The sequence below is a fragment of the Kitasatospora xanthocidica genome, assembly GCF_014656195.1.
GTDB classification, from domain to species: Bacteria; Actinomycetota; Actinomycetes; order Streptomycetales; family Streptomycetaceae; genus Kitasatospora; species Kitasatospora xanthocidica.
In genome coordinates this window covers 112,405-168,194 of the sequence record NZ_BNBY01000009.1, presented here as the reverse complement: position 1 = coordinate 168,194, position 55,790 = coordinate 112,405, and the positions used below count along the sequence as shown (strand labels likewise).

Genomic DNA, 55,790 nt, shown 5'->3' with positions numbered 1-55,790 from the left:
CGCGTCCGACAGGGGCCCCGCGACGCGCCCGGGCGACACCGCCGTGAACCAACACCCCACCCGTTCGCGTTCCTCCAGGTACAACCCCGTCGCCCGACCGGGCCTCACTGGTCCCCGGTCGCCGATCGGCCGCCCGACCGCCGATCCCCGTACTGGAGCCGTACCGCCATGTCCACACTGGCCCCGATACACGCCCGGCCGGACACCACCGCCCTCCTGCTGTCGCACGCGGCGCTGCGCGGCGAGTTCGCCCGCCTCGCCGAGGCCTGCCGCGCCCCGGGCGCGGAGGCGCTGCGGGCCGGGATCACCGATCACCTCGCGCTGGTGCTGGACGTCCTGCGCCTGCTGCACGAGGCCGAGGAGGACGTGCTGTGGCCCGCACTGTCCGGGGCCGCACCGTGTCTGCGCCCCGAGCTGGGCGCGCTGGCCGCCGAGCGCGCCTCGCTGGCCGTCCCGCTGGCCCGGGTCCGGGTCGCCTCGGCGGGCCCGCCGGACCGGCTCGCCGACCGCCTGCGGGAGGCGGGCGAAGCCGTGGCGGCGTACCTGACGGTGAAGGAGGGGCTCTGCCTGGAGGGGATCCGCGCCTTCCTGCCGATGTCCGCCTGGGAGCGGTTCGAGGAGACCAGGAGGTGGCGGATCCCGCCGTCCCTGCGGTCCCGGGTCGAGGGCCTCCTGCTGTCGTACGGCAGTCCGGAGCAGCTCGCGCACCTGCGCGCCACCGGCGGCCGGCTCCAGAGCTACCTCGCCTTCCGGCGCACGCTGCCCGCCCACCACCGCCGGATGCGCGCGGTGTACGGCCACCTCCCGGCCGGGGGCGTCCGGTGAGCGCCCTCGCCCGGCTCCGCTCCCGGTCCCGGTCCCGGCTCCGGCCCCGCAGCCGCCGGCAGGGCGCGCTCGCCGCGGCGGTGGCCGCCGCGGTGGCCGCGGCCCTGACCGCCGGCCTGCTGTGGTGGCAGCCGTGGCACGACGACGGCCCGGCCCCGCTCGCGTTCACCACCGCGCCCGGCGGCTCCGCCCGCTTCGGCACCGGCGAGCACCTGTACCGGTACAAGGTCCGGGTGGAGAACGGGATCGCGGAGAGCCCGGAGCAGTTCGCGGCCGAGGTGGACGCGGTCCTCGGCGACGTGCGGCGCGGCTGGGCCGCCGGCGGCACGGCGTCCTTCCAGCGGGTCCCCGCCGACCCGGTGGACTTCACCGTCTACCTGGCCACCCCCCGCTCCACCGACCGGATCTGCGGCCAGTACGGGCTGGACACCGGCGGCTGGGTGAACTGCGGCGTGACCCACCAGGTGGTGATCAACCTCAAGCGCTGGACCGAGCTGTCCGAGTTCTACCAGGGCCAGCCGGAGACCTACCACGCGCTGGCGGTCAACCACGAGGTCGGCCACATCCTCGGCAACGGCCACGTCGACTGCCCCGGGCCGGGCGCCCCGGCGCCGGTGATGATGCAGCAGATCAAGGGCCTGCACGGCTGCGTCCCCAACGGCCGGCCGTACTCCGACACCGGCACCCTGCTCACCGGCCCGCCCGTCCAGGCCCCCACCAACGCCCCCTGAACCCGCCTGACGCCCCCCCGAACCACCCTGACGCGCCCTGCCGCACCCCCCGTACCAACCCCTCCTCCCGAAACACGGATAATCCTGGTCGGACCGGACGCCGCCCGCACCGGCGAGCGCCCGGTCCCGGTCGTGTCCGCACTCGGTGCCGGTGGAGGAAGAACGTTGAACAGTGTGCCCGGCGGGCAGAACGGCGGGGAGCACCTGGACTGGCCGGTGCTGCTGGAGGCCGCCGAGGCGGCCGCCCGGGCCACCAGGGGCCGGGGCAGGGTCGCCGACTACATCCCGGCGCTCGCCACCGCCGACCCCGAGGCCTTCGGCATGGCCGTGGCCACCGTCGACGGGGAGCTGTACGGCGTCGGGGACTGGGAGCGGCCGTTCTCCGTCCAGAGCGTGTCCAAGCTGTTCTCGCTGGCCCTCGCGGTCGCCTACGGCGGCGACAGCCTCTGGCGGGGCGTCGGCCGTGAGCCGTCCGGCAACCCGTTCAACTCGCTGGTGCAGCTGGAGACCGAGCACGGCATCCCGCGCAACCCGTTCATCAACGCGGGCGCCCTCGTGGTGACCGACCGCCTGCAGACCATGACCGGCGACGCCTCCGGCACGGTCCGGGAGTTCCTGCGCCGCGAGTCCGGGAACGCCGGGCTGGACACCGACCCGGTGGTCGCCGCCTCCGAGGCCGAGCACGGCCACCGCAACGCCGCCCTGGCCCACTTCATCGCCAGCCACGGCAACCTGGAGAACCCGGTCGAGACCGTCCTGGAGCACTACTACGCCCACTGCGCCCTCACCACGAGCTGCCGCGACCTCGTCCTGGCCGGCTCCTTCCTCGCCCGCTACGGCGTGCGCGCCGACGGCACCCGCCTGATGTCCCGCAGCGAGGCCAAGCGCATCAACGCCGTCCTGCTGACCTGCGGCACCTACGACGCGGCCGGCGAGTTCGCGTTCCGCGTGGGCCTGCCCGGCAAGAGCGGCGTGGGCGGCGGCATCCTCGCCATACTGCCCGGCCGCGCCGCCGTCTGCGCCTGGGGCCCGCGCCTCGACCAGGCCGGCAACTCCGTCGCCGCGGTCACGGCGCTGGACACCCTCACCACCCTCTCCGGCTGCTCCGTCTTCTAGGACGAGGGCGGAAACAGCGCCGGGCCCCGGTCGTCCGCACAGCGACCGGGGCCCGGGGAACAAGGGCGACGGCTACTCGACCGTCACGCTCTTCGCCAGGTTGCGCGGCTTGTCCACGTCACGGCCGAGGGCGACGGCGGCGTGGTAGGCGAGCAGCTGCAGCGGGATGTTGAGCAGCAGCGGGTCCAGCTCGGGCTCGCTCTTGGGGACCAGGATGCAGTGGTCCGCGAGCTTCTCCTCCGGGCGGCGGTGGGCGACCGCGATGACCCGGCCCGACCGGGCCTTGATCTCGCCGAGCGTGGTGAGGTTCTTGTCCAGCAGCTCGTCGTCCGGGACGAGGGCCACGGTGGGCAGTTCGGGGCTGATCAGCGCCAGCGGGCCGTGCTTGAGCTCGCTCGCCGGGTAGGCCTCGGCGTGCACGTAGGAGATCTCCTTGAGCTTCTGCGCGCCCTCCCGGGCCACCGGGTAGCCGCGCACCCGGCCGATGAACATCATGCCCGCCGACTCGGCGTACTCGGCGGCGAGTTCGGCGATCGCGTCGCTCTGCTCCAGCACCTCGCGGATCTGGTCCGGCAGCGCCTGGAGGGCCGAGACGATCCGGCGCCCGTCGGCGGGCGAGAGGTCGTGGATGCGGCCGAAGTGCAGGGCGAGCAGCGCGAAGGCGACCACGGTGGAGGTGAACGCCTTGGTGGAGGCGACCGAGACCTCCGGGCCGGCGTGCAGGTAGATGCCGCCGTCGCACTCGCGGGCGATCGCGCTGCCCACGGTGTTGACGACGCCGAGCACCCGGCCGCCCTTGCGCTTGATCTCCTGGACGGCGGCCAGCGTGTCGTAGGTCTCGCCGGACTGGCTGACCGCGACGTACAGGGTGTCCGCCTCGATCACCGGGTTGCGGTAGCGGAACTCCGAGGCCGGCTCGCTGTGCGCGGGGATCCGGGACAGCTCCTCGATCAGCTGCGCGCCCATCTCGCCCGCGTAGTAGGCGGATCCGCAGCCGAGGATCTTGACCCGGCGGATCTCGCGCAGCTCCCGGGCGTCCAGGTTGAGGCCGCCGAGGTGCGCGGTGGCGAAGCGCTCGTCGAGCCGGCCGCTCAGCGTGCGCTCGACCGAACCGGGCTGCTCGTGGATCTCCTTGAGCAGGTAGTGCTCGTAGCCGGCGGTGTCGAAGGAGTCGATCTCCCAGTCCACGGTGGACGGCTGACGGTGGGTGGTGCGGGCGTCCGCGGTGAAGGTGCGGAAGCCGTCGGCCCGGACGGTGGCCAGCTCGCCGTCCTCCAGGTGGACGACCTGGCGGGTGTAGCGGACCAGCGCGGAGACGTCGGAGGCGGCGAACATCTCCTTCTCGCCGATGCCGAGCACGATCGGGCTGCCGTTGCGGGCGACCACGATCCGGTCCGGCTGCTCGCCGTCGAGGACCGCGATGCCGTAGGTGCCGACCACCCGGTGGAGGGCGGCGCGCACCGCGTCCTCCAGCTCGCCGCCCTCGGTGAGGTGCGCGGCGATCAGGTGGGCGAGCACCTCGGTGTCGGTCTCGGAGCGGAAGACGGCGCCGTCGGCGGTCAGCTTGGCGCGCAGCTCGTCGGCGTTCTCGATGATGCCGTTGTGGACGACGGCGATCCGCTCGGCGTTGTCCAGGTGCGGGTGCGCGTTGGCGTCGCTGGGGACGCCGTGGGTGGCCCAGCGGGTGTGGCCGATGCCGGTGGTGCCCTTGAATCGGGCCGGCACGGCGGCGGCGAGGTCGGCGACCCGGCCCTTCACCTTGCGCAGCTTGACGCCGCCGCTGCGGCCGGTGACGGCGACGCCCGCCGAGTCGTACCCGCGGTACTCCAGCCGGGCCAGGCCCTCCAGCAGGAAGGGGGTGGCGTCCTTGGGGCCGATGTAGGCCACGATCCCGCACATGGGTGGACTCCTCGTTCGTAGTCGTTCGTAGTCGTTCGAAGTTTCGAAGTGACGTGGGCGTGCCGCCCAGGCGTGGCACCGTTGGCGCGACGCCCCGGGCGCGACGTCCGGGGCCGGGCGTCGGCGACGGCCGCTCAGCCGTAGACGATCCGCCGCAGCTGGCGGGCCGAGAGCTCCGGCGCCGCGACGCGGCGCTGCGGGAGCTCCTCGGCGAGCCGGGCGAAGATCCGTTCGTTGGTCAGTCCGCGTGCCTGCAGCTCGGTGTGGCGGCGGCGCACGTAGTCCTCGGTGCTCTCGGAGAAGTACGCCAGCACCTCCGCCACGACCCGCGCCGCCTCCCGGGGCCCGAGCGGGCTGGTCCGGGTCAGGTGGGCGAGGAGGTCTTCGTGAGGGTGGGGTGAGCTCGGCACGAGTGAAGACACTAGGCCGCAACGCCGCCGAAACCAAAGTTCCTGCCCGAAATCGGGCAGGCATGACACCTTTCGGCTCAGCAGCACCCCGCACCCACCCCCGCCGACCACCCCCCACCCACCCGCGCCGACCACCCCACCCCCCATCCGTTCGTCTTCCCCCGAACCCTTGAAGCGCCACCGACTCCACACGTAGCGTGAGCCCTTGAACACGTAGCGGAAGACCGGAGGCTTGCTGATGTGCGGGATCACCGGATGGGTCGCCTTCGACCGCGACCTCACCGCCGGACCGGAGGGCCGGGAGGTCCTCGACGCGATGACGGCCACCCAGCTCTGCCGCGGCCCGGACGCCGGCGGCGTCCTCCTCCAGCCGCACGCCGCGATCGGCCACCGCCGCCTCGCGGTGATCGACGTCGAGGGCGGCACCCAGCCGATGACGTTCGGGCCGGACGGCCGGCCGCCGGTCGTGCTCACCTACAGCGGCGAGGTCTACAACCACCGCGAGCTGCGCGCCGAGCTGGCGGCGGCCGGGCACCGCTTCCGCACCCGCAGCGACACCGAGGTCGTGCTGCACGCCTACCTGGAGTGGGGCGAGGGCCTGGCCGAGCGGCTCAACGGCATGTTCGCCCTGGCCGTCTGGGACGCCCGGAGCGAGGAGCTGCTGCTGGTCCGCGACCGGATGGGCGTGAAACCGCTGCACTACCACCCCACCGCGGACGGCGTGGTCTTCGGCTCCGAGCCCAAGGCCGTGCTCGCCCACCCCGCCGTCCGCCCGGTGGTCGACCTGGACGGGCTGCGCGAACTGCTCGGCCACACCCGCACCCCCGGCCTGACGCCGTACCGGGGCATCCGCGAGGTCCCGCCCGGGCACGTCGTCCGGGTGCGCCGCGGGAGCGTCACGCTCCGCCGCTACTGGGCGCTGGAGGCGCGCGAGCACCCCGACGGCCTGGCGAACACCGTCGCCACCGTCCGGGCCCTGCTGGACGACATCGTGCACCGCCACCTCGACGCCGACGTCCCGCTCTGCTCGCTGCTCTCCGGCGGCCTGGACTCCAGCGCCGTCACCGCCCTCGCCGCCCGGACACTGCGCGCCGCCGGGGCCGGCCCGCTGCGCTCCTTCTCCGTCGACTTCACCGGCCCGGGCGAGTTCCGCGCCAGCGAGGTCCGGGAGACCCCGGACAGCCCGTTCGCCCGGCTGCTGGCCCGGCACGTCGGCGCCGACCACAGCGTGATCGAGCTGGACGCCGCCGAGCTCACCGACCGCTCCCGGCGCACCGCCGCCGTGCGCGCCCGCGACCTGCCGGGCGGCGTCGGCGACATGGACGTCTCGCTGCTGCTGCTCTTCCGCGGGGTGCGCCGCCACTCCACCGTCGCGCTGTCCGGCGAGTCCGCGGACGAGCTCTTCGGCGGCTACCGCTGGTTCCACGACCCGGAGCTGGTCGCCACCGAGGACTTCCCCTGGGCCGCCGACCTCACCCGCATCGCCGGCGCCGGCTCCGGCCCGCGCGAACAGCTGCTCGACGCCGAACTGCTGCGCAAGCTCGACCTCGCGGACTACCGGCGGGCCCGCTACCGCGAGGCGATCGCCGAGGTCCCGCACCTGGACGCGGCCGACCCACTGGAGCGGCGGATGCGCGAGATCTCCTACCTCAACCTGACCCGCTTCGTCCGCATCCTGCTCGACCGCAAGGACCGGATGAGCATGGCCAACGGACTGGAGGTACGGGTGCCGTTCTGCGACCACCGGCTGGTCCAGTACGTGTTCAACACGCCGTGGGCGATGAAGAGCTTCGACGGACGGGAGAAGAGCCTGCTGCGCGCCGCCGTCCGGGACCTGCTGCCCCCGGAGATCGCCGACCGGCCGAAGAGCCCGTACCCGGTGACCACCGACCCGCGCTACCCGGCGCAGCTGCGCGCCGAGCTCGCCCGGCTCGTCGACGCCGCGGACTCCCCGGCGCTGGACCTGCTCGACCGGCGGCGCCTCTCCGACGCGCTCGCCCCGGACACCGATCCGCAGTCCGTCCGGCTGGGCGTCGACCTCGCGCTCGACCTGGACGCCTGGCTGACGGAGTACCAGGTCACCCTGGAGCTCTGACCTCACCGAAGACCTCGCCGGACACGACGCCTGTGGGCCGTCCGGGTGAACGTCGGGAACCATCCCGGCGCGCCCGGGCGTCGCACCGTGCGGTAGCGTCGCCGACACCTCCCGAATGGCGGGCGAAATCATGGATTCCCGCCGCCGTGCCGTCAGGATGGGAGCGAACCGTTCACCTCGATCCGCCGGGGGATCCCGTCATGCAGCCGCGAGTCTTCGCGATTCTCACCGCCCTGCTCCTGGGCGTCCTGGGCCTCGGGTCGGTGGCCGTCACCGACTGGTCGCCCGCGGCGGCCACCGCGACCCGGGCCGCCGAGGCCCCGGCCCCCGGGGCGCCCGCCGCCGGAGCCCAGCCGGCCTCGGCGGGCCCCGCGAACGCCACCCCGACCGGTGACCCGGCGGTGTGGACCCGCTCGACGCTGCGCAACAAGATGATGGCCGAGATGGACGCCACCGACCCGGGCGTCGCCCTCGCCGACCTCGACAAGATCACCAAGGAGAAGCCGTACACCGTGCGCTTCTGCCACCCGATCGCGCACGAGCTCGGCCACGCGGCGGTCAAGCGCTTCAACGCCGACTTCCAGAAGGTCATCTCCTTCCCGCACGAGACCTGCGCGGCCGGCTACCTGCACGGCGCGGTCGAGGAGATGCTCAACGCCTCCACCCAGCCCGAGGTGGACCTGCTCAAGCTCTGCGCCCCCAAGAACAGCGGCCCCTGCATCCACGGCGTCGGCCACGGCACCATGTTCGTCGCCAAGCAGGACGTCGCCAAGGCGCGCGACCTGTGCAACAAGTTCACCACCGACCAGAACCGGATCCGCTGCTCCGAGGGCCTGTTCATGCAGCTCTTCGGCCCGGACGAGGAGGACGAGCAGGCCAAGGCCAACCTGCCCGCCGACAAGATCGCCCAGGACCCGCTCTACCCGTGCAAGGACCAGCCGTCCCTGTTCCAGTCCGCCTGCTTCTTCTACGCCCCGACCTTCTACCTCTCCTCGCACGACTACCCGAACCACCCCGAGGTCTACGCCGACGCCCTGAAGTGGTGCCTCAACGGCAAGGCCAGCGGCGGGTCGGTGGACTGCAGCCGGGGCGTCGGCTCGCGGACCATGAAGTACAACCTGGACCGCGAGGACTGGGCCGCCCAGCAGTGCGCCACCGCCGCCGACGGCTGGCAGCGCAAGGCCTGTGCGGAGGGCCTGGTCAGCTACTACACGGTCAACTACACCGACGGCGGCGCGGCCGGCCGGCTCTGCGCCAAGATCACCAACAAGGAGATGCAGGGCTACTGCCGCTCCGCGAGCGGCCTGTCCGGCTCGCTGGACTGACCCCTCCGTCTCACCGACAGGGCCCGCGCCGCACGGCGCGGGCTCTTTGCGTAGGATCACCCGACCATCGCCTGATCAGGATGCGCCGAGGACGCCGCTCCTGCCCTCCCCGGCCCCCTGGAGTGTCCCCGCATGGCCACCGACGACTTCCGCGCCGCCGCCCGCGCCACCGCCGAGCTGGTCTCCGACTACCTCGCCGAACTGCCCGGCCGCCCGGTCTGGCAGCCCATGGACGAGACCGCCCGCCGCGCCCTGCTCGACGCCCCGCTGCCCGCCGACGGCCGCCCGCTCGCCGAGCTGATCGACGCCATGGGCCGGGACGTCCTCCCGTACCCCATGGGCAACGGCAACCCGCGCTTCTTCGGCTGGGTCAACGCCGCCCCCGCCCCGGCCGGCGTCCTCGCCACCCTCGCCGCCTCCGCCATGAACCCCAGCTCGGCCGGCGGCGACCACGCCGACGTCCACCTGGAACGCGCGGTCGTGCGCTGGATCGCCGAGCTGGCCGGCTTCCCGCATCCGGCCGGCGGCGGGCTGCTCACCTCCGGCACCTCGATGGCGACCATCGTCTGCCTCACCGCCGCCCGCAACCGCGCCGCCCGCCTGGCCGGCCGGAACGTCCGCGAGGAGGGCCTGGCCGGCCTGCCCCCGCTGGTCGGCTACGTCACCGGCGAGACCCACTCCTGCGTCCGCAAGGCCGCCGAGCTCCTCGGCCTCGGCAGCCGGCACCTGCGCACCGTCGCGACCGGCCCCGACGGCCGCCTGGACACCGTCGACCTGCGGGCGGCCGTCGAACGCGACCGCGCGGCCGGCCTGCTGCCCTTCCTGGTCGTCGCCTCGGCCGGCACCGTCGGCACCGGCGCGGTCGACGCCTTCGACCCGATCGCCGACCTCTGCGCGGAGCAGCGCCTCTGGCTGCACGTGGACGGCGCGTACGGCGCCTTCGGCCGGCTCGACCCCGCCATCGCCCACCGCTACGCCGGCCTGGAGCGCGCCGACTCGCTCGCCCTCGACCCGCACAAGTGGCTCGGCGTCCCGGTCGACTGCGGCTGCGCCCTGGTCCGTGACACCGAGGAGCTGCGCGACACCTTCAGCCTCGTCCCCTCCTACCTGCGGGACGAGTCGGCCGGCGCGCTCGGCTGGTTCTCCGAGTACGGCACCGAGCAGACCCGCCCGTTCCGCGCCCTCAAGGTCTGGGCCACCATCGCCCACCGGGGCCGCACCGGCCTCGCCGAGGACATCGCCCGGTGCACCGCGCTGGCCCGCCGGCTCGGCGAACTCGTGGAGACGGACGAGGAGTTGGAGCTGCTCGCCGAGGTCCAGACGTCCATCGTGGCGTTCCGTCACCGCGCCCCCGGCCTGGACGCCGCCACCCGCGACGCCCTCAACCGCGACCTCCCGGCGGCCGTCCAGCGGCGCGGCCGGGTCTTCGTCACCGGCGCCCGCCTCGGCGGCGACGAGATGCTCCGCGCCTGCCTCCTCAACGCCGCCACGACCGAGGACGACCTCCGCCTGCTCCTCACCGAGGTGAAGGCCGCGGCCCGCGATCTCCGCCCGTAACAGCCCCGAGCGGACCGTAACCGTCAGGTCACGGCCGGTTCGTGGTCGGGAAACACCGGTGGGGCACGGTGGAGGCCATGGAGCACTCGAAGCCTTCCCTCCCCCGCGCCCACCGCTGGCGCCGCGACACCGTCGAGCTCGCCGCCGTCTTCCTCTCCGTCACCGCCGCCGACCTCATCGCCAAGCTCGTCGTGGAGGGCCCGGACGGCCCCGTCGTCCTGGTCAGCTCCGCGCTCGCCCTGATCGCCACCGCGCTGTTCCACACCTGGTGGTCCCCGCACGCCCCGCCGCCGACGACGCTCTGGCGGGTCCGCACCACGCCGCTGTCGCACACCCCGGCGGCCCTCGCCGACCACCGGATCACCCTGCTCTCGCTCCACCCCGAGGAGCTCTTCCTCCGCACCCCCCGCTCCGTCACCCCGGCCGACCTCGCCGCCGTCCTCGCCACCACCGGCCACACCGTCGAAGCCCCCCCGACCCGGATCGCCTGACGGCTCAGCCCTTCGCCTCGACCTCGACCGCCGCGCGGACCTCCAGCGTGCGGGCGGCCAGGTCCGCCGGCCCCAGGCTCCCGGTCCGGTCGACCACGATCCCGACGGTGCTGCCGTCGGCCCAGGCGCAGGTGGTCTCGGAGGCGGTCGGGCGGACGAGTTCCGCGCAGTCGAGCAGGCCGCCGAGCGGGCCGGACGGGAAGTTCAGCCGCGTCGACAGGGTCGCGCCGAAGCCGCTCCCGCCGGTCTGCTCGCGCCACGCCAGCCGGTCGAAGTAGATGTCCAGTTCCCGCAAGGGGTCGGAATAGGTCCCGGTCAGCCCGACCACGGTCAGGGTGATCGTGCTCGTCCCGGCGGTGCCGTAGCCGGCCACCGTCAGCTCCCGGTACGGCCGCAAGGCCGTCATCCGGCTCTGGTAGTCGGCGTGCGTCGCCCGGAGGTCCCCGTCCTCGGGCATCCGCACCTGGTGGCCGAGCTCGTCCCCCAGCACGATCCGGTGCCGGGTCGGGGCGCCCGCCCCGGTCACGGCCGCCACGGTCAGCGCCGTCGCCAGGCCGACGACGACCACACCCGCGGCCGCGAGCTTCAGGGGCACCCTGCGGTACCAGGGCAGCGGTGCCACCGGCACCAGGGTGTTCGCCCAGATCGCCCGCAGGCCGCCGGCCTCCTCGGGCTCGGCGACGGCCGTGTCCTCGTTCGTCATGGCGCCGGATACTACGTCAGCGCACGGACCCTCCCCGACGGGGGTGTCCGTGCGCTGACGGGTCGTGCGCCGCTCAGCCCTGGTCGGCGGGCTTCACCACGCAGACGGCGTTGCCGAGCATCGAGCCGAAGCCGCCGAGCAGGGCGCTGGTGACGGACTTGCAGGCGGCGGCCTCCTCCGGGGTCTTGGGGCCGTTGCTGCCGGAGTCGGAGGTGACGGTGGAGGAGGCGATCGCGGCGGCGGGCTGGGCGAGGGCGAGCGGGGCGACGAGGAGCAGCGCGCAACACGCGGCGGCCCGTACGGACTTCTGCACCGGCTTCTTCACGGACATGGGGAACCCCTTCGGATCGGGACGGAATCGGCGGAAAGCCGAGCCATCCCTATCCGAAGGGGCTCCCCCGCTCACGGATCCTGGGCCATCCGTGAGCGTGTCCGCGTCAGCGCCCCCGGGAGGCCTCCTCGTCGTCCGTCCGCTCCAGCGCCCGGATCGCGGCGACGAGTTCGGCCACGCCGTGCTCCTTCAGCACCCCGTAGTGGTCGCCGGCCAGGTCGACCACGGTGGGCGGGGCGGCGGAGTAGCCGGTGCTGCCCTCGATGAAGGAGTAGTCGTCGCCGGCGGCCTTGAAGAGGGTCACCGGGGCGTCCAGCCGCCGCTCGGCGAGCTCGCGGAAGCTGTACTCGAACTCGTAGGTCTCGCCGACGATTCCGGTGATCCGGCGGATCAGCTCCTCGTCCAGCTCCGGCAGGGTCCGGCGCACCGAGGCGACGAAGGTGGACTCGTCCGCCGTCTCGGCCAGGCAGCGCTCCAGCTCGGGGCCGCTGATCCGGCCGGTGAACACCCCGAACAGGATGGTCACGTACGCGGGGTTGGCGTACGAGGCCTCGCGGCCCCACTGCCGTCCCTCGTCCTGGCGCACCTCCGGGTTGCCGGGGCAGATCAGCAGCAGGTTCTCCACCCGCTGGCCGGCCCGCTCCAGCTGCCAGGCGGCCTCGAAGGCGACCCGGGCGCCGAAGGAGAAGCCCCACAGCGTGTACGGGCCCTCGGGCTGCACCCGGCGCAGTTCGGCGACGTCGGCGGCGGCCGTCTCCCGGATGGTCGGGTACGGCGTCTCTCCCTCGTTGATGCCGTGTGCCTGGACGCCGTAGAAGGCGCGGCCGGCGCTCGCCTCCCGGCCGAGCAGGCGCAGGTTCATCGGGTAGCCGCCCAGCCCGGGCCAGCAGAACACCGGCCGGCCGGAGTCGCCCGGGTGCAGCGGGATCAGCCGCGAGCCGGGGGCCTCGGCCCCGCCGCCCCTGCCCTCCGCGGCGCGGGCCCGCCCGATCCGCGCGGCCAGGTCACGGAGGATCGGGCACTCGAAGAGCACCTGCAGCGGCAGAGCAATGCCGAACTCGCGGTTGATCCGGTGGACGAGGGCGACGGCGATCAGCGAGTTGCCGCCGACGGCGAAGAACTCGTCCGCCACCGAGACGTCCTCGTACGTCAGCGCCTGCCCCCAGGCCTCGGCCAGCCACCGCTCGTCCTCGGTGCCCGGCGCGACGTACTCGCTGCGGACCTCGGCCGTGCGGACGGCGTCGGAGGCGGCGAGGGCCTTGAGGTCGACCTTGCCGTTCGCGGTGAGCGGCAGGGCGTCCACCACCAGCACCCGGTTGGGCAGCATGTAGTCGGGCAGCAGGTTGGCCAGTTCGTCCTTGATGATCTCGGCCGGTCCCTTCATGTGGACGGTGTCCTCGTGCATGCCCTCGCTGCGGATCTGCTCCTCGCTGACCTTGCCGCCGACGAAGAAGTACGACGCGCCGCCGGCGATGCCGCGGTCGGCGAGGACCTGGTCGATCCGGCGCGCGGCGGGCAGCGGGTGCCCGGACCTGGAGCTGTAGCCGGAGGACATGAAGCCCAGGCCGAGGCCGTTGCGCTGCAGGTGGTGCAGCTTGGTGCCGAGCACGATGTACTCCAGCCACTCCTCCTCGGCGCGACTGACGGCGGTGACGCCGAACGAGGCCCTGGCGTAGACGGACTGGTTGATGGCGATCACGTGCCGGGACTCCACCACCTCGTCCGAGACCGGCACCAGCGCGCCGTCGGCGTAGCGGTAGAGGCCGCCCGGCAGGCCGTCCACCCGGCCCTCGTGGGCCTGCAGGTACAGCTCGGTGCGCTCGGCGCGCGCCGTGCCGCCGCCCCGGCCGACCGTGAAGCTGCCCAGGTAGTGGTCCTCCTCGGCGACGTCCAGCCGCTCCTTGACCGCGGGGTCGAGGCCGAGCGGGCGCACGTCCAGCCCGTACTCGGGCAGCACCTCCTCGAGGACGCCCAGCATGTGGCCGGTCTCGAACTCCAGCACCTCGCGGATGTTGTTCTTGTAGACCGGCTCGACGGCGCCGTGCTTGCCGGAGAAGTGCAGCGTCAGGTACGCCGCCTCGCGGGGCTCGGCGGGCCCGATCCGGATCAGGCCGTGCTCGACCGGGTGGTAGTAGTACAGCCCGGCCGCGAGTCCGTCCAGGCCGCCGGTCTCCAGGTACAGCTGGGTGGCGTACAGGGCGCCCGGCGAGGCGTAGGCGTACTTGGGCAGCAGCCGTTCCTCACTGTGGAACTGGCCGAACCAGCGCAGCACGCGCCCGAGTTCGGGGAAGCTCAGCAGTTCCAGGTCCCGGCCGAAGGTGCCGGCCGGCTTCGGGGCGAGCAGCGCGGTGAGGTCCTCGCGGGTGACCTGCCCGCCGTCGTAGAAGCGGTAGGTCTTGCGGGCGAAGGTCTCCCGGCGCTGGGCCGCGCTCTCGCGGCGCCCGGGCAGCTCGACCCGTTCGCGGCCGGCCAGCTGGAGCGGGTCCCGGACGCCCGGGTCGGAGAGCTGCGCCTTGACCTGCAGCTTGCTGGCCTTGGACTGGTGGTGGCCGCCGTGGTTGCCCTGGTCCATCAGGGCGGCCTCGCGCGGGTTGAGCTCGACGCAGGCGACCAGGTTCTGGTGGCCGGTGCGCTCGTCGCCGGTGACGATCGCGGCCGAGCGGCGCACCCAGGTGTGCTCCTCGATCGCGCGGGCTATCTCGTCCAGCTCGACCCGGTAGCCGCGCAGCTTGACCTGGTTGTCGACCCGGCCGGCGAACTGGAGGGTGCCGTCCGTGTTCCACTGCGCGAGGTCGCCGGTGCGGTACAGCCGCTCGCCGGGCGTGAACGGGGAGGGGACGAACCGCTCCTCGGTCAGCTCCGGCCGGTGCAGGTAGCCGCGGGCGAGCTGCACGCCGCCGATGTACAGCTCGCCGACGCCGCCGGCGTCCACCGGCACCAGCCGCTCGTCCAGGACGTAGCACTGGGTGTCGTCGACCGGCCGGCCGATCGGCACCGAGCCGGCGCCGTCGCCCAGCTCGGCCGGGTCGACCACGTGCGCGGTGGCGTTGATGGTGCACTCGGTCGGGCCGTACAGGTTGACCAGCGCCGCCCCGGGCAGCGCCTCGCCCAGCTGGCGGGCGAGCCGCACGGACAGCGCCTCGCCGCCGGAGAACAGCCGGGCCAGGCTGGTGCAGTCGGTGAAGCCCTCGGTGTCCAGCAGCGCCCGGAGCAGGGTGGGCACGCACTGCAGCGCGGTCACGCCGTGCCGCCGTACGGTGGCCACCAGCGCCTCCGGGTCCCGGTAGAGGCCGGGCGCGCCGGCCACCACCCGGGCGCCGACGGCCGGGGCGAGGATCTCCCACTGGGCGGCGTCGAAGCTCATCGGGGTCTTCTGCAGCACGGTGACACCGGCGTCGAGGTGCCCGGCGTCGAGCATCCAGCGCAGCTGGGAGACGACCGCGCGGTGCTCGATCATCACGCCCTTGGGGCGGCCGGTGGAGCCGGAGGTGTAGATGACGTAGGCCAGCGACTCCGGCCGGGCGTGCTCCTCCGTAGCGGCGTCCTCGGTGGTGTCGCCCGCCGGGACCTCCTCGAAGGTGACGATCGTCGTCCCGGCCGGGGCCAGCGCGGCCAGCCGCCCGCGCAGGTGCTCCTGGGTGAGCACGATCCGGGTGCCGCTGTCCTCGATCATGTAGCGGAGCCGGTCCTCGGGGTACTCGGGCGACAGCGGCAGGTAGCCGGCCCCGGCGTACAGGACGCCCCAGGCCCCGGCGACCAGCTCCACCGACGGCTCGACGTACAGCCCGACGCAGGTGTCGGCGCCGGCACCCAGCCGGCGCAGCTCGGCGGCCAGCCTGCGGGCGGTCCCGGCCAGCTCGGGGAAGGTGAGGCCGCAGCCCTCGCCGACGACGGCCGGGGCGTCCGGCCGGGTGTGCACCTGCCGGTCGAGCAGCGCGGTGAGCGAGGTACCGACCGGCGCCCGGCGGGCGTGCGGGACGGCGGCGGTGGCGGTGGCGGCGGAGACGGACGGGGTGTTGCGCATGGGAACGGCCTTCGGTGCTCGGGGGATCGGGATCCCGGGCGTCCTGCTCACCAGGAGCGCCGGGTACGGGATCCACCGTCGGCCGCCCGTTGTCCCGCCCGCCTGAGGCAGCGGTCTGGACCTGTGCCACGTCCGTCCCGGACCGGGGGCCCAGCCGTCCCGGGCGCCGACCCGGCTGTCCCGGGCGCGGACTCGGCCGGTCCCGGGCGGGGCCGGGCGGTCGCCGACCCGGGGTCGGACCGGAGTGGCCCCAGGGCATTCGGCCGTTCACGATCACGTAACCGACCGGAAGCGAAGCGTAGGTAGCGTCGGCCTCATGACGGCATCACGCACCCGCACCGAACGGCTCTGGCACCGACCCTTCCGCAGGTCGGACCGCAGGTGCGCGGCGCCGGAGGGGCAGGCCACCCGGCTGCCCGCGCTCACCGACGGCCCGTTCCGGGTCGCCCGCCCGCACCCGCACCCGCACGCCCGGCACGGCGGTCCCCGTACGGCGGCCGAGGCGGTGTCCCGGCTGTCCCTGCCGGACGGGACCGCGCTGCTGCTGCGCCCCGCCGGCCCGGCCGACAAGGCGGCGGCGCTGGCGATGCACGGCCGCTGCTCCCCCGCCGCGCTGCGGCTGCGCTACCACGGCCCGGTCCGCGACGCCGACCGCTACCTCGACCACCTGCTGGACCCCCGGCACGGCCACAGCCTGGCGGTGGCCGCCCCCGACGGGCGGGTCCTCGCCCTCGGGCACCTGATGTGGGACGACGGGGAGGCGGAGCTGGCCGTCCTGGTCGAGGACGCCTGGCAGCGGCGCGGGCTGGGCGTGGCGCTGCTGCGGCGGCTGGCGGAGGCGGCCCGGGCGGCCGGGATCGAGACGGTGTACGCCGTGACCCACGCCGCCAACACCGGTCTGATCACCGCGATGCGCCGGCTGGCCGCGCCGCTGGACTTCCGGTCCGAGGACGGGACCCTGGTCATCACCGCCACCCTGGACGCCGGGGAGACGGCCGCCCGCTCCCACCATCCGGGCCGCTGATCATTTCTTCACGAGATCCTTACCGGCGCCTCCCGGGAACCCCCGGGCGGCCCCGGAGCGTCGTCAAGCAGAGCAGGGTCCCTCCGTACACCGCCCTCCTTGACGGGGCGTCAGCAGTCCGTACCGGCGCGTCGCAGCAGGCGGCGCGGGGTCCGGTTCGTCCGGCCGGGCGACGGAGTCGGTAGGCTGACCCCCGTCCCCGCCGCCCGACGGCCCGTTATCCGGTCCCGGGTGGTGCCGCAGCAAGGAGGAACCACTGAGCATGGCAGGCACCGAATCGGAGCCCACAGGCGCACGCGACGCCTCGCTGCCGGCCCGCGCCAAGATCGCGGTCACGGCCGGCCGGGTCGCCGCCGCCGTGTCCCGCAAGGCCGGACGCGGGAGTGGCTCGGTGATCGGCGGCAAGGTCGCCCTCAAGCTCGACCCCGACCTGCTCGCCACCCTCGCCGACCACCTCGACGTCGTCCTGGTCAGCGCGACCAACGGCAAGACCACCACCACCCGGCTGATCGCCGAGGCGCTGCGCGCCGCCGGCCCGGTGGTCTCCAACGCCCTCGGCGCCAACATGCCGGCCGGCATCACCTCGGCCCTGGCGGGCGGCTCCGAGGCCCGCTTCGGCGTGATCGAGGTCGACGAGAAGTACCTCGCGACGGTCGCCCGCGACACCCGCCCCAAGGCGATCGCCCTGCTCAACCTCTCCCGCGACCAGCTCGACCGCGCCGCCGAGACCCGGATGATGGCCGAGAAGTGGCGCGAGGGCCTCCAGGACACCGAGGCCGTGGTCATCGCCAACGCCGACGACCCGCTGGTGACCTGGGCCGCCTCCTCCTGCAAGAAGGTGGTCTGGGTGGCCGCCGGACAGGCCTGGAAGGAGGACGCCTGGTCCTGCCCCGCCTGCGGCGGTGTGATGCAGCGCCCCGGCGACGACTGGTTCTGCCAGGAGTGCGGCTTCCGTCGCCCCAACCCGCACTGGGCACTCCAGGGCACCCACGTGATCGACCCGCAGCGCGGCGCCTGGCCGATCCAGCTGCAGCTGCCCGGCCGGGCCAACCTGGCCAACGCCACCAGCTCGGCCGCCGTCGCCGCCGTGTTCGGCGTCTCCCCGCAGGTCGCCCTGGAGCGGATGCGCTCGGTGACCGCCGTGGCCGGCCGCTACGACGTGGTCCAGTACCAGGGCCGCGACATCCGGCTGCTGCTCGCCAAGAACCCGGCCGGCTGGCTGGAGACCTTCTCGCTGATCGACGGCCCGCCCGCCCCGGTCATCCTCTCCGTCAACGCCCTCGACGCCGACGGCACCGACACCTCCTGGCTGTGGGACGTCGACTACGAGCGCCTCGCCGGGCACCCGGTCTTCGTGATGGGCCAGCGCAAGCTGGACCTGGCCGTCCGCCTGGAGGTCGCCGGGCTGCAGTTCCACGTGGTGGACACCCTGGAGCAGGCCGTCCGGATGGCGCCGCCCGGCCGGATCGAGGCCATCGCCAACTACACCGCCTTCCAGCAGCTGCGGAAGGTCGTGGCCGGCTGATGCCGCGCCCGCACACCAGTCTTTTCGTGACGGAAGGCCTTCGAGGATGAGTGAGAGCAGCCTGCGCGTGGTCTGGGTCTACCCGGACCTGCTCAGCACCTACGGCGACCGCGGCAACGCCCTGGTCGTGGAGCGCCGGGCCCGCCAGCGCCATCTCAACGTGACCCGGATCGACGTCCGCTCCGACCAGGCGATCCCCACCAGCGGGGACATCTACCTGATCGGCGGCGGCGAGGACCGCCCGCAGCGGCTGGCCGCCGAGCGGCTGCGCGCCGACAGCGGCCTGGTGCGGGCCTCCGAGAACGGCGCGATCATCTTCGGCGTCTGCGCGGGCTTCCAGATCATGGGCCACGAGTTCATCAACGACCTCGGCGAGCGGGAGCCGGGCCTGGGCCTGCTCGACGTCTGGACCCAGCGCGGCGAGGGCGCCCGCTGCGTCGGCGACGTGCTCGCCGACGTCGACCCCCGGCTCGGCCTGCCGCAGCTGACCGGCTTCGAGAACCACCAGGGCGTCACCCACCTCGGCCAGGGCGTCCAGCCCTTCGCCAACGTCTCCGTCGGCCGGGGCAACGGCACCGGTGACGGCACCGAGGGCGCCTGGCGGGACACCGTCTTCGGCACCTACTTGCACGGTCCGGTGCTGGCGCGCAACCCCGCCGTGGCCGACATGCTGATCAAGCTGGCGCTGGACGTCAACGCCCTGCCGCCGGCCGACACCACCTGGTACGACGCGCTGCGCGCCGAGCGCATCGCGGCCGCGACGCGCCCCGCGTAGTCCGCCGGTTCGCCCCGGCCAGTACCCCGGCCCGCCCGGCCGGGTGCCCGCGATGCGGTCACCCGGCCCGCGGGCGGCCCCGGACGTACGACAATGGGGCTGCCTACTGCACACCCTCCTCGGCAGCAGGCCGCAATTCCGCGCGGGGGCGCCGACGGCGCCGCTCCCGCGTCGGCTCCTGCCCGGCCGGACCAGGGGTCGTATGCTCGACTTCACGGTCGTTTTTCGGACGTTCTGTCCGGATCGACCGGTCCTTCACCCCACGGCCACCTCCCCGCCACCGCGGCGTGGGGGCACCCCGTTACGGTGTCGGCTCGTCGTCCCAGCCTGTGGTCCGGCCGTTCCTCGGTTCTGCTCGGGAGTTGCAAAGCTAATGCGTATCGGAGTGCTGACCAGCGGCGGTGACTGCCCCGGCCTGAACGCGGTGATCCGTTCCGTGGTCCACCGGGGGGTGGTCGACCACGGCGACGAGATCATCGGGTTCGAGGACGGCTGGCGCGGATTCCTGGAGGGCCACCACCGCCCCCTGACCCTGGACTCGGTGAGCGGCATCCTCGCCCAGGGCGGCACCATCCTCGGTTCCTCCCGGGTCCAGCCGAGCCACCTGCGGGACGGCGTCGAGCGGGCCAAGAAGTACTGCTCGGACCTCGGCCTGGACGCGGTCATCCCGATCGGCGGCGAAGGCACCCTGAAGGCCGCCAAGCTGATGAGCGACGCGGGCCTGCCGATCGTCGGCGTGCCGAAGACCATCGACAACGACATCGCCGCCACCGACGTGACCTTCGGCTTCGACACCGCCGTCTCGGTCGCCACCGAGGCACTGGACCGGCTGAAGACCACCGCCGAGTCCCACCAGCGGGTCATGGTCGTCGAGGTCATGGGCCGGCACACCGGCTGGATCGCGCTCAACGCGGGCATGGCGGCCGGCGCGCACGCCATCGTCGTCCCGGAACGCCCGTTCCACATCGACCAGCTCACCGCCGTCGTCCGCGAACGCTTCGACCGCCAGAAGAAGTTCGCCATCGTGGTCTGCGCCGAGGGCGCCAAGCCCGAGCCCGGCACCATGCACTGGGAGGAGGGCACCAAGGACATCTACGGCCACGAGCGCTTCACCGGCATCGCCACCCAGCTCTCCCGCGAACTGGAGCACCGCCTCGGCAAGGAGGCCCGCCCGGTCATCCTCGGCCACACCCAGCGCGGCGGCACCCCGACCGCCTACGACCGGGTGCTCGCCACCCGCTTCGGCTGGCACGCCGTCGAGGCCGTCCACAAGGGCGCCTTCGGGCACATCACCGCGCTGCAGGGCACCAACATCAACCTGGTGCCGCTGGCGGAGGCGGTCGCCGAGCTGAAGACCGTCCCGCAGGAGCGCTACCTCGAGGCCGAGACCGTCCTCTGACCTCCCGCACTGCTGCGGAGCCCCCGGGTCGTTCGCGACGCGGGGGCTCCCGTGCGTCCGGCGGGCGTTCCGACGGCGGTCCGGGTTAGCGTGGGACGGCCGGAGGAAGGAGCGCCGATGGAGATCCTCGCGTACGGGGTGCAGGCCGACGAACGGCCCCTGCTGGAACGGGCCTTGGCGGGCCGGCACGGGCTGCGCTGCCTGGACGTGTTCCTCAACCGGGACACCGCCCCGCTCGCCGCCGGCTACCCGGTCGTCAGCAGCAGCGTCAACGCCGTCCTGGACGCCGAAACGCTCACCGTGCTGGCCGCCGGCGGCACCGGGCTGATCGCCCAACGCTCCACCGGCTTCAACAACATCGACCTGGACGCCGCCGCCGGACTCGGCCTCACCGTCGCCCGGGTCTCCCACTACAGCCCGTACTCCGTCGCCGAACACGCCTGGGCGCTCGCCCTGGCCGTCAACCGCCGCCTCACCCGCGCCGCCAACCGCACCCGCGAGTTCGACTTCCGGCTCGACGGCCTGCTCGGCCGGGACGTCCACGGGATGACGGTCGGCGTGATCGGCACCGGCAAGATCGGCGAGTGCTTCACCCGGATCGCGGCCGGCTTCGGCACCGAACTCCTCGGCTGGGACATCGCCGAGAACCCGGCCTGCCGCGACCTCGGCATGACCTACACCGAACTGCCCGAACTCCTCGCCCGCGCCGACCTGGTGAGCCTGCACGTCCCGCTGCTGCCCGCCACCCACCACCTGATCGACGCGGCCGCGCTGGCCCGGATGAAGGACGACGCCATCCTGGTCAACTCCAGCCGCGGCGGCCTCGTCGACAGCGCCGCCCTGGTCGAAACCCTGCGCGCCGGGCGGCTGTCCGGCGTCGGCCTGGACGTGTACGAGGAGGAGACCGGCGTCTTCTTCACCGACCGCTCCGCCGAGGGCATCACCGACGACGTCCTCGCCCGCCTCGTCACCTTCCCCCAGGTCCTGGTCACCAGCCACCAGGCCTACTTCACCCACACCGCCGTCAGCCAGATCATCGACGCCACCGCCCACAACATCGACGACTTCGCCGCCGGACGCACCAACGAGAACACCCTCGTCCCCAGACGCTAGCCGCTGCGGCCGAGCGCCGTGCGGTACCAGTCGGCGGCCTCCGGGAGGCGGGCGAGCGGGCCGGGGCCGGGCGGGCAGGCGGCGAGGCGCCAGACCTCCTCGCTGCGGTACCAGTGGTCGCGGACGATCAGGCCGAACTGGCGCGCGGAGACCCGGCCGGGCGCGGCCGCGAGCAGCCGGAGGCACTCCTCCCAGTCCACGGCAGGGCCGGCCGCCGGGGCGGGCAGCAGGTCCAGCGCGGCCAGGGCGGCCAGCAGGTCCCCGGCGCGGACCGGCTCGGGGTGGGAGGCGTGGTGGACGCCGGCCGGGACGGCGTGCTCGTCGAGGGCGAGCGCGGTGACCAGCCGGGCCAGGTCGGTGCGGTCCACGATCGAGAGCCGGGCCGCGCCGCCCGCCCAGCGGACCGGCACCCGGCGGACCAGCTCGGCCAGGGCGGGCACCACCCAGCGGTCGCCCGGCCCGGTCACCAGCCCGGGGCGCAGCACGTACGCGCCGGCGTCCAGGGCGTGGCGCTCGCCGAGCAGCCGGGTGCGGCTGGCCTCGGACAGCGGGGCCGGGGGCACCTCGTCCACCGTGATGCCCGCGTGCGGGCCCTCGCCGTACACCGCGGTGGTGGAGAGGTGGACGATCCGGCCGACTCCGGCGCGGGTGGCGGCCGCCATCAGCGCGGCAGTGCCGCGGACGTTCGCCGCCTCGCACTCCTCGGCGCAGCCGTCGACCCGGGCGGCCAGGTGGACCAGCACGTCGGCGCCCTCGCAGAGCTCGCCGAGCCCGGCCCCGGCGGCGAGGTCGCCCGGCACCCAGTCGGTGCCGGGGGCGGTGGACCCCGGCACCCGGCGGGACAGCGCGCGCACCCGGACGCCGCGCCCGGCGAGGGCCGCCAGGACGCCTGAGCCGATGAAGCCGGTCGCCCCGGTCAGCGCGACCACCGTGCGCGTCATCACCGGTCCCCGTTCCGCCGCCGTGCGCGGTTCCGTCGCCATGCCTGGGCCTCCCTGCCGACCGGTCGGTCAGTCTAGCCACCGGCCCGCGTGGCGGGGAGACGCCCGTACGGAGGGGGTGGGGGCACGGCCCGAGGTAAGGCCCGCCTAGGCTGTATGCCAAGCAAAACGGGCGAACCGGACCCCCACCGGGGACCACCAGGACGGAAAGCAGGACCCGCCGATGGGCGACGGAATGTCAGGCATGCACCACCACGGCGGGATGACCCGGCTAGGTCCGTTCAGCTTCTCCAACCTGTGGACGTGGTCGCCGGACTGGGTGTTCCTGCTCGCGGGCCTGGTCGTCCTGGGGCTCTACGGGGCGGGCGTGGTGCGCCTGTACCGGCGCGGCGACCGCTGGCCGGTCGGCCGGATGGTCGGCTGGACGGCCGGCGTGGTGAGCATGCTGCTGGTGACCTGCACCGGGCTGAACGACTACGGCATGGTGCTGTTCAGCGCGCACATGATCCAGCACATGGTGCTGTCCATGCTGACGCCGATCCTGCTGCTGCTGGGCGCCCCGATCACGCTGGCCCTGCGCGCCCTGCGCCCGGCCGGCAAGGGCCGCCCGCGCGGGCCGCGTGAGCTGCTGGTGGCGCTGCTGCACAGCCGGTACGTCAAGGTGGTCTCGCACCCGGCGTTCACCATCCCGCTGTTCATCGCGAGCCTCTACGGGGTCTACTTCACCCCGCTGTTCGACTTCCTGATGCAGTACCGCGCCGGACACATCTTCATGATGGTGCACTTCCTGTTCGCCGGTCTGGCCTTCTTCTGGCCGATCATGGGCGTGGACCCGGGCCCGCACCGCCCGGGCCACGTGATGCGGATCATCGAGCTGTTCATGGGGATGCCGTTCCACGCCTTCTTCGGCGTGGCGGTGATGATGGCCGCCCACCCGCTGGTCACCACCTTCACCGCGGAGGGCGCGCCGCCCGGGACGAACCTGCTGGAGGACCAGAAGCTGGCCGGCGGCATCACCTGGGCGTTCGGCGAGATCCCGACCGCGATCGTGCTGATCGCGCTGGTGTACCAGTGGATGGGCTCGGAGCAGCGGCACGCCCGGCGCCGTGACCGCGCCGAGGAACGTTCCGGCGACGCCGAGCTGGAGGCGTACAACGCCTACCTGGCCTCGCTGCACAAGCGTGACCGGCGCCCGGGCGCGGGCCAGGGCGGCGCGGCCGCTCCGGTGGCGCCCGTGGCCCCCGCGGCCGAGGCCGGCTGAGCCGGAACCCCCGTTCCCGAGAACCCCCGTTCCGCCCGCGGAACGGGGGTTCCGCCGTTCCCGGGCCCACCCCGCACCGCCCCGCCCCGCGACGCCCCGGCCTGCCCGCGTCGGAGCCGCCCTGGAACGGTGGTTCCGCCGTACGCGTTCGAACGGATATGCACGCCCTGCTGATCGTCGCCGTCCTGCTCTGCGGATGCGTCCTGCTCTGGCTGCTCGGCTTCCTCGGCTTCGCGCTGCTGCACCGGCACCGCCGGCCCGCGCCGGTCGGCTCCGACTACCTGGTGGTCCTGGGCGCGGCCCTGGAGGGCTGCGAGCCCGGGCCCACCCTGGCGGCCCGGCTGGACGCCGCGCTGGAGCGGTTCGCCGCCGAGGAGGCCGCCGGGTACGCCCCGCTGGTCCTGGTCACCGGCGGCAAGGGCCCGCACGAGCGGTGCACCGAGGCCGCGGCGATGGCCCGCTACCTGACCGCCCGGGGTGTCCCGGCCGAGCGGATCCGGCGTGAGGAGCGGGCCGTGAACACCACCGAGAACCTCCGCTTCAGCGCCGGACTGATGGCCGCCGAGCGCCCCGGCTACCACTGCACGGTGGTCACCAGCGGCTTCCACACCGTCCGCTCCGCGCTCGCCGCCCGCCGGGCCGGCGCCACCGCCGAGGTGCTCGGCGCGGACGGCCCGCTGGCGCACGGCCCGTACCTGCTGCTGCGCGAGGCCGTGGGCACCGCGCTGGCCCTGCTCGGCCGGATCTGACCCTGGAGCGCGTTCCCCGCCGGAACGCGGGGAGGCCCCCGGGTCCGTTCTCACGGACCCGGGGGCCTCCCGGTGCTGCGGTTCGGCCGGGTCCGGCCGGGTCCGGCCGGGCTCGGCCGGACCGGGGTCAGCCGAGGTTGGCGAGCGCCTCGTTGAAGGTCTTCGACGGACGCATCACGGCCGCGGCCTTGGCCGGGTCGGGCTGGTAGTAGCCGCCGAGGTCGACCGCCGAGCCCTGGACGGCGATCAGCTCGTCCACGATGGCCTGCTCCTGCTCGGTCAGCGTCTTGGCGAGGCCCTCGAAGGCCTGGGCCAGCTCGGCGTCGTCGGTCTGCTTGGCCAGCTCCTGGGCCCAGTAGGTGGCCAGGTAGAAGTGGCTGCCGCGGTTGTCGATGCCACCGAGGCGGCGGCTCGGCGACTTGTCCTCGTTGAGGAAGGTGCCGGTGGCGCGGTCCAGGGTGTCGGCCAGCACCTGGGCGCGGGCGTTGCCGGTGGTGGTGGCCAGGTGCTCGAAGCTGGCGGCCAGCGCGAAGAACTCGCCCAGGCTGTCCCAGCGCAGGTAGTTCTCCTTGACGAGCTGCTGGACGTGCTTCGGGGCGGAGCCGCCGGCGCCGGTCTCGAACAGGCCGCCGCCCGCCATCAGCGGGACGACCGACAGCATCTTGGCGCTGGTGCCCAGCTCCAGGATCGGGAACAGGTCGGTCAGGTAGTCACGCAGCACGTTGCCGGTCACCGAGATGGTGTTCTCGCCGCGGCGGATGCGCTCCAGCGAGAAGGTGGTGGCCTCGACCGGGGACTTGATCTCGATCTGCAGGCCCTCGGTGTCGTGCTCCGGGAGGTACCGCTTGACCTTCTCGATCAGCACCGCGTCGTGGGCGCGGGTCTCGTCCAGCCAGAACACCGCCGGGTCGCCGGTGGCGCGGGCGCGGGTGACGGCCAGCTTGACCCAGTCCTGGATCGGCAGGTCCTTGGTCTGGCAGGCGCGGAAGATGTCGCCCGGCTGGACGGCCTGCTCCAGCACCACGTTGCCCTCGGCGTCGACCAGGCGGACGGTGCCGGCGGCCTCGATCTCGAAGGTCTTGTCGTGGGAGCCGTACTCCTCGGCCTTCTGGGCCATCAGGCCGACGTTCGGCACCGAGCCGATGGTGGCCGGGTCGAGGGCGCCGTTGGCGCGGCAGTCGTCGATGACGGCCTGGTACACGCCGGAGTAGCTGCTGTCCGGCAGCACGGCGAGGGTGTCGGCCTCCTGGCCGTCCGGGCCCCACATGTGGCCGGAGGTGCGGATCATGGCCGGCATCGAGGCGTCGACGATGACGTCGCTCGGCACGTGCAGGTTGGTGATGCCCTTGTCGGAGTCGACCATGGCCAGGGCCGGGCCCTCGGCCAGCTCGGCCTCGAAGGAGGCCTTGACCTCGGCGCCGTTCGGCAGCGCGTCCAGGCCGGCCAGGATGCCGCCGAGGCCGTTGTTCGGGTTCAGACCGGCGGCGGCCAGGGCGGCGCCGTGGGCGGCGAAGGTCTTCGGGAAGAAGGCGCGCACGACGTGGCCGAAGACGATCGGGTCGGAGACCTTCATCATGGTGGCCTTGAGGTGCACCGAGAACAGGACGCCCTCGGCCTTGGCGCGGGCCACCTGGGCGGCCAGGAAGGTGTTCAGGGCGGCGGCGCGCATCACGGAGGCGTCGACGACCTCGCCGGCCAGCACCGGGACCTTCTCGCGCAGCACGGTGGTGGTGCCGTCGGCGCCGAGCAGCTCGATGCGCAGGGCGCCGTCGGCCTCGATCACGGTGGACTTCTCGGTGGACCGGAAGTCGTTCTCGCCCATGGTGGCGACGTTGGTCTTGGACTCCGCCGTCCAGGCGCCCATACGGTGCGGGTGGGTCTTGGCGTAGTTCTTGACCGACTGCGGGGCGCGGCGGTCCGAGTTGCCCTCGCGCAGGACCGGGTTGACGGCGCTGCCCTTGATCTTGTCGTACCGGGCGCGGACGTCCTTGTCCTCGTCGGTCTGCGGGTCGTCCGGGTAGTCCGGCAGGGCGTAGCCCTGGGCCTGCAGCTCGGCGACGGCGGCCTTCAGCTGCGGCACGGAGGCCGAAACGTTCGGCAGCTTGATGATGTTGGCGCTCGGGGTCTTGGCCAGCTCACCCAGCTCGGCGAGGGCGTCGCCGATCCGCTGCGTCTCGGTCAGACGCTCCGGGAAGCTCGCGATGATCCGCCCGGCCAGGGAGATGTCGCGGGTCTCCACCCGTACACCCGCGGTCGAGGCGTACGCCTGGACGACCGGCAGGAACGAGTAGGTCGCCAGGGCCGGAGCCTCGTCGGTGTGCGTATAGATGATGGTCGAGTCAGTCATCGGTACTCCGCTTCACGTCTCCAACGTCTTGACGTCAAGATATCTCGTCACGGGCCCCTCGCTCCACCTCCCCCCGTCCCGGGGCGCGCGCCGGTCCTCGCCGGGGTGCTCCGGCGGCCGTCCCGGGGTACGGAATCCACGGTCGTCCGGGCCGGGACGCGGGGCAACCGGAGCGCTCCGGGGCACCGGTGTGGTCCACCCGGGTGAGCCGGACGTCAGGAGTGCGTCAACGCACCACCCCGTTCGGTCAACGCCGCGTCAGGACCGGGGACGCCGGGCGCGAGCGGTCCTAGCGTCGGAGGAGCAGTTCCGGCAGGCACCACCACTCCACTCGGGAGCATCCGCATGGCCCGCGACGTCTGGCACGTACCGGTCACCACCACCGGCACCGGCAGCACCACCGCACTCCGCCTCTTCCGCCTGCGCGACGGCCGCCGCTGCGCGGTCGGATTCTCCAGCCCCCAAGCCCTCGCCGCCCTCCTCGGGCCGGACCAGGCCCGCACCGAGCTCGGCGAACCCGCCCTGCGCGAGCTCATCGCCCCGCTCGGGGTGGACACCCTGGTCCTGGACCCGCGGCTGGTCGCCCCTCCCGTGACCACCCCCGCCGTACCGCCCGCCCCGGCCCCGACCGCACAGCTCCAGCACCGGTGACGGCCCCGCTCCGGCTCCTCCCGGGCGGCGGCGCCCCGGAGGCGGACCCCCGGCCGGCCCGGTCCCTGCACGCGATCGCCCGGGTCAGCCACGGTCCGGTCCCGCTGGACTTCGACCGCCTGGCGGCCGAGTTCCCCGCCGTCCGGAGCGGCCTCGCCCTCGCCGGCGAGGCCGATCTGGAGCTCCGCCTCGTCTGCACCGGCCCGGAGGAGTTGCGGACGATCGCCGCCGCGCTCCACCGCGCGGGCGCCGCGAGGGTCCACATCGACCTGGTCCTGCGCGCCCTCACCCCGTCCCCGTCGGCCCCGCCCCCGGTGACCCTGCGGCCGGTGCCGTGAACCGGGCCCCGGCCCGGGCGGGGTCATTCCTGCCCGGGCCGGGGGTTCGGGTTGATCGCCTGGCCGTCGATCGGCTGCCCCCAGGGGTCGTCGCCGAGCGCGTCGACGCAGTAGCCGCTGCCCTCCACGTGCCCGCCGGCGCCCCGGCAGGTGTCGGAGGTGACGTCCCGGAGCCCGGTCGCCGCCGTCGGCACGGCGGCGGCGACCGCGGCACCGGCGGCGGTGGAGAGGAGGACGACGGACGCGGTCGTGGCGGCCACCCGGGCCAGGCGTGAGCGGTTCATGCGGACCACCCCAGCACGGCCGCCCGCCCCCTGCGACCACAGGGCGCCCGCCCGGGTGGCCATGCGGGAGCCGTGCCGGGGAGCCGGGTCACGCCGGTCCCGGCGCGCCCGACCCCCGCCCGGTCACGCCCGACTCCCGCCCGGTCACGCCCGGCTGGCGCCCGTCACGCCCGGGTCAGCACCGCGATCGCCGCCAGCAGCAGCGCCGAACCGGCCGCCAGGCCCGCCGTGACCGGCTCACCGAGGAAGAGCACCCCGATCGCCGCCGCGGTGGCCGGCTCCAGCAGCACCAACACCGCCGCCGTGGTGCCCGGCACGGCGGCCAGGCCGGTGAAGTACCAGCGGTAGGCGAGCAGGGTGGGCACCGTGCCCAGGAACAGCAGCGCGCCGCCCGTCACCGCCGGCTCCCCCGCCGTCGGCAGGACGCCCTGGACGGCCGCGAGCGGGAGCAGGCAGAGCAGTCCGGTGGTGAAGGCGCCGGTGTCGGCCCGGGCCGAACCGCCGCCCCGGGCCCACAGGGTGAGGCCGCTCTGCCCGGCGCCCGCGAGGACGGCCAGGGCGACGCCCAGCGCCGGGCGCGGGCCGGCCGCCGGGGCGGCGACCAGCAGGGCGAGCCCGGCCAGCGCGAGGGTGACGGCGGCGAGCGCTCGGCGGGTGAGGCGCTCACCGAGCAGCAGGTGGGCGCCGAGGCTGGTGAGCACCGGCCCGGCGCCGATGGTGATCAGCGTGCCCAGCCCCAGGCCCGCGTAGCGCACGGAGCCGAAGTAGGCGCACTGGCTGATCGTCAGACCGAGCCCGGTCAGCACGGGTGCGCCCCACCGGGCCGTGCCCCGCCGTACGGCCCGGGGTCCGCGCGCGGGCAGCAGGGCCAGGCAGAGCGCGGCGACGCCGAAGCGCCAGCAGGAGACGGCCACCGGGCCGAGGCCGCTGGTGCGCATCAGCAGCGCGGCCACGGCGCCGCCCGCACCCCAGGCGACGGCGGCGGCGGAAATGGACAGGAGGCCGTGCCGGAAGGGCACGGCGGTGTGGGAGGTCATGCGTCGGTACTCCACGATGGTTCGCCGGTTCGGGTCCGCGGGGTGCGCGGGCGGCGGTCATCGCCCCGGCTGCGGGAGAGTCCCGCGGGGCCGGGGTGGGTGGAGTGGCCGCCCGCTAGCGGGCCGGCGGGGGGAGGATCACGAGACGCACGTGATCAGCGTACGCCCGCGGGGCCGGTGTTCCTTCCGCCGTCCGGCGGTGCGACGTACCGTCGGCCGTGACCGAAGCAACGCCCCCGGCGAAGGAGCAGCACGCGATGGACCAGCTGACGTACGACGAGATCGAGGCCGCCGGGCAGCGGATCGCCGGGCGGGTGCGCCCGGTGGCGGTGGCGCCGGGGGACGACGGCGGACGGACCTGGCTGGCACTGGAGTTCCTGCAGCACACCGGCAGCTTCAAGGCGCGCGGCGCGCAGAACTTCCTGCTCGCGCACGCCGAGGCGGGCACCCTCCCGGATGCCGGGGTCACCATCGCCTCGGGCGGCAACGCCGGGCTGGCCTGCGCCTGGGCCGCACGCGAACTCGGCGTCCGGGCAACGGTGTTCCTCCCGGAGACGGCCTCCCCGGTGAAGCTGGCGCGGCTGCGCTCGTACGGCGCCGAGGTACGGCTGGCGGGCCGGGAGTACGCCGAGGCGCTGGCCGCGTGCGAGGAATTCGCGGCGGGCAGCGGGGCGTTGGCCTCGCACGCGTACGACCACCCGCTGATCGCCGCCGGCGCGGGGACGGTCCTGGCGGAGATCCGCGCCCGGGTGCCCGGCCTGGACACGGTGGTGGTGTCGGTGGGCGGCGGCGGGCTGTTCGCGGGTGTGGCCGTGGCGGCGCGCGAGCACGGGGTCCGGGTGCTCGCGGTGGAGCCGACCGGCAGCCGCGCGCTCAACGCGGCGCTGGCGGCGGGCCGTCCGGTGGACGTCCCGGTCGCCTCGGTGGCCCAGGACGCGCTCGGGGCGCGTCGCGCCACCGCGCTGGCCGTCGGCGCGGCGGCCCAGGGGGGAGTCCGGTCCGTCCTGGTGGACGACGAGGCCATCGTGCGCGCCCGTCGGCAGCTCTGGGAGGACCGCCGGATCGCCGTCGAGCACGCGGCGTCCACCGCTCTCGCCGCCCTCGACCAGGCCGACGGCGAGCGCGTCGCCGTCCTGCTCTGCGGCGCCAACACCGACCCGTCCGACCTGGTGGAGACCAACGGCCGCCCGTGACGGCCGACTTGGGCAGCGCCCTGATCCGGGGCCGGGCGACGCCGTGTACGCACTTCCCCTTTCGGGCCCGGATGAGGAAGACTGGCGGCCGGATCCGGCGGGGGCGGTCCGTCCGGAGCGAGGATCCACCTCCGCCACCTCCTCATTGTCCATCCGGCCAGCCGGTCAGCCGGCTGATGCGAGAACAGGTGACGCGGTGACGAATCCCTTCGAGGACCCCGAGGCCAAGTACGTGGTTCTGGTGAACGACGAGGGCCAGCACTCGCTCTGGCCGGTCTTCACCGAGGTCCCGGCCGGCTGGCGGCAGGTGTTCGGCGAGGCCGGGCGCCAGGAGTGCCTGGACCACATCGAGAGCTCCTGGACCGACATGCGCCCGAAGAGCCTGATCGAGGCCACCGAGCGGTAGCCCCCGCCCCGCACGAAGAGACTCCGCCCCCGGTTCCGGCCACGGCCGCCGCCGGGGGCGGAGTCGTCGGGCGCGGTCGGCGACCACCCCGTCACCCACAGGCGCAGCCCGCATCACTATGCGGATAAAGCCATCGTCATGAATCGCCGGGGCTGTCAATAATGCAGGCTCGCGAGGCAAACCTCAATCAACGCTCAAATCCCGGACTTACTCACAAGTAACGTAACAGACAACTGAACAGAATGCCTCCTACCAGCAGGGATCTCCGGCAAAGAAAGTAAACATTCAGTAATGAGATCTGTGCAGAGGTCTATGAATAGCCCTACTGTGTGGCAACTCTCCGCGCTCCGCCCACCCCGGAGCCCCCACACACAGAGAGATCGCTAATGGCTTCCCTCAACCAGATCTCGCCGCCCGGACAGAGCACCGGCGCCGAATCCGGCACCACCACCCGGTCGCTCAACCGCTCCATCGGCCTCGTCGGCCTCATGTGGGCATCGGTCGGCTCGATCATCGGCTCCGGCTGGCTCTTCGGCGCCAAGAGCGGCGTCATGGCCGCCGGACCGGCGGCCGTCATCTCCTGGGTCATCGGCGCCGTCGCGATCGTGCTCCTCGCGTTCGTGCACGCCGAGCTCGGCGGCCTCTTCCCGGTCGCCGGCGGTACCGCGCGGTACCCGCACTACGCCTTCGGCGGCCTGGCCGGCATGTCCTTCGGTTGGTTCTCGTGGCTCCAGGCAGCCACCGTCGCACCGATCGAGGTCGAGGCGATGATCAACTACAGCAAGGACCTGCCCGGGGCCGGGGGCCTGCTGAACGCCGACAAGACTCTCACCCTCAGCGGATTCGTCGTCGCCACCCTGCTGATGGGCGTCTTCGTCGCGGTCAACTTCCTCGGCGTGAAGGCCCTCGCCCGGACCAACACCATCACCACCTGGCTGAAGATCTTCGTGCCGCTGTTCACGATCTTCATGCTGGCGATCTCCAGCTTCCACACCTCGAACTTCACCTCGCACGGCTTCGCCCCGTTCGGCGCCAAGGGCGTGCTCGCCGCGATCAGCACCAGCGGCATCATCTTCGCGCTGCTCGGCTTCGAGCAGGCCATCCAGATCGCCGGTGAGAGCCGCAACCCCAAGCGCGACATCCCCCGCGCCGTCCTCGGCTCGGTCGCCATCGGCACCCTGATCTACACCCTGCTCCAGGTGGTCTTCATCGGCGCGCTGCCGGTCAGCTCCTTCGCCAACGGCTGGGACAAGCTCGACTTCCCCGGCATCGACGGCCCCTTCGCCGGTCTCGCCACCCTGATCGGCCTCGGCTGGCTCGGCTGGATCCTGAAGGTCGACGCGATCATCTCCCCCGGCGGCACCGGCCTGATCTACACCACCTCCACCTCGCGCATCTCCTACGGCCTGAGCAAGAACGGCTACGCGCCGCAGAAGTTCGAGCAGCTGGACAAGAACGGCGTGCCGTGGTTCGGCCTGATCCTGTCCTTCGTCACCGGCGTGATCTGCTTCCTGCCCTTCCCGAGCTGGCAGGAGCTGGTCGGCTTCATCACCTCCGCCAGCGTGCTGATGTACGCCGGCGCCCCGCTGGCCTTCGGCGCGCTGCGCCGCCGGCTGCCCGACCGTGAGCGCTCCTACCGGCTGCCGCTGGGCGACGTGATCTCCCCCGCCGCCTTCGTGGTCTCCAGCCTGATCATCTACTGGGCCGGCTGGCACACCCTGTCCCGCCTGGGCCTGGCGATCGTGCTCGGCTACGCCCTGCTCGGCGGCTACGCCTGGTACGCGATCAAGAACCGCCTGCCGAACGCGCCGCGCCTGAACTGGAAGGCCGCCCAGTGGCTGCCGGTCTACCTGCTGGGCCTGGGCCTGATCTCCTGGCAGGGCGGCTTCGGTGACGGCGCCGGCCGGATCCCGATGTGGTACGACATGGGCCTGGTCGCGGTGTTCGCGATCGGCATCTACTACTGGGCGATCCGGGTCGCCCTGCCCGCCGAGGAGATCGAGCGGGAGGTCGCCGACGTCGAGGTGATCGACGCGGGCGGTCACTGACCTCCACCCCCACCATCGGGAAGGGCCCGCCGGTCGCAGGACGACCGGCGGGCCCTTCCGCGTTCCTCAGAGGGCCAGCACCGTCCGCAGCACCCTGCCCAGCTCGGCCTCCGGGTCGAGCACCGGACCGGCCGAGCGCCAGGCGACGAACCCGTCCGGGCGGACCAGCACCGCGCCCTGCGGGCCGACGCCGTGCAGGGCGGCGAAGTCGCCGCCCGGCTCCGGGGCCAGGTCGTCCTCGGCGCCGTCGCCGATCCGGTAGGTGTCCAGCGGGACGGCCAGCCGGTCGGCCGCCCGGCGGGCGCCCGCGTGCCAGGCCGCGCCGTCGGAACCGGTGAGCAGCACCATCGCCTGCTCGTACAGGTCGAGCGTGGAGAGCTTCACCCCGGCCCGCAGCAGCCACTGGTGCGGGGCCCGGCTGCCCGGCTCGCCCGTCGACTCGAACTGCTCGGGGACCACCGCGCCCTCCCGGTCCGTGCCGATCACCGCGCCGACCGGGTAGCGGTAGCCGAGCGCCACCGCGAGCACCCCGGCCTGCCGGCCGACCCCCGGCACCACCGCGTAGCCCGGGTGGCTGTGCTCGGCGGAGCGGGCCGAGGCGCGCTCGCTCGTCACCCGGGCCACCGGGCGCCGCTCCTGCCCGTACGTCTCCAGCAGCCGCGGCCCGGCCCAGCCGCACAGCACGGCGGCGAGCTTCCAGGCCAGGTTGTGGGCGTCCTGGATGCCGGTGTTGGAACCGAAGGCGCCGGTCGGGGACATCTCGTGGGCGGAGTCCCCGGCCAGGAAGACCCGCCCGTCGCCGTACCGGTCGGCCACCCGTTCGGCGGCGTGCCAGGGCGCCCGGCCGGTCACCTCGACGTCCAGCTCCGGCATGCCGACGGCGGTGCGGATGTGCCGCTCGCAGCGCTCGTCGGTGAAGGCCTCCAGCGGCTCGCCGTGCTCGGGGTGCCAGGGCGCGTGGAAGACCCACTCCTCCTGGTTGTCCACCGGCAGCAGCGCGCCGTCCGCCTCCGGGTTGGTCAGGTAGCAGGCGATGAAGTGCCGGTCGCCGACCACCTCGGCCAGCCGCTTGGCCCGGAAGGTGATGCTGACGTTGTGGAACAGCTCGCCCTTGCCGCTCTGGCCGATGCCCAGCCGCTCGCGGACCGGGCTGCGCGGGCCGTCCGCCGCGACCAGGTACTCCGAGCGCACCACCCGCTCCTCGCCGGTCTCCCGGCTGCGCAGCACCGAGGTCACGCCGTCGGCGTCCTGCTCGAAGGAGATCAGCTCGGTGTTGAACCGGACGTCCCCGCCCAGGTCGCGGGCCGAGCTCAGCAGCACCGGCTCCAGGTCGTTCTGGCTGCACAGGCACCAGGCGCCCGGGCTGAACCGGGCCAGCCGGCCGCCCGGGTCGATCTCGCGGAACAGCCACTCCTGCTCGTCGCCGGTCAGCGAGGGCGCCTGCAGGATGCCGTGGTTGGGGGCGAGGACCGAGGCCGCCTCGCGGATCGCCGAGTCGATCCCGGCCACCCGGTACAGCTCCATCGTGCGGACGTTGTTGCCTCGGCCGCGCGGGTGACGCGAGGTGTCGGCGTGCTTCTCGACCAGCAGGTGCCTGACCCCGAGTCGACCGAGGAAGAGTGAGGCCGACAGGCCGACCAGCGAGCCGCCCACGATCAGGACGGGCACCCGGTCGTCGATCTTCGGATTCATCAATTGCTCCACCCTGTAAGGGGATTCCGCGGAGCGGCGACCGGTCCCGGCGCCGCCCACGACGGGCCCGCTCAGCCGGGGGCCCCGCTCTTCCATCCCCCGTCGGGGGCCCGCTGTGCCGCCCCTTCGCCCGGATGGCCCGCAAATCTCGCGCCGCGCCCGGTGAGCCGCCCACGATCGACCTCAGGCCTGGCGCCGTCCGCCCGGGCCGACCGCCGTCGCACCGCCTTCCCAGGCCGGGGAGCACCCGCCGGGCACGGCTGACACGGCCCGCAGCACGCGCGCCCAGAGCAGAAAGTGGATCATGACAACTCTGTCCGAACCCCAGCCGAAGCAGCAGGACGAGTCCGACTCCCGCTTGCGGGTGGTGCTGATGCTGGAGATCCAGGACGGCGCCCAGCAGCGCTTCCTCGACGTCTACGAGCAGCTGCGCCACCAGGTGGCCTCGGTCCCCGGCCACGTCAGTGACCAGCTGTGCCAGTCGATCAACGACCCGCGCCAGTGGCTGATCACCAGCGAGTGGAGGGACCAGGAGACCTTCCTGGAGTGGGTGGACAGCCCGGCCCACCGCGAGATGGTCAAGCCGATGCACGGCTGCGTCAGCGACAACTTCCGCTCGCTGCGCTACGCCGTCCTGCGCGAGACCTCGGCGGCCGGCTCCACCGGCACCCGGGCCCCGATGGAGGTGCCGCCGGGCCTGCCGCGCACCGCGCCCGCCGGGCAGGTCGGCCCGCCGAAGGCCGACCCGGGCCCGGACGGCGTGGTCCGGCACGCCCTGACCTTCACCGTCAAGCCCGGCAGCGAGTCCGAGGTGGCCAGGATCCTCTCCGGCTACACCTCCCCCAAGGCCGAGGTGGACGAGCACACCCGGCTGCGGCGCACCTCGCTGTTCATGCACGGCAACCGGGTGGTGCGGGCCGTCGAGGTGGTCGGCAGCCTGGGCGACGCTTTGCGCCACGTGGCGATGCAGCCCGAGGTCCGGGCGGTCGAGGAGGCGATCAACCCCTACCTGGAGGAAGCCCGCCAGCTGGGCGACCCGCAGTCCGCCCGGGCCTTCTTCGCCAAGGCGGCGCTGCCCGCCAGGCACCAGGCGATCGCCAGCTCCCCCGCCTCCGGCCGGCTGCACCGGCACGCCGTGCTCTACCCCGTCCGCCCCGGCGAGGGGCGGGTCGTGGCCGAGCTGCTCGCCGACTACGACAACCTGGCCACCGCCGACCCGACCGGGCCCGTGGCGGCGGGCACCGTCTTCCAGCGCGAGGACGTGGTGGTCCGCCTGGTCGACCTGCGGGTGCCGGCCGAGGCCGACCCGGCGGCCGCGCTCGGCGTGGCGGACGACCAGGAGGCGGCCGCCCTGGCCCGGCTGCTCGACCTCGGCCCGCAGGGCGACCTGCGCACCGTCGCCGGGCTCAGCGCGTTCCTCGCCGCCCGCGCGATGAACCCGGTCACCGACCGCAGCTCCGACGGGCCCGGCACCGACTGACCCTCCCTCCCCCCCTCGTCAACTCCACCGGAGGAAGACCACCATGACCACGCACTACCCACGGATCGTCAACGTCGACGAGGCTCCGGAGAACCGCCGCCACGGCGCCGAGCTGCGCACCATGCTCACCCCGACCAGCTGCGGGGCGACCAGCGGCTTCATGGGCCTGGCCATCGTCAAGCCGGGCGAGCGGATCGGCGAGCACTACCACCCGTACTCCGAGGAGTTCGTCTTCGTCGTCTGCGGCGAGCTGGAGGTGGACCTGGACGGGAAGCCCCACCCGCTCAAGCCCGACCAGGGCCTGATGATCCCGATCAACATGCGCCACCGCTTCCGCAACGTCGGCGACACCGAGGCCCGGATGGTCTTCCACCTCGGCCCGCTCGCCCCGCGCCCCGACCTCGGCCACGTGACCACCGAGGAGTCCGCCGCCTCGGGCCCGCCGGAACACGCCAAGGTGGCCTCGTGACCCGGCGCGTCGCCGTCACCGGGATCGGTGTGGTCGCGCCCGGCGGGGTCGGGGTCCCGGCGTTCTGGGAACTCCTCACGGCCGGCCGCACCGCGACCCGGGGCATCACGCTCTTCGACCCCACCGGGTTCCGCTCCCGGATCGCCGCCGAGGTCGACTTCGACCCGGCGGCCCACGGGCTTGGACCGGAAGACGTCCGACGGGCGGACCGCTACGTCCAGTTCGCGATGGTCGCGGCCGACGAGGCGATCGCCGACGCCGGTCTGGACCTCACCGCCGAGGACCCGTGGCGGATCGCCGTCTCGCTCGGCACCGCCGTCGGCGGCACCACCCGGCTGGAGCACGACTACGCCCTGGTCAGCGCCGGCGGCGCGCGCTGGGACGTGGACCACCGGCAGGCGGAGCCGCAGCTGCACCGGGCCTTCGCGCCCAGCACGCTCGCCTCCGCGGTGGCCGAGCGGACCGGTGCCCGCGGCCCGGTGCAGACCGTCTCCACCGGCTGCACCTCCGGTCTGGACGCGATCGGCTACGGCTTCCAGGCGGTCGAGGAGGGCCGCGCCGACATCTGCGTCGCCGGCGCGTCCGACTCCCCGATCTCGCCGATCACCGTCGCCTGCTTCGACGCCATCAAGGCCACCAGCGAGCGCAACGACGACCCGCAGCACGCCTCCCGCCCCTTCGACGCCGACCGCGACGGCTTCGTCCTGGGCGAGGGCGGCGCCGTCCTGGTGCTGGAGGAGCTGGAGCACGCCCGCCGCCGCGGCGCCCGGATCTACGGCGAGGTCGGCGGCTTCGCCACCTTCGGCAACGCGTACCACATGACCGGCCTCACCAAGGAGGGGCTGGAGATGTCCCGGGCGATCGACCACGCGCTCGCCCACGCCCGGGTCGACCGCACCGACGTCGACTACGTCAACGCGCACGGCTCGGGCACCAAGCAGAACGACCGGCACGAGACCGCGGCCGTCAAGCGCTCGCTGGGCGAGCACGCGTTCGCCACGCCGATGAGCTCGATCAAGTCGATGGTCGGGCACTCGCTCGGCGCGATCGGTGCCATCGAGGTCGTCGCCTGCACCCTGGCGCTCGCCCACGGCGTCGTGCCGCCGACCGCCAACTACGAGACTCCGGACCCGGAGTGCGACCTCGACTACGTGCCGCGCACCGCGCGCGAGCTGCCGCTGAGCCACATCCTCTCGGTCGGCAGCGGATTCGGCGGATTCCAGTCCGCCGTCGTGCTCAACAGAACGGGGTGAGTTCCATGACGTCACGTCAGCAGGGACGCCGGGCGGTGGTCACCGGCCTCGGCGTGGTGGCACCGAACGGTGTCGGGGCCGACGCCTTCTGGAAGGCCACCAGGCAGGGCGTGAGCGTCCTCGACCGGATATCCCGCGAGGGCTGCACCGGGCTGCCGCTCAGGATCGCGGGCCAGGTGCGGGACTTCGAGCCGCAGTCGGCGATCGACAACCGCTTCCTGGTGCAGACCGACCGGTTCACGCACTACGCGATGGCCGCCGCCGACCTGGCGGTGGCGGACGCCGGCTTCCGGCCCGACCCGGAGGACCCCTTCGCGGTCGGCGTGGTGACCGCGGCCGGCTCCGGCGGCGGCGAGTTCGGCCAGCGCGAGCTCCAGCAACTCTGGGGCCAGGGGCCGAGGTTCGTCGGACCGTACCAGTCCATCGCCTGGTTCTACGCGGCCAGCACCGGCCAGATCTCCATCCGCGGCGGCTACAAGGGCCCGTGCGGCGTCGTCGCCAGCGACGAGGCCGGCGGCCTGGACGCCCTCGCGCACGCCGCCCGCGCGATCGAGCGCGGCACCGACGCGGTGGTGGCCGGCGCCGCCGAGGCCCCGCTGGCGCCGTACTCGATGGTCTGCCAGCTCGGCTACCCCGAGCTCAGCCTGGCCGAGCGGGCCGAGGAGGCCTACCTGCCGTTCACCGCGAAGGCCCGCGGCTTCGCCCCCGCCGAGGGCGGTGCGATGCTGCTGCTGGAGGACGAGCAGGCGGCCCGGCGGCGCGGCGCCGCCGTCCGGGCCCACCTGGCCGGGCACGGCGCCACCTTCACCGGGGCCTCCCGCTGGGCGGAGTCCCGGGAGGGGCTGGCCGCCGCGATCCGGATCGCGCTGGACCGGGCCCGGATCGCGCCCGAGGAGATCGACGTGGTCTTCGCGGACGCCCTGGGCGTGCCCGAAGCCGACCGGGCGGAGGCGCTGGCGCTGGCCGACGCGCTCGGCCCGGCCGCCGAACGCGTCCCGGTCACCGCGCCCAAGACCGGTACGGGGCGGGCCTACTGCGGCGCCCCGCTGCTGGACGTGACCGCCGCCGTGCTGGCCATGGAGGACGGCGTGCTGCCGCCCACCCCCAACGTCACCGAGGTCTGCCACGACCTCGCCCTGGTGACCGACCGCGCCCGCCCGGCCGAACTGCGCACCGCCCTGGTGCTCAGTCGCGGGCTGATGGGCTCCAACTCCGCGCTGGTGCTCCGGCGCGGGGAGCGGTCCTGAACCACACCGCGGTCCTGGACCGCTCCGTCACACCCCGAAGGGACACCCCGTGAGCAACACCCTCAGCTATCCGGAACTCGCCGCCCTGCTGCAGTCGCGGGCGGGCGTCACCGTCGACCCGGGCGACCTCGAGCGGCCGGGCGCCGAGTTCGACGCCTTCGGCGTCGACTCGCTCGGCCTGCTCGGCGTCGTCGGCGAGCTGGAGAACCGGCACGGCCTCAAGGTCACCTCCGGCGCCGAGTCGGCCAAGACCCCGGCCGAGTTCATGGAGCTGGTCAACTCCTCCCTCGCCGCGAAGGCTGGTGCCTGAGATGCCCGGACACACCGACAACGAGATCGTCATCGCCGCGCCGCTCGACCTGGTCTGGGAGATCACCAACGACCTGGAGAACTGGCCGGACCTGTTCAGCGAGTACGCCTCGGTCGAGGTCCTGGAACGCGAGGGCGACCGGGTGCAGTTCCGGCTCACCATGCACCCGGACGACAACGGCCAGGTGTGGAGCTGGGTCTCCGAGCGGACCACCGACAAGCCCTCGCTGGCGGTGAACGCCCGCCGGGTCGAGCCCGGCCCGTTCGAGTTCATGGAGATCCGCTGGGAGTACGCGGAGGTCCCGGCCGGCACCAGGATGCGCTGGATCCAGGACTTCGCGATGAAGCCCACCGCCCCGGTCGACGACGACGGCATGGTCAACCACATCAACAAGAACTCGCGGATCCAGATGCAGCTGATCCGCGAGAAGGTCGAGAAGCGGGCGGCGGAGCTGTGAGCGGCGTGCACCGGGCGCTGATCGTCGCCCGGATGAAGCCGGAGGCCGCGCCGGACATCGCCGAGGTGTTCGCCGCCTCCGACCAGGGCGAACTGCCGCACCTGATCGGGGTGACCGGACGCAGCCTCTTCCAGTTCGGCGACGTCTACCTGCACCTGATCGAGGCCGACCGCCCGCCCGGCCCGGCCGTCGCCCAGGTCGTCGGACACCCGGAGTTCCGGTCCGTCAGCGACCGCCTGACCTCCTTCGTCCAGGCCTACGACCCCGCCACCTGGCGCGAGCCCAAGGACGCGATGGCGCGGGAGTTCTACCGCTGGGACCGCTGATCCCGGCTCGCCCCGATGGGCCCGCCCCCGGCACCGCGCCGGGGGCGGGCCCATGTGCCGTCCCCCTGCCGCTTCCCCGTGTGTTCCTCTGCCGTTCCCCTGTGACTCCCTGCCGTTCCCCTGTGATTCCCCTACCGCCTCGCGCCGTCCCGGGCGCGGATTCACCCGGATCGCCCGCGCGCCCGGGTGAACACACCCGGGAGTCCACCCGAAGGGCGCACAGTCAGCACCGGCGCTGCCACGCTCCGGTGGCAGGCGGCGGCACGGTGGATGACGGTGGATCAGGCGCACCCCCCGCGAGTCCCCTTTGTCCGGCACCGAGCCGGCAGTCGCGGGTCCGCGCGCCGGAAGGATCATCCTCATGCGTTCTGCACGCACGCTGCTCGCCGGGGCGGCCGTCGCCGCCGTCCTCACCGTCGGCGCCCCCATGGCCTTCGCCGACGGCTCCTCCGACCAGGGCAAGAACCTCACCTGGCAGGAGAAGCAGGACAAGTCGACGGCCGCCGACAGCTCCAAGCCCGCCGACGCCGCCAAGCCGGCCGACAGCTCCAAGCCGGCCGACGACAAGAAGGGCGCCCCCGCCGCCTCCGAGGAGCACAAGGGCACCGAGGAGCACAAGGGCTCCGGTGAGCACAAGGGCACCGAGGCCAAGGACGAGGACCACACGACCCCGCACGGCGGTGTGCACACCGGTGGCGGCGGTCTGGCGCTGTCCGGCGGCGGGCTCGCCTCCGGCGCGGTGCTGCTGCTCGGCGGCCTCGGGGCCGGCGCCTACGCCCTGCGCCGCGGCCGCCGTGCCTCCGGCGCGGTCGCCTGACGCCCGGCGCCCCACTTCCGCCGCCTCCGGGCGCCTCCCCGGCCGGGACGGGGCGCACCGGGGGCGGCGGTCCGTTCGGACCCGTGTGAGCGGAGGACAGGAATGACGGGCGGTCCCGCCTCTGGAATGCCCCGGCTGCTGCGCGCGGGGATGGGCGCGGCAGCGGTCGGTCTGCTGCTGATCTACAACTCGGTGGACACCGAGCCGAGCACCGACTCGACGGCCACCCAGGCCGCTCCCCCGGCGGCCATCGCACCGGCCGCCCCCGGGCCGTCCGCGGCCGCCACTCCGCCACCGGCGGCGGCGCCCGCGGCCCCGGCGGCCCCGGCGCTGAAGCGCGCCAAGCCGGCCCGGCTGCGGATCCCGCAGATCGCCGTGGACGCGCCGTTCACCGAGCTGACCCTCGGCCCGGGCGGCCAGCTCAACGCCCCGCCGCCGGACGACAAGAACCTGGTCGGCTGGTACCGGGACGGCGTGACCCCGGGCGAACGCGGCAGCGCGGTCGTCGCCGGCCACGTGGACACCACCAAGGGCCCGGCGGTGTTCCTGCTGCTGAGCCTGCTGCTGCCCGGGAACAAGGTCGAGGTGGCCCGCGCCGACGGCACCGTCGCGGTCTTCTCGGTGGACTCGGTGGAGACCTTCGCCAAGGACGCCTTCCCCGACCAGAAGGTCTACGGCAAGACCCCCGACGCCCAGCTGCGGCTGATCACCTGCGGCGGCACCTACGACAAGAAGCGCCGGGACTACCTGGACAACGTGGTGGTCTTCGCCCACCTGGAGTCCTCGCACAAGGCCTGACGCGCCCTGCCTGACTCGCCCCACCTGGCGCGCCCTGCCTGACGCGCCCACCAGGAGCGGTGCACGCCGACGACCGCCGGGCCCCGGGAGACCGGGGGCCGGCGGTCGTCGTTGTCGGTGCCTGCGGTCAGCCGCGGACGGTGGCCTCGAAGGCGTGCAGGTAGGGGTTGACCGGGCAGACCTCGGTGACGGTGAGACCGGCCTCCTCCATCAGCCGGACCATGCTCTCCTCGGAGTGCTTGGCACCGCCGACGTTGAGCATCAGCATCAGGTCCATCGCGGTGGTGAAGCGCATCGAGGGGCTGTTGTCGACGAGGTTCTCCACCACCACCACCCGGGCGCCGGGGCGGGCCGCCTTCACCACGTTGGCGAGGGTGCGGCGGGTGCTCTCGTCGTCCCACTCCAGGATGTTCTTGATGATGTAGAGGTCGGCGCGGACCGGGATGTCCACCCGGCAGTCGCCCGGCACCAGCCGGGCGCGGGCGGAGAAGGCGCCGCCCTCCCGCAGCCGCGGGTCGGCGCCGGCCACGACCTTGGGCAGGTCGAGCAGGGTGCCGTGCAGCGCCGGGTGCTTGTCCAGCAGGCTGGCCAGCACGTGGCCCTGGCCGCCGCCGATGTCGACGACCGAGTCGACGCCGGTGAGGTCCAGGTAGTCGGCGAAGTCCCGGGCGGACTGCCGGCTGGAGGTGGTCATCGCCTTGTCGAAGACCTTCGCCGAGTCGCCGCCCTCGCTGTGCAGGTACTCGAAGAACTCCTTGCCGAACAGCTCGGGGAAGACGTTGCGGCCGGAGCGGACCGCCTCGTCCAGCTTCGGCCAGGCCTCCCAGGTCCACGGCTCGGTGCACCAGAGGGAGATGTAGCGCAGGGAGTTGGGGGCGTCCTCGCGCAGCAGCCGGGACATCTCGGTGTGCTCGAAGCGGTCGTCGGCGGTCTCGGCGAAGATCCCGTAGCAGGTGAGGGCGCGCAGCAGGCGGCGCAGCTGGCGGGGCTCGGTGTCGAGCGCGGCGGCGAGGTCGGTGACGGCGGTCGGGGTGTCGCCGAGCGCGTCGGCGACGCCGAGCCGGGCCGCCGCGCGGACGGCGGCGGCGCAGGCGGCGCCGAAGACGAGCTCGCGCAGGCGCATCGCGGCCTGCGGGCTGGTGTGGGCGGGTGCGGTGGTCATGGACGTCCTTCCCGGTGGAGCGGGGGTGGGGAGCGGGGGCTTGGCGGGGGGCTTGGTGAGGGGGGTTCAGCAGTGGCCGGAGGGCTCGGAGCGGTCGCAGGTGTTGCGGGCGAAGGTGGTGTCGGTGCCGGCGTCGCGGTCGGCGAGGTCGGCCGGGCCGTTGCCGCTCAGCCGGTTGTCGGTGACGACGGTCCGGGCGTTGGGGACGCCGACGACGCTCTTGTAGAGGACGATGCCGCCGGAGAAGTCCGAGGTGCCGGTGTTGTCGCGGACCTCGTTCCCGGTGACCCGGACGTCCTCGGTGCCGGTGACCACGATCCCGGCGCCCTGGATGGCGCCCAGGCGCGGGTTGGCCGGGCAGAACTTGTTGTTGGCGACGACGCGGTTGTTCCGTACGTCGAGGTTCCCGGCGCGGGGCACGCCCTCGTCGCCGACCACGAAGACGCCGCCGCAGTTGCCCCTGATGTCGTTCTTCTGGACGGTGAGCCCGCGCAGCCGGCGGACGGTGACGCCCACCCGGTTCCCGGACAGCTCGTTGCCCTCCACCACGGTGCCGCCGGTGTCGGGCGAACCGCCCTCGCGGTAGGCGTAGTTGGCGAGGAAGACGCCGGACTGGCCGTTGTCGGTCGAGCGGTTGTGGACGATGACGGCCCGGGTGGACATCTCCTGGCTGATGCCCTGCTGGGCGTTGTCGTGGACGTAGGTGCGGCGGACGGTCAGGCCGGTGGTGCCGCTGGCGTCGATGCCGTTCTTGGCGAAGCCGGTGACGGCGAGGGACTCGACCGTGACGCCGGACAGCGGGTTCGCCTCGGTGCCGTCCACGCAGATGCCGTGCCCGGCGGTGGCGCAGGCGTTCTCCGTACCGGTGCCGGGGGTGACCACGGTGTCCGGGCCGGAGCCGCGCAGGGTGAGGCCGGGGGTGGTGATGCGGACGCTGCCCCGGTAGGTGCCGGGGAGCAGCAGGACGGTGTCGCCGGGGTGGGCGGCGTCCACCGCGTGCTGAATCGATTCGCCCGGCCGGAGGAGGTGCACCGGGCCGATGTCGACGGCGTGGGCCGCGGGCGCGGCGGCCAGGGTGGTGAGGACGGTGGTCAGGGCGGTGGTGGCGGCGGCGGTGGCCGCGGCGAGGTGGTGGACCCGTCGCGTGGGCATCAGTGGTGACCTGTCTTTCGGCGCGCGCGGTGCTTCGAGGTGGGGTGGGACGGTGTCGCGGTGTGGGGCGGCGTGTCGCGGTGTTCGGCCCGGGCCGGCGGGTGTGGGCTGACGCGCTGTACCCGGGTGGTGACGGCCGGTGGGTGCGGCCGAGTCGACGGTACGGTCGCCCGGGTGGAGCCGCCACCAGGGCTGGGCTGCGGGGCTGACGGGGCGTCGGCCGGTGGTGGGACGGGCCCGGCGTGGCGTGCTCCGCCCGGACATGACGACGCGCCCGGCCGCGGGTGCGGTCGGGCGCGGGTCGGTCAGGGTCGGGTGCGGCCGGGCGCGGGTGCGGCCGGGCTCCCGAGGCGGAGGCTCAGCCCTCCGCCGGGGCCTGCGGGCCGAGGCGGACGGGCACGGCGGCGAGGTGCCAGGCCGCCGGGTTGGGGCCGCGCTCGACGGCCTCCGGTCCGACCGCGAGCTCCAGCCGCGGGTAGGTCCGCAGCAGCGCGCCGAAGGCGACCACCGCCTCCTCGTGCGCCAGCGCCGCGCCCAGGCAGCGGTGGGCGCCGTGGCCGAAGCCGAGGTGCGCGTCGTGCGGCCCGTCGCGGTCCGGCGCGCTCGCGCGGCAGACGTCCAGTCGCTCCGGCTCGGCGTAGACCCGCGGGTCGTGGTTGGCCCCGGCGAGGATCGGCATCACCGCCTCGCCCTTGCGGATCAGGGTGCCGGCCAGGGTGAGGTCCTCGGTCGCGTAGCGCGGCACGCCGCCGATGGTCGGTCCGCGCCAGCGCATCAGCTCGTCGACGGCGGCGGGCAGCCGGGCCGGGTCCTCGCGGACCAGGGCCAGCTGCTCGGGGTGGGCGAGCAGCGCGGCCGTGCCGTTGCCGATCAGGGTGGCGGTGGTCTCGTGCCCGGCCACGATCAGGTTGAGGATCAGCGAGACGGTCTCGACCGGGTCGAGGGTGTCGCCCTCGGCGGCGGCCAGCCGGGAGAGCAGGTCCTCGGCGGGCTCGGCGCGGCGGCGCTCGATCAGCTCGCGGGCGGCGGCCACCATGGCGCGCAGCGCCTCGTCCAGCCCGGGCCCGGCGCCCCGGCCGAGGTAGGAACTCCAGCGGCGCCACTGCGGGCGGTCGGACTCGGGGATGCCGAGCAGCTCGCAGATCACCGTGACGGGCAGCGGGTAGGCGAAGTGCGCGACCAGGTCGACCACGCCGTCCGGGTCGGCGTGCTCGGCCAGCGCCCTGGCGTACTCCTCGGCGAGCCCTTCGATCCGGGGCCGCAGGCGCTCGACGGCGCCGGCCGTGAAGGCCGGGTGCACCAGGCCGCGCATCCGGCGGTGCCGGGCGCCGTCCGCACCGAAGACCCCGGCGCGCAGGAACTCGGCGCACTCGGGCGGCATGCCGCGGGCACGCCAGACCTGCTCGGTGCGGTGGGCGGGGGCGGGCACCCCGGCCGGGTCCGTGTCGGCCGTCGCAGCCGTCGTGTCCGCCGTTTCGCCCGTCGTGTCCGCCGCGTCCGGCGCGCCCGCCGTCGTGCCCGCCGCGCCCGTCCGGTCCGCCGGGTGGTCGACGGTGTTCACGTCGTTGACGAAGCGGGGGTCGGACAGCACGGTGCGGACGTCCTGGTAGCGGACGGCGATCCAGAACGGGTCCACGCCGGGGATGGTGGCGCGGGCGAGCGGGGCGCGTTCGCGCAGGTCGGCGAAGGCGGTGAAGGGGTCGCGGACCAGGTGGTCGGCGCGCAGGTCGACGGTCTCGACGGGTTCGGCGGTGGTCACGGTCGTCTCCTCGGAGTCGTGGAGTCCACGTGGTCACGGATCGTGACGGAGCCGGAGCTCGGAGGTCGTGATTACCACCCCGAATTCACTCGATCGAGTACAGAGGATCGTTTCGCCGGGCCTCCCCCGGGACGGCCGTACCGGTCTGCCCGACACCCCCGTCCGGCCGCGTGACATCCTCGGGGCCATGACCATCGCGCCCGTACCGCCCGTCGCCACCGTCCGCAACCCGATCGGCGCCCACGTCCCGGTGGCCGGCCGGGGGCTGGCCGGGACGGGCCTGGCGTACGCGCGGCGGGTCGGCGCCGAGACGGTGCAGGTGTTCGTGGCCAACCCGCGCGGCTGGGCCACTCCCCCGGGGAACCCGGCCCAGGACGAGGAGTTCCGCCTCGCCTGCGCCGAACAGGGCGTCCCGGCCTGGGTGCACGCGCCCTACCTGATCAACTTCGGCTCGGACAACCCGGCCACCCGCGAGCGCTCGGCCGACTCGCTGCGGCACTCGCTGCGCCGCGGCCACGCCATCGGCGCCCTCGGCGTCGTGCTGCACACCGGCTCGGCCGTCGGCACCGCGCCCGGCGGCGGCTCCCGTCGGGCCGAGGCGATGGCGCAGGTCCGCGAGGACGTCCGGCCGCTGCTGGACGAGCTCGACGCGCTCGGCGAGGACGCGCCCTGGCTGCTGCTGGAGCCGACCGCCGGTCAGGGCAGCTCGCTCTGCTCGCGGCTGGAGGAACTGGCCGAGTACGTGGAGGCGCTGGACGGCCACCCCAAGGTCGGGGTCTGCCTGGACACCTGCCACGCCTTCGCCGCCGGACACGACCTGGCGGTGCCCGGCGGGGTGACGGCCGCGCTGGACGCCCTGGCCTCCGCCGCCGGTCCGGGCCGGCTGCGGCTGATCCACGCCAACGACTCCGAGGACGTCGTCGGTGCCCGCAAGGACCGGCACGCCAACATCGGCGCCGGGATGATCGGCGCCGAGCCGTTCCGCGAGCTGTTCGAGCACCCGGAGACCGCCGGCGTGCCGCTGCTGGTGGAGACCCCGGACCGCAAGCACGGCGGGGACGGCACCGGGCACGCGATGGACATCGCGGTGCTGAAGGAGCTGCGGGAGCGGGCGGCGGTCCGGGTCTGACCCTGGCCGGGAGGGTCTGACCCCTGCGGGGAGGGTCTGGCCCCTGCGGGGAGGGTCTGGCCCGTGCCGGGCGGCGGACCGGAGCTGCCGGATGGCCGGACCGATGGCAGGCTGGAAAAAATCATCGCCTCTGGCCTCCCTGGGGGACCCTGATGTCTCCGACCCGGAAACTCGCCGCGCTGCCGTGCGGACGCCGCAGCAAGTGGGTGGTGCTCGCCCTCTGGCTGGTGCTGCTCGTGGCGCTCGGCCCGCTCGCGGGCAAGCTCATGGGAGCCGAGGACAACCAGGCGTCCAGCTGGCTGCCCGGCAACGCCGAGTCGACCCAGGTGCTCGACGAGCAGCGGACCTTCCAGCCGGTCGACACCGCCCAGGCCGTCGTGGTGTACCAGCGCGCCGGGGGCATCACCCCCGCCGACCGGGCCGAGGCCACCCGCGAGGCGGTGGAGTTCGCCGCCGTCCCGCACGTCGTCGGACCGGTGGTCGGCCCGGTGGTCTCCACCGACGGCCAGGCCATGCAGACCATCGTGCCGATCGACATCGGCACCAACGGCTGGAACGACCTGAAGCCCGCCGTCGAGCAGCTGCGCCGCACCGCCGCCGCCGACAGCAACGGCATGACCACCCACGTCACCGGCCCCGGCGGGGTCGGCGCCGACCAGGCCGCGGCCTTCTCCGGCATCGACAGCTCGCTGCTCGCCGCCACCGTCAGCGTGGTGATCGTCCTACTGCTGCTCACCTACCGCAGCCCGGTGCTGTGGGCCCTGCCGCTGGTCACGGCCGCCGGCGCGCTGACCGTCTCCGAGGCCCTCATCTACCTCCTCGCCAAGCACGCCGGCCTGACCGTCAACGCGCAGAGCGCCGGCATCCTGATCGTCCTGGTGCTGGGCGCGGGGACGGACTACGCGCTGCTGCTCACCGCCCGCTACCGCGAGGAGCTGCGCCGCCACCAGGACCGGCACGAGGCGATGGCCTTCGCCCTGCACCGCGCGGGGCCCGCCATCCTCGCCTCCTCGGCGACCGTGATCGCCTCCATGCTCTGCCTGCTGATCGCCGAGATGAACTCCACCAGCGGCCTCGGCCCGGTCTGCGCGATCGGCGTGCTGATCGCGCTCCTCGCCATGCTCACCCTGCTGCCCGCGCTGCTGGTGATCGTCGGCCGCTGGGTGTTCTGGCCGGTCCGGCCCGCCTACGGCACCCCGGAACCGACCCGGACCGGACGCTGGGCGCACATCGGCGCCTGGATCGGCCGACGGCCCCGCAAGGTGTGGGTGGGGACGGCGCTGGCCCTCGCGGCCTGCTGCGTCGGCCTGGTCTCACTCGACGCCAACGGCCTCAGCACCGCCGGGACCTTCACCGGGAAACCGGACTCGGTGGTCGGCCAGCAGGTGCTGTCGCAGCACTTCCCGGGCGGCACCGGCGCGCCGCTCACGATCATCTCCACCGGCACCGGCGCCCCCGCCGTACGGGAGGCCGCCCGGACCACGGCCGGGGTGGCCGCCACCACGCCGCCGGTCGTCCACGGCGGACAGGCCCTGTTCCAGGCCACCCTCACCGACCCGCCGGACAGCGGGGCCGCCAAGTCCACCGTCGACCGGGTGCGGGCCGCCGTGCACGCCGTACCGGGAGCGGACGCCAAGGTCGGCGGCAGCACCGCCGTGATCCTGGACGCCGGACGCGCCGCCGGCAACGACAACCGGGCGATCATCCCGCTGGTCCTCGGCGTGGTGCTGCTGATCCTCGCCGTCCTGCTGCGGGCCGTCACCGCGCCGCTGGTGCTGATCGCGACCGTGGTGCTGTCGTACGCGGCGGCGCTCGGGATCAGCGTCTTCTTCTTCGAGCACGTCTTCCACTTCCAGGGCCAGGACAACGCGTTCCCGCTGTTCGTCTTCGTCTTCCTGGTCGCGCTGGGGATCGACTACAACATCTTCCTGATGACCCGGGTCCGGGAGGAGTCCGCCCAGCACGGCACCCGGCAGGGGGCGCTGAACGGGCTGTCCGCCACCGGTGGGGTGATCACCTCGGCCGGGCTGATCCTGGCCAGCACCTTCGCGGTGCTCGGCACCCTGCCGGTGGTGGGCTTCGCCGAGATCGGCTTCGCGGTGGCGCTGGGGGTGCTGCTGGACACCCTGGTGGTGCGCTCGGTCCTGGTCACCGCGCTGACCATGGACCTCGACCGGCACATGTGGTGGCCGAGCCTGCTGTCCCGGCCCGGGGCGGTCGCACGGGCCGCGCCGGGCGCGCAGGAGCCGGCGGACGTACCGGACTGACGGGGCTCTCGCGGGACTGACGGAGCGCGGCGGGCGGACGGGCTCGCGCGGGACTGACAGGGCACGGCGGGCGGACAGCGGTGAGCCCGGGTACCGACGTGGCGGTACCCGGGCTCAGTCGTCGATCAGCCGCCGACCGTCGGTCGACCGTCAGTCGATCAGCAGTCGCCGATGCAGTCGTCCTCGGTGTGCTCGTGAACGTTGAGCCACTGGGCGTGCGGGCCGAACAGGCCGACACCGGCCGAACCCGACTCCAGGCTGGTGCCGGTCGCCGAGTGCGACGCGTGCCAAGAGGCCATCGCCGGCACCGGCGCCGCGAAGGCGGCGGCGCCGGTCACGGCGGCGATCACGGCGAGCTTGCGGGCGTTTCCACGAAGCGACATCAACTGTCCTTTGGGTGGTTTCTGGCATGGGAGGAGTGCCCCGGGGCCGGCCACCAACACACCCGGCCACCCCGCGGCACCGGCACAGGTTGGCACACGAACGCCCACGAATCCGCCTCATTCGCAACCCGACTGAGGCATTCGGGTGAGGGAACTCCCCCGGCCGGGCGAACCCTGTGGTCCGAAGGTGATCACGGTCGAACACCCGGGCGGAGAACGCCGGACGAGTGCCCGTCCGGCCGCCGCAGGACCGTAAGACTTGCGGTCAGATGCCGGGTGAACTGAACAAATCCCGTCGATTTGGTAGCCGATGGCGTCCGGTCCGAGCATGAACGGTCGCTCCGCACGCCCGTACCCGCTCCACCGAGCGCGCGGCCGGAGCCCGAGCAGGACCACGAAAGGCGCACCACCCTCATGCAGACCAGTCCCGCCGCGCCCCGGCAGGCGACCCGACCGGACGGCCCGACAGACCCGGGCCCGGTCGACCCCACCCCCGCGAAGAACGGCCGCTTCGGGCTGGCGACCGCCACCGCCCTGGTGATGGGCAACATCATCGGCGGCGGCATCTTCATGATCCCCGCCGCCGTGGCCCCGTACGGGACGGTCAGCCTGCTCGCCTTCGCGGTGCTCACCGTCGGCGCGATCGTGCTGGCGCTGGTCTTCGGGCAACTGGCCCGCCGCAACCCGCGCACCGGCGGGCCGTACGTCTACGCCCGCGAGGCCTTCGGGGACTTCGCCGGCTTCCTGTCCGCCTGGTCGTACTGGATCACCACCTGGGTCAGCAACGCCGCGCTCGCCGTGGCCGCCGTCGGCTACCTGGACGTGCTGGTGCCGATCCACCACGACATCGCGCTGGAGATCACCGCCGCGCTGGCCTTCCAGTGGCTGCCCGCGCTGGCGAACCTGGCCGGCACCCGGTACGTCGGGGCCGTCCAACTCGTCTCCACCGTCCTGAAGTTCATCCCGCTGCTGCTGGTCTCGGTGGGCGGCCTGTTCTTCTTCGACCCGAAGAACCTCGGCCCCTTCGACGGCAGCGGCCAGGGCTGGGCGGGCGGCATGACCGCCGCCGCGGCCATCCTGCTGTTCAGCTACCTCGGCGTGGAGTCCGCCGCGATGAGCGCGGGCCAGGTCCGCGACCCGGAGCGCAACGTCGGCCGGGCCAGCGTGCTCGGCACCACCGGGGCGGCGGTGGTCTACCTGCTGGGCACGCTGGCCGTCTTCGGCAGCGTCGCGCACGACCGGCTCGTCCACTCCACCGCACCGTTCTCGGACGCCGTGAACGGCATGTTCGGCGGCTCCTGGGGCGGCACGGCGATCGCCGTCGCCGCGCTGGTCTCGATGACCGGCGCCCTCAACGGCTGGACCCTGCTCGCCGCCCAGGCGCCGTACGCGGCCGCCCAGGACGGCCTGTTCCCGGCCGCCTTCGGGAAGGAACGGCGCGGGGTGCCGACCTTCGGCGTGCTGGTGAGCGTCGCCCTGGCCTCGGTGCTGACCGTCCTCAACTTCGCCAGTGGCGCGAAGCACGCCTTCGACATGCTGGTGCTGGTCACCACCTTCACCGCCACCGTCCCGTATCTGCTCTCCACCGCCGCCCAGTTGTACTGGCTGGTCCGCGGCGCCACCGAGAAGGTCGACCACGGCCGGCTCGTCCGGGACGCCGTCCTCGGGCTGGGCGCCTTCGCCTTCTCGCTCTGGCTCCTCGCCGGCGCCGGCTACGCCGCCGTCTACCAGGGCGTGTTGTTCCTGTTCGCGGGGATCCTGGTCTACGTCTGGATGGCGGGCCGGCGCCGCGACTGACCTCCGGTCCCAGCTCCCCCGGCAAGGCCCCGGTCGCGGTTCGCGCGGCCGGGGCCGCTGTGCTTCCGGGGGCCGGGCCGGTGCGGCTCCGGGGGCCGGGACGGATGCGGTTCCGGGGCCCGAGGTGGTTGTGAACCCCCTTGGCGGACGCCGGACTTGTCCGGCCGTGGCCCGGTACGGGGCCGATATCCACGAGGATTTCACCTCCCGGGTCTACCCGCGTAGGTGACCCGCTCGCCACACTGGCGCACGCAATTCAGCAGCTCATCCGATCTGATGATGGAGCGTTCGCCATGGCCCCCACCGCGTCCATACGCCGGTTCCTGCCCCTCGTCCCGGCCGCCGCCGTCCTCGCCGCCGCGACCGTGCTCACCGCCGGCACCCCCGCCCAGGCCGCCCTCCCGACCCCGATCTCCGCGGCCACCGCCCGGTCCTACCTCGCCGCGATGCCCGCCACCGCCGAGACCCACGCGAGCACCTACGACCGGACGCTGTTCCCCACCTGGATCACCGTCAGCGGCACCTGCGACACCCGCGAGTGGGTCGTCAAGCGCGACGGCAGCAACGTCGCCACCGACACCTCCTGCAAGGCCACCAGCGGCTCCTGGTCCTCGCCGTACGACAACGCGACCACCACCAACGCCTCCTCCTTCGACGTCGACCACCTGGTGCCGCTGTCCGAGGCCTGGGCCTCCGGCGCCTGGTCCTGGACCACCGCCCAGCGCCAGGCCTTCGCCAACGACGTCACCCGCCCCCAGCTGCTCCTGGTCTCCGCCAGCAGCAACCGCTCCAAGGGCGACCGCGACCCCGCCGAGTGGCTCCCCCAGGCCTCCTACCGCTGCACCTACGCCCGTGCCTGGGTGCAGGTGAAGCAGTACTACGGCCTCGGCGTCGACAGCGCCGAGAAGACCGCCCTCACCGGCATCCTCAACGGCTGCTGACCCCAGGCCCATTGCGTGACGCCCCGCGCCCCGGCCCACGGCGCGGGGCTTAGCCGCGCCCTCCGGCGCGCGGTCGGGCGAGGTGCGGAGGGGCGGGCCTCGGATGCGATGCCGGGCAGCAACCGCGGCCGGTGGCCGCCGACTTCGAGCCACTGCGGGCCGGACGGCCGGGGATCCGCGCCCGCGCCAGACGCTCGTGACGGCGAACGGCTAAGGCCCGCCGGATCGGCGGGCCTTCGGCGGCGGGTGGCAGATGCCGTGCCGCCGGGTGGTGGTGCTGGGTGGTGGTGCCGTGTGGTGTTGCCGGCCCGGGCCGTTCGGGGGTCAGGCCGTCCGCTCGACCGGGCGGGGCAGCCGCCGGCGGACCGCCCAGACCGCCGCCGCGAGGACGAAGCCGTAGACGGAGACGAGCCCGTGGCCGTTGTCCTGGGCGAGCCACATCGCGAGGCCGAGCGCGGGGACACCGGCGGCCAGGGCGATCTCCTTGGGGAGGCGGGTGCGGGTGAGGAAGGCGAGGGCCAGGGTGGCGCCGAGGAAGTAGGTGGCGCCGGAGCTGCCGGCGAAGTTGCGCGGGTCGGTGCTGGGGCCCTCGCCGAAGCCGAGCAGGGTGTCGATCCGGCCGGGGAGCACGATGCCGGCGAGGAAGAAGGCGAGGGTGAGCGGTCCGCCCCAGTACCAGTGGGCGAGCGCGGCGACGGCGGCCAGGGTGACGAGGTTCCACAGGCCGCCGAAGAGGCCGCCGTTCTGCATGAACACCGAGGTGAACTCGCGCCACCAGCCGGACTTCGACGGGTCGCCGTCCAGCGCGTCCATGGCACCGGACCACACCAGCTGCAGCAGCACGCCGCCGACGGCGATCGCGGTCAGGGCGATCGCCGCCCAGGGGAGCGGCCGCCCGCGCAGGGTGTCCCGGCCGACCACGCCGAGTCCACTGTTGACCATCATGACCATCAGCGCGGCCGTGGTCACATTGAAGACGATCGCCTCCATTGCCGGCTCCTCCCCCTGGTGACGGCGCTTCCAACGCCGTTCGAAAACCTGATGGCGCAAAACTAGCACAGTTTTCTAACAGTGTTGGAAAAGCTTGTTACGGTGGATCCCATGAAGCTCACCAAGGAGCGCATCGTCGACGCGGGCATGGCCGTCTTCGCCGAGGTCGGCTACCAGAACCTGTCCATGCGCCAGGTCGCCGACCGGCTCGACACCCACGCGGGCAGCCTCTACTACCACGTGCGCGGCAAGGACGAACTGCTCGCCCTGATGGCCGACCGGGTCTGCCGCCAGGCGTACGACGCCGGCACCGAAGCCATCGCCGCCCTCCCGCCCGACGCCGCCTGGCAGGACCGCGTCGAAGCCCAGGCCGCCACCCTGCGCCTGAGCATCAAACAGCACCCGGGCGGCGCCCAACTCCTCGCCGAGAGCCCGGGCACGCTCAGCACCGGCGCCCTCTCCCTCATGGAACGGCTGCTGCGCACCCTCCACGACGCGGGCCTGCCCGCCGACCACTGCGTCATCGCCGCCGACACCCTGCTCAGCCACGTCACCGGCTTCGTACTCCAGGAGCAGAACCAGCCGGCCGCGCCACCGCCCGTCACCGCCGAGCTCTACGCCGACCTGTGCCGGCGCTTCCCCCTGCTCATGGACCCGTCGGCACCGCGCCCCGACCAGGACGAGAAGTTCACCCGGAGCGTCCGGCTGCTGTGCGCGGGGTTCGGCACGCTGCTCGCGGACGGTCCGGGGAGCGGCGGACCCCGGCCGTAGGGACGGGGTCGTGTTCGGGCACCGCCCGACCGGGCGCTTGCCGTTCGGGCGCTTCCCGTTCGAGCGCTACCTGTTCGAGCGCTACCTGTTCGGGTGCCGCCCGAAGGCCGGGGCGAGGGTGCGGGCGACCGTCTCGACCGGAGGGAGGAAGCGGGCCGCGGCCTCCCCCAGCAGATGGGCGTGGAGGGCGCGCTGATGGGCGGCGCCGACGAGGAGGACGGCCGCGGCGGCCGGGTCCAGCGCGGCCGGGAGCCGACCCGCGGCCTGCCGGGCCCGGACGGCGTCGGCGACCGCCCCGAGGGCGAGGTGCGGGCCGATCTCGCCGCCGCGCTCGGAGAGCAGCCCGCGCAGCTGGACGTCGGACTGGACGGCGCCGAGGATCGGCATGATCCGGCGGTAGAACTGTTCGAGGCGGGTGAGCAGGGCGGTGAGATCGGCCTCAAGGTCGGTTCCCGGGCCGGCCCCCGGGTCGGCCTCCGGGCCGGTCCGCGCGTCGGTCTCCGGGTCGGTCCGCGCGTCGGTCTCCGGGTCGGCCTCCGGCGCACCGAGGATGGCCGTCGCGTCGGCGAAGGCGGGCAGGTGCAGCCCGATGACGGCCTGGAGCAGGCCCAGCCGGTCGCCGAAGTGGTAGAAGATGCTCGACTCCGCGACGCCCGCCCGGCGCGCGATCTCCTTGGTGGACAGCGCCAGTCCGGCCTCCCCGAGCGCCTCCTCGGTCGCCTTGAGCACCGCCTCCCGCACCCCGGTCGAGGGCCGACCGCTTCGCGCCTGAGCCATCTCCGGCCTCCGTCTCTTCCCGCCGCCTCGACTACTTGAGTAATCGCTCAGGAACAGGTTAACTTACTGAGGGATCGCTCAGTAAGTCGCTCGGCGATCCGCTCGCAATCCACCTCGGGAGGGGACCCATGACCACCGTCGAGTACCGCAAGAACGCCGTCCGCCGCCTCTACAAGGCACTTGAGGCCGGCGACCTGGACGTCGCCGACGAACTGTTCACCGCGGACTTCACCACCACCGAGGGCAAGCACCAGAACGTCCGGGGCCCGCAGGGCTTCAAGGACGCCATCCGCGAGGTGCACGCCACCCACGCCGACCCGTCGTTCGAGATCCTCGACCTGCTCGGCGAGGGCGAGGACGTCGTCGTCCGCTGGCGCATGACGGCCACCCACTCCGGCCCGCTGATGGGCGTCCCGGCCACCGGCAAGCGCGTCAGCACGGAGGCCTTCGCCCTGTTCCGCTTCGTCGGCGACCGCATCAGCGAGCGGCACGCCGTCATCGACCGGCTCGGCCTGGTCCAGCAGCTCAAGGGCGAGTGACCCACCGCCGCCCGCGACCAGGGGCCCCGGAGGGTTGCTCCCGCCCCCGGCCGGTGGTTTGCTGACGGCATCAACTCCCGCCGGTGGGGCGGGAGATGAACGGGGGAGGTATCACATGCCGGACTTCGGTGGCGGGCTCGCGAAGATGACCGTCATGAGCGCCGTCGTGGCGAGCGCCGCGTTCGGCCTCGCGACACCGTCGCACGCCGCCGCACCGCAGGCGCCGGTCTCCGCTGCCCATCGAGCCGACGAACCCGCCGACACCTCCGACACCGCCACGCCCGTGCATCCGGTGACGGACAGGCAGAACCAAGGGCACTACTGAGCGGTGGCGAAGGCTCCCCCGGCCGTGTGCCGGGGGAGCCTTCGGTCATTCGCTCCGTCGTGGCGACCGGCTAACGGGCCGCGCACCGCGGTCGGTCGCCCGTCTCTTTCCGCCTCGGACTCCCCCGCGCGCCCGCGTCCCCGCTGATCCCCCACCCACTACCCTGAGGCATCGGGCAGACGGCCGACGACCGCCCGGGGGTTCCCACTCGGATGGCTCTTCTGACGTGCGGCGCAGGGGTGTTGAGCCTACGGTCCGGTGCCAGGGGGCACTCCGAACGGAAGGCTGTTTCTGTCATGGCGGGTAGGTTCGAGCTGTACGTGGACGAAACCGGGATGCACCGGTTCCAGC

The 55,790-nt window shown here is 73.8% G+C and carries 52 protein-coding genes (1 of these 52 running past the window's edge); 36 read left to right on the top strand and 16 right to left on the bottom strand.

What is annotated here, in order from left to right; translation table 11 throughout:
* Nucleotides 1-168 precede the first annotated feature (168 nt).
* The 3 genes from IE332_RS18715 to IE332_RS18705 all read left to right on the top strand — a co-directional run bounded on the left by IE332_RS18715 (nt 169) and on the right by IE332_RS18705 (nt 2,672).
* Nucleotides 169-825 carry a hemerythrin domain-containing protein gene (locus IE332_RS18715; protein WP_189917641.1) on the top strand — a complete coding sequence of 219 codons (657 nt, stop codon included), beginning with the start codon at nt 169-171 and terminating at the stop codon, nt 823-825.
* On the top strand, nt 822-1,556 hold the full coding sequence (locus tag IE332_RS18710) for a DUF3152 domain-containing protein (protein ID WP_189917633.1): 735 nt from the start codon (nt 822-824) through the stop codon (nt 1,554-1,556). Before IE332_RS18715 ends, IE332_RS18710 begins: the two co-directional genes overlap by 4 nt.
* A gap of 204 nt (nt 1,557-1,760) precedes the next feature.
* A complete protein-coding gene (locus tag IE332_RS18705) occupies nt 1,761-2,672 on the top strand; it encodes a glutaminase (protein ID WP_189917929.1) in 912 nt (303 codons plus the stop codon).
* 72 nt (nt 2,673-2,744) lie between these two features.
* Here IE332_RS18705 and glmS read toward each other — a convergent pair whose 3' ends face one another.
* Together glmS and IE332_RS18695 are read right to left on the bottom strand one after the other, a co-directional pair.
* A complete protein-coding gene (glmS, locus tag IE332_RS18700) occupies nt 2,745-4,571 on the bottom strand; it encodes a glutamine--fructose-6-phosphate transaminase (isomerizing) (RefSeq protein WP_189917631.1) in 1,827 nt (608 codons plus the stop codon).
* 134 nt (nt 4,572-4,705) lie between these two features.
* Nucleotides 4,706-4,981: a hypothetical protein gene (locus IE332_RS18695; RefSeq protein WP_189917629.1), complete on the bottom strand. Its 276-nt coding sequence runs from the start codon at nt 4,979-4,981 to the stop codon at nt 4,706-4,708.
* Between the two features lie 238 nt (nt 4,982-5,219).
* Here IE332_RS18695 and asnB point away from each other — a divergent pair, with 238 nt between their 5' ends.
* From asnB to IE332_RS18675, 4 genes are all read left to right on the top strand, one after another.
* Nucleotides 5,220-7,076: an asparagine synthase (glutamine-hydrolyzing) gene (gene asnB / locus IE332_RS18690; RefSeq protein WP_189917627.1), complete on the top strand. Its 1,857-nt coding sequence runs from the start codon at nt 5,220-5,222 to the stop codon at nt 7,074-7,076.
* 200 nt (nt 7,077-7,276) lie between these two features.
* A complete protein-coding gene (locus IE332_RS18685; protein WP_189917625.1) occupies nt 7,277-8,401 on the top strand; it encodes a hypothetical protein in 1,125 nt (374 codons plus the stop codon).
* 132 nt (nt 8,402-8,533) lie between these two features.
* Nucleotides 8,534-9,958, top strand: coding sequence for a pyridoxal phosphate-dependent decarboxylase family protein (locus tag IE332_RS18680; RefSeq protein WP_189917623.1), 1,425 nt, complete (start codon nt 8,534-8,536; stop codon nt 9,956-9,958).
* Nucleotides 9,959-10,035: 77 nt separating this feature from the next.
* A complete protein-coding gene (locus IE332_RS18675) occupies nt 10,036-10,449 on the top strand; it encodes a hypothetical protein (protein ID WP_189917621.1) in 414 nt (137 codons plus the stop codon).
* Nucleotides 10,450-10,453: 4 nt separating this feature from the next.
* Here the strand turns inward: IE332_RS18675 and IE332_RS18670 are convergent, their stop codons facing one another.
* From IE332_RS18670 to IE332_RS18660, 3 genes are all read right to left on the bottom strand, one after another.
* Entirely contained in the window at nt 10,454-11,152 is a 699-nt protein-coding gene (locus tag IE332_RS18670) for a hypothetical protein (RefSeq protein ID WP_189917619.1), read from the bottom strand.
* A 73-nt stretch (nt 11,153-11,225) separates the two neighbouring features.
* Nucleotides 11,226-11,483, bottom strand: a complete 258-nt coding sequence (locus tag IE332_RS18665; RefSeq protein ID WP_189917617.1) for a hypothetical protein — start codon at nt 11,481-11,483, stop codon at nt 11,226-11,228.
* A 106-nt stretch (nt 11,484-11,589) separates the two neighbouring features.
* Entirely contained in the window at nt 11,590-15,507 is a 3,918-nt protein-coding gene (locus IE332_RS18660; RefSeq protein ID WP_189917615.1) for a non-ribosomal peptide synthetase family protein, read from the bottom strand.
* A 316-nt stretch (nt 15,508-15,823) separates the two neighbouring features.
* Here IE332_RS18660 and IE332_RS18655 point away from each other — a divergent pair, with 316 nt between their 5' ends.
* The 5 genes from IE332_RS18655 to IE332_RS18635 all read left to right on the top strand — a co-directional run bounded on the left by IE332_RS18655 (nt 15,824) and on the right by IE332_RS18635 (nt 21,343).
* Entirely contained in the window at nt 15,824-16,531 is a 708-nt protein-coding gene (locus IE332_RS18655; RefSeq protein ID WP_308437580.1) for a GNAT family N-acetyltransferase, read from the top strand.
* Nucleotides 16,532-16,793: 262 nt separating this feature from the next.
* Nucleotides 16,794-18,056, top strand: coding sequence for a MurT ligase domain-containing protein (locus IE332_RS18650; RefSeq protein WP_189917613.1), 1,263 nt, complete (start codon nt 16,794-16,796; stop codon nt 18,054-18,056).
* Between the two features lie 46 nt (nt 18,057-18,102).
* Nucleotides 18,103-18,831, top strand: a complete 729-nt coding sequence (locus tag IE332_RS18645; protein WP_189917611.1) for a type 1 glutamine amidotransferase — start codon at nt 18,103-18,105, stop codon at nt 18,829-18,831.
* 373 nt (nt 18,832-19,204) lie between these two features.
* Nucleotides 19,205-20,230: a 6-phosphofructokinase gene (locus IE332_RS18640; RefSeq protein WP_189917609.1), complete on the top strand. Its 1,026-nt coding sequence runs from the start codon at nt 19,205-19,207 to the stop codon at nt 20,228-20,230.
* A 117-nt stretch (nt 20,231-20,347) separates the two neighbouring features.
* Nucleotides 20,348-21,343 carry a 2-hydroxyacid dehydrogenase gene (locus IE332_RS18635; RefSeq protein ID WP_189917607.1) on the top strand — a complete coding sequence of 332 codons (996 nt, stop codon included), beginning with the start codon at nt 20,348-20,350 and terminating at the stop codon, nt 21,341-21,343.
* On the opposite strand, the gene IE332_RS18630 is transcribed toward IE332_RS18635, so the two are convergent.
* A complete protein-coding gene (locus tag IE332_RS18630) occupies nt 21,340-22,326 on the bottom strand; it encodes an NAD-dependent epimerase/dehydratase family protein (protein WP_229928704.1) in 987 nt (328 codons plus the stop codon). The genes IE332_RS18635 and IE332_RS18630 overlap by 4 nt on opposite strands.
* Before the next feature lie 202 nt (nt 22,327-22,528).
* Between IE332_RS18630 and IE332_RS18625 the strand changes: the two genes are divergently transcribed.
* Together IE332_RS18625 and IE332_RS18620 are read left to right on the top strand one after the other, a co-directional pair.
* A complete protein-coding gene (locus IE332_RS18625; protein WP_189917923.1) occupies nt 22,529-23,545 on the top strand; it encodes a cytochrome c oxidase assembly protein in 1,017 nt (338 codons plus the stop codon).
* A 158-nt stretch (nt 23,546-23,703) separates the two neighbouring features.
* On the top strand, nt 23,704-24,294 hold the full coding sequence (locus IE332_RS18620) for a YdcF family protein (RefSeq protein ID WP_189917605.1): 591 nt from the start codon (nt 23,704-23,706) through the stop codon (nt 24,292-24,294).
* A gap of 127 nt (nt 24,295-24,421) precedes the next feature.
* On the opposite strand, the gene IE332_RS18615 is transcribed toward IE332_RS18620, so the two are convergent.
* Nucleotides 24,422-26,641, bottom strand: a complete 2,220-nt coding sequence (locus IE332_RS18615; protein WP_189917603.1) for an NADP-dependent isocitrate dehydrogenase — start codon at nt 26,639-26,641, stop codon at nt 24,422-24,424.
* A gap of 345 nt (nt 26,642-26,986) precedes the next feature.
* On the opposite strand from IE332_RS18615, the gene IE332_RS18610 reads away from it, so the two are divergent.
* Both IE332_RS18610 and IE332_RS18605 read left to right on the top strand, forming a co-directional pair.
* Nucleotides 26,987-27,292, top strand: coding sequence for an SAV_915 family protein (locus tag IE332_RS18610; RefSeq protein WP_189917601.1), 306 nt, complete (start codon nt 26,987-26,989; stop codon nt 27,290-27,292).
* The gene (locus IE332_RS18605) at nt 27,289-27,630 is read left to right on the top strand and encodes a hypothetical protein (RefSeq protein WP_189917599.1); all 342 of its coding nucleotides are present in this window, start codon (nt 27,289-27,291) and stop codon (nt 27,628-27,630) included. The genes IE332_RS18610 and IE332_RS18605 overlap by 4 nt, the downstream gene beginning before the upstream one ends.
* A 23-nt stretch (nt 27,631-27,653) precedes the next feature.
* Here the strand turns inward: IE332_RS18605 and IE332_RS18600 are convergent, their stop codons facing one another.
* Nucleotides 27,654-27,914 (bottom strand): hypothetical protein, encoded by a 261-nt coding sequence (locus tag IE332_RS18600; protein WP_189917597.1) that lies wholly within the window; start codon nt 27,912-27,914, stop codon nt 27,654-27,656.
* A 164-nt stretch (nt 27,915-28,078) separates the two neighbouring features.
* A complete protein-coding gene (locus IE332_RS18595; protein WP_189917595.1) occupies nt 28,079-28,951 on the bottom strand; it encodes a DMT family transporter in 873 nt (290 codons plus the stop codon).
* Between the two features lie 257 nt (nt 28,952-29,208).
* Between IE332_RS18595 and IE332_RS18590 the strand changes: the two genes are divergently transcribed.
* The 3 genes from IE332_RS18590 to IE332_RS18580 all read left to right on the top strand — a co-directional run bounded on the left by IE332_RS18590 (nt 29,209) and on the right by IE332_RS18580 (nt 32,598).
* Entirely contained in the window at nt 29,209-30,144 is a 936-nt protein-coding gene (locus IE332_RS18590; protein WP_189917593.1) for a serine/threonine dehydratase, read from the top strand.
* A 196-nt stretch (nt 30,145-30,340) separates the two neighbouring features.
* Complete coding sequence (locus IE332_RS18585) at nt 30,341-30,550, top strand: MbtH family protein (protein WP_189917591.1); 210 nt, start codon at nt 30,341-30,343, stop codon at nt 30,548-30,550.
* A gap of 386 nt (nt 30,551-30,936) precedes the next feature.
* Nucleotides 30,937-32,598: an APC family permease gene (locus IE332_RS18580; RefSeq protein ID WP_189917589.1), complete on the top strand. Its 1,662-nt coding sequence runs from the start codon at nt 30,937-30,939 to the stop codon at nt 32,596-32,598.
* A 66-nt stretch (nt 32,599-32,664) separates the two neighbouring features.
* Here IE332_RS18580 and IE332_RS18575 read toward each other — a convergent pair whose 3' ends face one another.
* Nucleotides 32,665-34,386, bottom strand: a complete 1,722-nt coding sequence (locus IE332_RS18575; protein WP_373313756.1) for an FAD-dependent oxidoreductase — start codon at nt 34,384-34,386, stop codon at nt 32,665-32,667.
* 208 nt (nt 34,387-34,594) lie between these two features.
* On the opposite strand from IE332_RS18575, the gene IE332_RS18570 reads away from it, so the two are divergent.
* The 9 genes from IE332_RS18570 (at nt 34,595) to IE332_RS18530 (ending at nt 41,447) form a co-directional block, all read left to right on the top strand.
* Nucleotides 34,595-35,770, top strand: coding sequence for a SchA/CurD-like domain-containing protein (locus IE332_RS18570; protein WP_189917585.1), 1,176 nt, complete (start codon nt 34,595-34,597; stop codon nt 35,768-35,770).
* Nucleotides 35,771-35,813: 43 nt separating this feature from the next.
* Nucleotides 35,814-36,239: a cupin domain-containing protein gene (locus IE332_RS18565; protein ID WP_189917583.1), complete on the top strand. Its 426-nt coding sequence runs from the start codon at nt 35,814-35,816 to the stop codon at nt 36,237-36,239.
* A complete protein-coding gene (locus IE332_RS18560) occupies nt 36,236-37,492 on the top strand; it encodes a beta-ketoacyl-[acyl-carrier-protein] synthase family protein (RefSeq protein ID WP_189917581.1) in 1,257 nt (418 codons plus the stop codon). The genes IE332_RS18565 and IE332_RS18560 overlap by 4 nt, the downstream gene beginning before the upstream one ends.
* A gap of 5 nt (nt 37,493-37,497) precedes the next feature.
* Complete coding sequence (locus IE332_RS18555; RefSeq protein WP_189917579.1) at nt 37,498-38,739, top strand: beta-ketoacyl synthase N-terminal-like domain-containing protein; 1,242 nt, start codon at nt 37,498-37,500, stop codon at nt 38,737-38,739.
* Between the two features lie 49 nt (nt 38,740-38,788).
* A complete protein-coding gene (locus IE332_RS18550) occupies nt 38,789-39,049 on the top strand; it encodes an acyl carrier protein (RefSeq protein WP_189917577.1) in 261 nt (86 codons plus the stop codon).
* Between the two features lies 1 nt (nt 39,050).
* The gene (locus IE332_RS18545; RefSeq protein WP_189917575.1) at nt 39,051-39,506 is read left to right on the top strand and encodes an SRPBCC family protein; all 456 of its coding nucleotides are present in this window, start codon (nt 39,051-39,053) and stop codon (nt 39,504-39,506) included.
* Nucleotides 39,507-39,511: 5 nt separating this feature from the next.
* Entirely contained in the window at nt 39,512-39,832 is a 321-nt protein-coding gene (locus tag IE332_RS18540) for a TcmI family type II polyketide cyclase (protein WP_189917921.1), read from the top strand.
* 361 nt (nt 39,833-40,193) lie between these two features.
* Nucleotides 40,194-40,649, top strand: coding sequence for a hypothetical protein (locus tag IE332_RS18535; protein ID WP_189917573.1), 456 nt, complete (start codon nt 40,194-40,196; stop codon nt 40,647-40,649).
* 102 nt (nt 40,650-40,751) lie between these two features.
* Entirely contained in the window at nt 40,752-41,447 is a 696-nt protein-coding gene (locus IE332_RS18530; protein WP_189917571.1) for a class F sortase, read from the top strand.
* A 127-nt stretch (nt 41,448-41,574) separates the two neighbouring features.
* Here IE332_RS18530 and IE332_RS18525 read toward each other — a convergent pair whose 3' ends face one another.
* The 3 genes from IE332_RS18525 to IE332_RS18515 form a co-directional block, all read right to left on the bottom strand.
* The gene (locus IE332_RS18525; RefSeq protein WP_189917569.1) at nt 41,575-42,609 is read right to left on the bottom strand and encodes a methyltransferase; all 1,035 of its coding nucleotides are present in this window, start codon (nt 42,607-42,609) and stop codon (nt 41,575-41,577) included.
* Nucleotides 42,610-42,675: 66 nt separating this feature from the next.
* On the bottom strand, nt 42,676-43,761 hold the full coding sequence (locus tag IE332_RS18520; protein WP_189917567.1) for a right-handed parallel beta-helix repeat-containing protein: 1,086 nt from the start codon (nt 43,759-43,761) through the stop codon (nt 42,676-42,678).
* A gap of 358 nt (nt 43,762-44,119) precedes the next feature.
* Nucleotides 44,120-45,520: a cytochrome P450 family protein gene (locus tag IE332_RS18515; protein ID WP_189917565.1), complete on the bottom strand. Its 1,401-nt coding sequence runs from the start codon at nt 45,518-45,520 to the stop codon at nt 44,120-44,122.
* Between the two features lie 187 nt (nt 45,521-45,707).
* Here IE332_RS18515 and IE332_RS18510 point away from each other — a divergent pair, with 187 nt between their 5' ends.
* Together IE332_RS18510 and IE332_RS18505 are read left to right on the top strand one after the other, a co-directional pair.
* A complete protein-coding gene (locus IE332_RS18510) occupies nt 45,708-46,649 on the top strand; it encodes a deoxyribonuclease IV (RefSeq protein ID WP_189917563.1) in 942 nt (313 codons plus the stop codon).
* Between the two features lie 152 nt (nt 46,650-46,801).
* A complete protein-coding gene (locus IE332_RS18505; protein WP_189917561.1) occupies nt 46,802-48,916 on the top strand; it encodes an MMPL family transporter in 2,115 nt (704 codons plus the stop codon).
* Between the two features lie 158 nt (nt 48,917-49,074).
* On the opposite strand, the gene IE332_RS18500 is transcribed toward IE332_RS18505, so the two are convergent.
* Nucleotides 49,075-49,299, bottom strand: a complete 225-nt coding sequence (locus IE332_RS18500; RefSeq protein WP_189917559.1) for a hypothetical protein — start codon at nt 49,297-49,299, stop codon at nt 49,075-49,077.
* Between the two features lie 414 nt (nt 49,300-49,713).
* Here IE332_RS18500 and IE332_RS18495 point away from each other — a divergent pair, with 414 nt between their 5' ends.
* Complete coding sequence (locus IE332_RS18495; protein ID WP_189917557.1) at nt 49,714-51,096, top strand: amino acid permease; 1,383 nt, start codon at nt 49,714-49,716, stop codon at nt 51,094-51,096.
* Nucleotides 51,097-51,389: 293 nt separating this feature from the next.
* Nucleotides 51,390-52,037: an HNH endonuclease family protein gene (locus IE332_RS18490; RefSeq protein ID WP_189917555.1), complete on the top strand. Its 648-nt coding sequence runs from the start codon at nt 51,390-51,392 to the stop codon at nt 52,035-52,037.
* 324 nt (nt 52,038-52,361) lie between these two features.
* On the opposite strand, the gene IE332_RS18485 is transcribed toward IE332_RS18490, so the two are convergent.
* Complete coding sequence (locus IE332_RS18485; protein ID WP_189917553.1) at nt 52,362-53,027, bottom strand: hypothetical protein; 666 nt, start codon at nt 53,025-53,027, stop codon at nt 52,362-52,364.
* 111 nt (nt 53,028-53,138) lie between these two features.
* On the opposite strand from IE332_RS18485, the gene IE332_RS18480 reads away from it, so the two are divergent.
* Entirely contained in the window at nt 53,139-53,798 is a 660-nt protein-coding gene (locus IE332_RS18480; RefSeq protein WP_189917552.1) for a TetR/AcrR family transcriptional regulator, read from the top strand.
* A gap of 81 nt (nt 53,799-53,879) precedes the next feature.
* On the opposite strand, the gene IE332_RS18475 is transcribed toward IE332_RS18480, so the two are convergent.
* On the bottom strand, nt 53,880-54,575 hold the full coding sequence (locus IE332_RS18475; protein ID WP_189917550.1) for a helix-turn-helix domain-containing protein: 696 nt from the start codon (nt 54,573-54,575) through the stop codon (nt 53,880-53,882).
* 128 nt (nt 54,576-54,703) lie between these two features.
* Between IE332_RS18475 and IE332_RS18470 the strand changes: the two genes are divergently transcribed.
* The 3 genes from IE332_RS18470 to IE332_RS18460 form a co-directional block, all read left to right on the top strand.
* Nucleotides 54,704-55,114 carry an ester cyclase gene (locus tag IE332_RS18470; RefSeq protein ID WP_189917548.1) on the top strand — a complete coding sequence of 137 codons (411 nt, stop codon included), beginning with the start codon at nt 54,704-54,706 and terminating at the stop codon, nt 55,112-55,114.
* 115 nt (nt 55,115-55,229) lie between these two features.
* Nucleotides 55,230-55,439 (top strand): hypothetical protein, encoded by a 210-nt coding sequence (locus tag IE332_RS18465; RefSeq protein ID WP_189917545.1) that lies wholly within the window; start codon nt 55,230-55,232, stop codon nt 55,437-55,439.
* A gap of 296 nt (nt 55,440-55,735) precedes the next feature.
* Nucleotides 55,736-55,790, top strand: partial view of a YegP family protein gene (locus IE332_RS18460; RefSeq protein WP_189917543.1) — the beginning only. Its footprint extends 134 nt past the window's final position; the window shows 55 of its 189 coding nt (coding positions 1-55); it begins with the start codon at nt 55,736-55,738; its stop codon lies beyond the right edge, outside the window.

Coding starts and splice junctions, on each gene's coding strand:
- IE332_RS18575 (WP_373313756.1), bottom strand. CDS start 34,386: ATGGAAGAGCGGGGCCCCCGGCTGAGCGGGCCCGTCGTGGGCGGCGCC.
- IE332_RS18500 (WP_189917559.1), bottom strand. CDS start 49,299: ATGTCGCTTCGTGGAAACGCCCGCAAGCTCGCCGTGATCGCCGCCGTG.
- IE332_RS18530 (WP_189917571.1), top strand. CDS start 40,752: ATGACGGGCGGTCCCGCCTCTGGAATGCCCCGGCTGCTGCGCGCGGGG.
- IE332_RS18595 (WP_189917595.1), bottom strand. CDS start 28,951: ATGACCTCCCACACCGCCGTGCCCTTCCGGCACGGCCTCCTGTCCATT.
- IE332_RS18490 (WP_189917555.1), top strand. CDS start 51,390: ATGGCCCCCACCGCGTCCATACGCCGGTTCCTGCCCCTCGTCCCGGCC.
- glmS (WP_189917631.1), bottom strand. CDS start 4,571: ATGTGCGGGATCGTGGCCTACATCGGCCCCAAGGACGCCACCCCCTTC.
- asnB (WP_189917627.1), top strand. CDS start 5,220: ATGTGCGGGATCACCGGATGGGTCGCCTTCGACCGCGACCTCACCGCC.
- IE332_RS18510 (WP_189917563.1), top strand. CDS start 45,708: ATGACCATCGCGCCCGTACCGCCCGTCGCCACCGTCCGCAACCCGATC.
- IE332_RS18555 (WP_189917579.1), top strand. CDS start 37,498: ATGACGTCACGTCAGCAGGGACGCCGGGCGGTGGTCACCGGCCTCGGC.
- IE332_RS18645 (WP_189917611.1), top strand. CDS start 18,103: ATGAGTGAGAGCAGCCTGCGCGTGGTCTGGGTCTACCCGGACCTGCTC.
- IE332_RS18620 (WP_189917605.1), top strand. CDS start 23,704: ATGCACGCCCTGCTGATCGTCGCCGTCCTGCTCTGCGGATGCGTCCTG.
- IE332_RS18675 (WP_189917621.1), top strand. CDS start 10,036: ATGGAGCACTCGAAGCCTTCCCTCCCCCGCGCCCACCGCTGGCGCCGC.
- IE332_RS18535 (WP_189917573.1), top strand. CDS start 40,194: ATGCGTTCTGCACGCACGCTGCTCGCCGGGGCGGCCGTCGCCGCCGTC.
- IE332_RS18650 (WP_189917613.1), top strand. CDS start 16,794: ATGGCAGGCACCGAATCGGAGCCCACAGGCGCACGCGACGCCTCGCTG.
- IE332_RS18465 (WP_189917545.1), top strand. CDS start 55,230: ATGCCGGACTTCGGTGGCGGGCTCGCGAAGATGACCGTCATGAGCGCC.
- IE332_RS18590 (WP_189917593.1), top strand. CDS start 29,209: ATGGACCAGCTGACGTACGACGAGATCGAGGCCGCCGGGCAGCGGATC.
- IE332_RS18680 (WP_189917623.1), top strand. CDS start 8,534: ATGGCCACCGACGACTTCCGCGCCGCCGCCCGCGCCACCGCCGAGCTG.
- IE332_RS18480 (WP_189917552.1), top strand. CDS start 53,139: ATGAAGCTCACCAAGGAGCGCATCGTCGACGCGGGCATGGCCGTCTTC.
- IE332_RS18660 (WP_189917615.1), bottom strand. CDS start 15,507: ATGCGCAACACCCCGTCCGTCTCCGCCGCCACCGCCACCGCCGCCGTC.
- IE332_RS18665 (WP_189917617.1), bottom strand. CDS start 11,483: ATGTCCGTGAAGAAGCCGGTGCAGAAGTCCGTACGGGCCGCCGCGTGT.
- IE332_RS18635 (WP_189917607.1), top strand. CDS start 20,348: ATGGAGATCCTCGCGTACGGGGTGCAGGCCGACGAACGGCCCCTGCTG.
- IE332_RS18655 (WP_308437580.1), top strand. CDS start 15,824: ATGACGGCATCACGCACCCGCACCGAACGGCTCTGGCACCGACCCTTC.
- IE332_RS18520 (WP_189917567.1), bottom strand. CDS start 43,761: ATGCCCACGCGACGGGTCCACCACCTCGCCGCGGCCACCGCCGCCGCC.
- IE332_RS18640 (WP_189917609.1), top strand. CDS start 19,205: ATGCGTATCGGAGTGCTGACCAGCGGCGGTGACTGCCCCGGCCTGAAC.
- IE332_RS18495 (WP_189917557.1), top strand. CDS start 49,714: ATGCAGACCAGTCCCGCCGCGCCCCGGCAGGCGACCCGACCGGACGGC.
- IE332_RS18630 (WP_229928704.1), bottom strand. CDS start 22,326: ATGGCGACGGAACCGCGCACGGCGGCGGAACGGGGACCGGTGATGACG.
- IE332_RS18545 (WP_189917575.1), top strand. CDS start 39,051: ATGCCCGGACACACCGACAACGAGATCGTCATCGCCGCGCCGCTCGAC.
- IE332_RS18505 (WP_189917561.1), top strand. CDS start 46,802: ATGTCTCCGACCCGGAAACTCGCCGCGCTGCCGTGCGGACGCCGCAGC.
- IE332_RS18485 (WP_189917553.1), bottom strand. CDS start 53,027: ATGGAGGCGATCGTCTTCAATGTGACCACGGCCGCGCTGATGGTCATG.
- IE332_RS18685 (WP_189917625.1), top strand. CDS start 7,277: ATGCAGCCGCGAGTCTTCGCGATTCTCACCGCCCTGCTCCTGGGCGTC.
- IE332_RS18615 (WP_189917603.1), bottom strand. CDS start 26,641: ATGACTGACTCGACCATCATCTATACGCACACCGACGAGGCTCCGGCC.
- IE332_RS18610 (WP_189917601.1), top strand. CDS start 26,987: ATGGCCCGCGACGTCTGGCACGTACCGGTCACCACCACCGGCACCGGC.
- IE332_RS18470 (WP_189917548.1), top strand. CDS start 54,704: ATGACCACCGTCGAGTACCGCAAGAACGCCGTCCGCCGCCTCTACAAG.
- IE332_RS18625 (WP_189917923.1), top strand. CDS start 22,529: ATGCACCACCACGGCGGGATGACCCGGCTAGGTCCGTTCAGCTTCTCC.
- IE332_RS18670 (WP_189917619.1), bottom strand. CDS start 11,152: ATGACGAACGAGGACACGGCCGTCGCCGAGCCCGAGGAGGCCGGCGGC.
- IE332_RS18570 (WP_189917585.1), top strand. CDS start 34,595: ATGACAACTCTGTCCGAACCCCAGCCGAAGCAGCAGGACGAGTCCGAC.
- IE332_RS18600 (WP_189917597.1), bottom strand. CDS start 27,914: ATGAACCGCTCACGCCTGGCCCGGGTGGCCGCCACGACCGCGTCCGTC.
- IE332_RS18580 (WP_189917589.1), top strand. CDS start 30,937: ATGGCTTCCCTCAACCAGATCTCGCCGCCCGGACAGAGCACCGGCGCC.
- IE332_RS18565 (WP_189917583.1), top strand. CDS start 35,814: ATGACCACGCACTACCCACGGATCGTCAACGTCGACGAGGCTCCGGAG.
- IE332_RS18715 (WP_189917641.1), top strand. CDS start 169: ATGTCCACACTGGCCCCGATACACGCCCGGCCGGACACCACCGCCCTC.
- IE332_RS18475 (WP_189917550.1), bottom strand. CDS start 54,575: ATGGCTCAGGCGCGAAGCGGTCGGCCCTCGACCGGGGTGCGGGAGGCG.
- IE332_RS18525 (WP_189917569.1), bottom strand. CDS start 42,609: ATGACCACCGCACCCGCCCACACCAGCCCGCAGGCCGCGATGCGCCTG.